Origin of the sequence: Clostridium sp. AF34-13, assembly GCF_003477845.1 — a bacterium.
In the GTDB taxonomy this organism is placed as follows: Bacteria; Bacillota; Clostridia; order Lachnospirales; family Lachnospiraceae; genus Butyribacter; species Butyribacter intestini.
In genome coordinates this window covers 574-58,244 of sequence record NZ_QUEB01000007.1, presented here as the reverse complement: position 1 = coordinate 58,244, position 57,671 = coordinate 574, and the positions used below count along the sequence as shown (strand labels likewise).

Below are 57,671 nucleotides of genomic sequence, written 5' to 3'. Positions count from 1 at the left end.
TTAATCCTCAAAAACCTCATTGAGTGCCTCAGTTCCCGCAAGCACAAATCTTCCGTTTTTGATTATAGTGATTTTTTCATCATTTTCAGTATGCACCACAATATCCCCCAGTTCAGAATAAGGAATTGTTATATCAGTGTGGCAGTTAAAGTAAGCTTTTTCAGGTTCGCTGTTTCTAAGTTTAGAAAAATCATTTTCCTTAGCGACCATTTGCTTACCGTCAGGATTGTAAGTCACAAGGTCTTCTTCATGTGAAAAACAGGTGTCACCGACTGCAAAGTGAGGACCGGTCTTTTCTGCGATAAGGATAGGGAGCAGACCTGAGATATTATATTTTAATCCCATCATATATGCAGTTGTGTTTGTACCGATTGCAAATTCGCCGATAGGAAGTGTATCATGTCTGTAGAGAACATTCTCATGTATATATTTTTTGTTTTCTTCCTCATTTTCAAAGTTTTTGCAGGTATAATCAGTAACACAGCCGTCTTTAAATTTAAGTTCAAGGTCCTTATATTTCAGATTGTCAAGGTAAACCTCAGTTACATGAAGAACACCCTCAGTACCCTTTAATTCCGGGGAAGTAAAGACTTCACCGAGAGGGATATTTACATCATCAAGACAGTTCTCAAAAACAGTCTGTTTTTCTGGGACGGTTTTCTTTACGAGATTTATCTTCATGTCAGTGTGGTTATTGCCACGGCCGGTAACGGTAACATAATCCCCTTTATCAAGTGCATTGATTATATTTGTTTGTATTTTTTCGTATTTATCTGAGTCGAGAGTATTTACTTTTACAGTTTCTTCAAAGATTTTTTCAAACTTTCTGCCGATGTCAGGAACAGGGAAAGCAATGATAGTAAAGCTTATCTTATCCTGTGGTATATAATTGTTTGTGAGCATACCTTTTTCAGAACGGAAAGCGATAAGCTGCTTTTGGTGTTTATCACTGTATTTTGGCAGGCAGTCTTTTTCAACAGGTGCAAAAGGTTTCTCACCAAAACTTTCGATAAGTGCAGGACCGGCAAATTCTGCGGCTGCATCTTTCATTGACTCATAGGCAAGTTTATATTCAGAGAGCTGTCTGTCGGCATAACCTTTATCAAATATAAGTGCGAGGTCGTTGCGGTGGTCGTACTCAAACTGTTTGTTTGCCGATGCACCGTGAAAACCGACTTTGTACATTGAGGTGCGTGAACCTATCGCAAATGAAGCCCTGTAGATAACCGGTTCAAGACCATTTTCCCTAAACTGTAAAACAGCAGACTTTATGATACGCTCAAAGCCGAGCGGGTATCTGATATTGACTGTTTTCTTGCCTGACATATCCATGTTGTAGACTTTGTAGCCTTTGATGATACCCTGTGTAAAAGTATGAGCTATAGAGTCGATTTTTTCCTGAGGCAGGCTGTTTAAATATTTTGCGGTCTTTACCTCATTGTCAGTGACATATTCACCTGAAAAATAGAGGTATCTCAGGTCCTCAAGATTTTCATTCATTATTATATCTTTGATAAAAGACATTTCAGGGTTGAGCATATCGTTAAGACCTGCCTTGATGGTAACATCACTGTAATCAAAGAAATAATAATAAAGTGCAGACCTTATTTGTTCCGGTTTGCAGTCAGAGTCCTCAAAAAGATTGTATATCTCAATAAAAAGCTCAAATATAGTTGTAAGATTAAAAAGCCGTTCTTCGATAGCATTAGGAATATTGCTGTGAAGCTCTGCATAGAGAGCACTGAGATACAGACCGGTCTCGGCACCAAAGCGTTTAACCGCATATGCGGGGTTGGTGTAACTTGTCTCATACTTTGCAGGGTCAATATCTTCATAGAGCCCCTGATTGAGATGAAATAATTCAGACTCAGTAAGTGTTTTTAATATATTGTTTTTTGAAAGGTTGTATATTTCGCTTAATTGTAATGCAAAATAAGATGTTTTTATAAAATAACTGTTTAGATGTTTATCGGCAAGAGTGACACTTTGGTCCCAAAGTTCAGTGTGTATCATGCGGATTCGTTCAACAGCAAGGCTGAAACGCTCATAATAATTCTTGTTTTCTTCTAAAATAATTTTATTTTCTGTCATACTATATCCCTCATTTCCTGCACAGTTTTTTGTGCATAGCAAGTTTGTGCAAAGCATAAATCATGTGTGAAAAAAACTGTATATATAGTTTTTTTGCACTTTATTCCAGTATATTCTATAAAAAATAACTGTTAGAGATATGATAGCCCATTTTGTAAAGATATACAAGTTTTCATTTACGAGAATGAGATTTTACCGTGTGTGTTTAACTGTTTTTATGATTTCGCTTATCCTGATTTCGGTCGTGTGCAGGACAGATACTTTTTTATATGCATTGTCAGTGACTTTGTTTCTCAATTCATCGTGTTTCAGGTAAAACGAAGTTTTGTCGATAAGTTCGTCGCTGTCCTCGTATATCACTATATCTTCGTCCGGTTTGAAGAAATTTAAAAGTTCGGGTCTGAAGTCGGTCATTAAAAGTCCGTGACAGCCGATTATATCCCATACACGCAATGACAGTCCTGAGGAGATATTAGGGATTGTCATATTTATATTTATTTTGCTTTTGTTAAATATAAATGGCATTTCAGTCAGGTAATCTACTCTCGGATGTGCGGTTATAAGCGGGAGCGTGGAAGTGTCGCTGTCGGTGAAAAGGTGCACTTTATGTATAAAATTTTTGGAAAGTTTGTTAAGGTTGTTTGTTCTGGTGACAGATGCCGCCTTAAAGCCAAGAACCGTTGTTGAAAACAGTTTTTTTGTTGTCACGAATGAGTCATCACTTTTTTTGTAATCTGTGATTTCTTCTATCATGGAACAAATTTCAGGTGTCAGGAGATTTTCTAAGATATTTCCACCTGAAACCTGAGTCTGTGCAAAAATAGCTCCGTCAAGATAGCCCGTAAGATAATCGGGGAGGTCTGACTGAATTTTATCATACGAATTTTTTTCATACAGACTGCCTACAAAAGATATGTCATATCCAGTTAAAGGTTGTGCCGGTTTAGAAAAATTCTGCACAGGGTAAGTGGCAGAGTCAGTCTCTGTATATTCATGCAGAGTATCAGTGGATTTTGGTAATGGTGGTTCGGTAAATGGATTATTTTTAGTCAGTAGTTGGTCATATCTCTTTACATTTGCCGCAAGTGGAAGATAATATATATTTTTAACACCCATATTTTGAAACTCAATGAAATTGCTATAATCAAATTCAAAAATGATATTTGTATCAAAAAATACATTTCGGTGATACATTGCAAGTAAAGGTGCATCACAGTTCCAACTTACATAGAGGGTGTCAGTATCATGACATGCTCCTGATATAAGCGGGAAAAAATTAATGGAAAAGCAGAAATCATATTTTCCATTTTTAAGTATGGTATAAAGTTTTTCACAGAATGACGGGTCGTTTTCATAGTTTGAGATTTTTTCATTAAAAATATCACAAACGCAGCCGGCATCTTTAAATGCACTTTCAATATCATTCTGATTGTATGAGTTCCAGCGGTATATAAGTATTTTCATGGTGTGCCTCTTAAAAGTTTATTTGTATGAAACTATTTTTATGTTGTCTGATTCAATAATATGATGTTTGGGTCAAAAGGTATTTTACTCTAACTAATGTCACGGATTGCTTCATTGCTATATGCTTTTGTTCCTTGCATCATATAATGATAGTTTCATACACATTTAATATATAGTAGCAAAAGGTGAAATTAAATGCTATATATCAGAAGAAAAAATGTACGGCTGATTTGTTTTGTGTTATCATACTTATATGTATGTTTTTGATGCACAATGGAGTTTTATTGACTGTTGTTAGTTTATTAGTGTATTGCAAGGGGAATATGATGTTGCAGTCACCTGTTATATGAACGGTAACAAAAGAATTGGAGGAATACTAAATTATGAAGAAAAAGAGCAAGATGACGGTTGGAGCACAGCTTATCATGACACTTGGACTTATGATGTTAAGTATGTTTATTGTCGGAGCGTGTGGCTATCTTATGAGAAACAATTCAGTTGAGACGGAGACAGAACTCTATGAGAATTATGGAAAGACGCAGGGTGAAGCGGCAATGGGATTTGCACAGTTTCAGGAAGTCAAAGTCCAGCTTAGAAATGTAATGTATATGTATGTTGGTGATAATGAAAATATAGAAGCATCAAAAAGTAATATCAGTGAAGCCAAAAATACCGTAAATGACTATATGGATGAGGTAAAAGGCGACCTTAAGGATTCTGCTACAAAGACTTTGTATGAAAAAGTAAAAACTAATATAGATGATTATTTTTCAGATGTAGATAAGTGCCTTGAATATTTTGATGCCGGAAAAATACAGGATGCAAGGAATTACTTGAAAGACAATGGAGTCAAGAGTGCAGATAAGGCGGAGGAAAATATTAAAAAGCTTATAAATGAAATAGATAAATATGCACAGAAAAAGCAGGATTATGTCATAGCACAGAATAAAAAAGGTGATTATTTTGTTGCATTTATAATGATTATTGCACTTGCTAATGCGTTTGTTGCATTTTGGTTTATAATGACTACAATACGCAATCCGCTTGTTGAACTTGCCGGTGTTGCAAAGAAAGTATCGGCAGGTGAAGTAGATGTTGATATAACACCTTCTAAGATTGACAATGAAGTTGGAGCCCTTGTTGACGGATTTCAGGCTATGGTTGATAATCTGAAAAATCAGGCTGATACTTTAAAACTTATATCAGATGGAGATATGACGGTATCATATCAGCCAAAATCAGAAAATGATATAGTCGGAAATGCGATAGTAAAACTTATTGCCGACAACAATATGGCATTTTCAAAGATAAGAAATGCGGCAAATCAGATAACGACAGGTTCAGAACAGATAGCTGCGGCGAGTCAGACGCTTGCACAAGGCTCATCAGAACAGGCAAGTGCCATACAGGAAATTTCTGCCTCTATAACAGATATTGCAAATAAGACAAAGGACAATGCACAGAAAGCGGCAGAAGTAAATGATATTGTTGTCCATGCCAAGAGTGATGCGGATGAGAGTAACAGATGTATGCGTGAGATGATTCAGGCTATGAATGAGATAAATGAATCATCAGAAAACATACAGAAGATTATCAAAGTAATAGATGATATTGCATTTAACACAAATATTCTTGCCTTAAATGCGACTGTTGAAGCTGCACGAGCAGGTGAACAGGGAAAAGGTTTTGCAGTAGTGGCGGAGGAGGTTAGAAATCTTGCAGGTCGTTCCGCCGCGGCATCTAAACAGACGGCAGAAATGATAGAGGATTCAATAGCAAAAGTAAAACATGGTTCAGGACTTGTTGAGGATACCGCAAAAGCACTTGGTGTCATATCAGAAATGATAGACAAGATAAACGGACTTAGTGCTAATATTTCAGATGCATCAAATGAACAGGCATCAGCTACTTCACAGATAGACGATGCACTTACACAGGTATCCCAGGTGGTACAGACAAATTCAGCTACAAGTGAGGAATGTGCATCTGCAAGTGAAGAATTGTCGGGTCAGGCAAGAGGACTTGAAATTGCACTTTCAAGGTTCAAGTTAAAAGATGGAAACGGCGGTTCGGATTTCTCAATGGGAAATAATGCATATGGATACAGAAGCAGTAGTTCTATGATAAATTCTGTTATGCCGGATGCGGCTATTAAAAATATAAAGAATGACTACAATACAGATATAAGGCTGGAAGATTCTTATGATAATAAATATTAAAAATTTTAATCTGGAGCAGATAGCAGACTCAGGACAGTGTTTCAGATGGAGAAAACTCGATGAGGGAAAATATCTTATCCCTGCCTATGACCATCAGGTGACGGTGGCACAATCCGGGGAGAAATTTGAATTTTCATGCACCGGGGAAGAATATAAAAAAATATGGGAACATTATTTTGATATGAAAATTGACTATGGCAGGATAATCGATGCCATAGACGACAATGATACATTTTTAAAAGAAGCGGCGGCTTATGGAAGTGGTATCAGGATATTAAATCAGGAATTGTGGGAGATGATAATTTCTTACATAATTTCACAAAATAATAATATCCCACGCATCAAAAAGGGCATAGAAGCAGTCTGCGACAGATACAAGGCAGTAGTGTGCAAAGAAACAGAGTGTCAGCCGATGAGGGAAAATGCAGATAAAAGTATTAAAAATAATGTGAGTAAAAATATCAAGGAAGAGGCAGGACAAAGTAAAAAAGAATTATGTGCCGATAAAACGACAAATGATATAAAGCAGAATGAAAATGTGATATACGGATTTCCGCATCTTGCTGACATTGAGAAAAACGGTGGCAGGGAGAGTCTTAGTGAGCTTGGTCTTGGCTATCGTGATGAATATATATGGCTTATGTGTCAGTATGAGCATGAAAATACGGACTTTTTTGAACGATTGCGAAAGTGTGATTATGAGCATAGTATGAAAATGCTTATGGAACATAAAGGAATAGGAAAGAAAGTTGCAAACTGCATAAGTCTTTTCGGACTTCATCACCTTGATGCGTGTCCTATAGATGTGTGGATGAAAAAGATAATAGACGAGGAGTACGACGGAGTGAAGCCTGCGTGGATGAGTGACAGATATGCAGGAGTTTACCAGCAATATGCGTTTTTCTACAAGAGAGACAGGAAATAGGCTGTTAAATCAAGTTTAGTAAAAAAGAAGTAATAGTTATTTTTGATAAAACCGTTATAGAATAATAGGCAGGATAGGGAATAAAGAAAAGTGAGTAATGATGAAAAATATATGAAAGAGGCTCTGAAGCAGGCAAAAAAAGCTGCGTTGATAGATGAAGTTCCGATTGGCTGCGTTATCGTACATGATGATAAGATAATTGCCAGAGGTTATAATAAACGAAATAAACTTCACAGCACTCTGGGTCATGCGGAGATTTCCGCAATCAAAAAAGCAAGTAAGGCTTTGGGAGACTGGAGGCTTGAGGAGTGCACGATGTATGTGACATTAGAGCCGTGTCCAATGTGTGCAGGAGCTATCGTGCAGGCGAGGATTCCAAAAGTAGTGATAGGAGCCATGAATCCAAAAGCAGGATGTGCAGGCAGTATCTTAAATATGTTTCAGATAAAAGAATTTAATCATCAGGTAGACTCTGTTGATGGTGTTTTACAGGAGGAGTGCCAGATTATGATGAAAAATTTTTTTAAGGAACTGCGTGAGAGAAAAAAGAAAAACAGATGAAAGTTTTTGAATGAGGGGCTGAACTGTTACGGGAAAATTTCAAAGTGTGTGCATTGGTTTGACATTAAAAAAATGCTCTGCTATAATATATTCGCTTAATTTTATGAAGTGAAAGCAAATAAATACTTAATTTTAATATATTTTTTGTTCAAATTAAACAAAAAATCAATATATGATGTAAGTGTTAAAAGTCCAAAATGTGATGGTGCCTGCACAAATGAACGCTTTAACCAGGCATCAGGAGTATAGAATCGAGGCAGAGAGATGAACAGTGAGAGTGAAGTATCAGACGATTTTCGTAAAAAATTACATTGTACAATGGCTTTTATAGGAGGTTATATCGGAGCATATGCACTTTTAAACAGGGCAGATGTATTTGGCAACGCACAGACATCAAATCTTATCCATGTAGCTATGAGTATAGTAGGGACAGATTTTTTAGACCTCTTTATAAGGCTTGGCGGTGTGTTTCTATATATGGCAGGTGTGACACTTGTTGTTATATGGCAAAAGATTACAAAGATAAACGTTCACTACCTTGCTGTCGTAGTCGATGCACTTGCATTTATAATGCTTGGATTTTTTCCTAAAGATATGGACATAATTGTATCACTGTATCCGATATTTTTTGCGGCGGCAGTCCAGTGGACTTCATTTTCGGGAGTTTACGGATATAACTGTTCGACGATATTTTCAACAAACAACCTCAAGCAGTTTACTATGGCAGGAGTTGAATATATTTGCAGCCATGACAAAAAATTTAGTCATAAAGCCAAATTTTACGGAAGCGTACTTATAACATACCATTTTGGAGTTGCCTGTGAGTTTTTTGTAAATCAGGTATTCGGGATAAAGTCTTCATGGTTTGGACTTGTGGCAGTTGCGATAGCGTTTGTTATGGTAGCTGTCGAGCAAGGAGCATTATCAGGAATATTTGGAATGATATTTGGAGTAAAGAGGACAGCTTGAAAAATAACTGGTGTCTATGCATACTGGGGAAATTTGATAGATAAAAGTAAAATAACTGAGTAGCGATATGCGTAAATCCGAGTTAAATTTAAGGATTTACGCATATTTTTCCGTTGATATAAGGTATGTCATTTCTGATATGTTTGTAAAAGCTGTTAATAATTTTATAAGCAAGTAGCAGAGTAAATTGCAAATATCCGCTTGACTAGCAAAAAATACAAAATTGGTGTCTTTGTACACTTGATATGAAAAATAAACATAAAGAGAGAAATGAGGGATAAAATGAGTGAGATAAAAAAAGAAAATCCGTTGGAGATGCTTCCGATAAATAAACTGCTGGTAAAATTTTCAGTACCGAGCATAATTGCCATGCTGGTGACGGCACTGTATAATATTGTAGACCAGTTTTTTATCGGACAGGCTGTAGGTTCACTTGGCAATGCGGCAACCAGCATTTCATTTCCGTTGTCGATAACCTGTATCGCCATAGCATTGTTGTTTGGAATAGGCGGTGCGTCAGCATTCAATCTTTCAATGGGAGCTGGAGACAAAAAAACGGCGGCTTACTATATCGGAAATGCTGCGGCAATGTTATTTTTATGCGGACTTGTTTTATGTATAGTGAGCGAGATGTTTTTAAAACCAATGCTGTTATTTTTTGGTTCATCAGATAATGTACATCCTTATGCAATGACATATACAAGGATAACAGCGATAGGATTTCCGCTTGTCATTCTTACGGCTGGCGGCGGTCATCTCATAAGAGCCGATGGAAATCCTAATATGGCAATGATATGTAATCTTATAGGTGCGGTAATAAACACGGTGCTGGATGCTATATTTGTTTTTGGACTGAACCTGGGAATGGCAGGGGCAGCTTTTGCAACGATAATAGGTCAGTTTGTATCGGCAGTTGTTGTAGTGGTTTATATGCTCCATTATAAAACAGTGAAATTGCAGAAAAAGCATCTTGTCATTCGGACAAAATATGTAAGCAGAGTGGCAGCACTCGGCGGTTCACCGTGCAGTAATCAGGTTGCAATGATGATAGTACAGATAATATTAAACAAATCATTGAAACATTACGGCTCAATGTCAGTATATGGCGAGGATATTCCGGTGGCTTGTGTCGGCATCATAACAAAAGTAAACCAGATGTTTTTCTCATTTGTAATAGGTCTGTCACAGGGACTTCAGCCTATTGCAAGTTTTAATTATGGAGCAAAGAAATTTGACAGAGTAAAAAGTGCCTACAAAAAATCAATGGTATGCGGATTTACAATGTGTATCATAGCGTTTATAATGTTTCAGGTTTTTCCAAGACAGATAATATCGGTGTTTGGAAAAGGGGATGAAACTTACTATACATTTGCGGTAAATTATTTCAGGATATTTTTATTCTGCACCTGCGTAAACTGCTTGCAGCCGATAACATCAACATTCCTTACGGCAATCGGAAAACCAAAGGGCGGTATGTTTTTATCTCTTACAAGACAGATAATCTTTTTACTTCCATTAGTTATTGTGCTGCCGCTTATCATGGGAATAGACGGAATAATGTATGCAGGACCGATAGCGGACGGACTTGCAGCAGTCGTAGCTATTGTTATGATAAGAATAGAATTTTCGAGAGAGGAATATAGGGTGAATGAATAAAAATGTTGAAATAAAAGCGGCAATATGCAATTATTGTTAATATAACATTAAAAAATCATATGTTAGAAATGAGGAATTAAAAACGATGGATGATATAAATGTAAAATACAGTGAAATAAAAACATGGGACAAAGAGTCATATGTGCTTGTCGATATGCGTGACGATTCATCAATCGGATATGGAATGATACCGGGAGCGATTCATATACCGGAGGAAAAAATAGACGAAAAGATAGATGATGTATCAGCAGGAAAAAAAGTTGTTATATATTGCACAAGAGGAGTGTTTAGTGCCGAATGTGCGGGGAAACTCAGAGAACAGAAAAATATTGAAGCCTACAGTCTTGAGGGCGGATATACAGGATGGATACTTGAAAATATCAGGCTTGAAGAAGAAAAAGAGGAGGATGGCAGCAGGAAAGATGATATAGAAAAAAGCATACGAAAGAAATTTCATAAGCAGCTTTTTTCAAAATTTGCAAAAGCAATAAATACTTATGAACTTGTAAAAGAGCATGATAAGATAGCGGTCTGCATATCAGGTGGAAAAGATTCAATGCTTATGGCAAAACTTTTTCAGGAACTCAAAAGGCATAATAAATTTGAGTTTGAACTTGTATTTCTTGTAATGGATCCGGGTTACAGTGAGGCAAACAGAAAAGTAATAGAAAACAATGCAAAACTTATGGATATTCCGATAACTGTATTTGAGTCAACAATATTTGATGCGGTGTATGAAGTTGAAAAATCTCCATGCTATCTCTGTGCAAGAATGAGGAGAGGTTATCTTTACAATAAGGCAAAAGAACTCGGCTGCAATAAGATAGCACTCGGTCATCACTATGATGATGTTATTGAAACAATCCTTATGGGAATGTTATACGGCGGTCAGGTACAGACAATGATGCCGAAACTTCACAGCCAGAACTTTGAGGGCATGGAACTTATAAGACCAATGTATCTTATAAGGGAGGAAGATATAAAGCATTGGAGAGACTACAATAATCTTCATTTTATACAGTGTGCGTGCAGATTTACGGATACTTGTACTACCTGTAGGACAGATGGCAGCACGGTTTCAAAGAGAATGGAGATAAAAAATCTCATAGCAGAATTAAAAAAGACAAATCCGTTTATTGAGAGCAACATTTTTAAAAGTGTCGAGAATGTAAATCTTAAAACAATAGTTGCTTACAAAAAGGACGGTGTAAAACACAGCTTTTTGGAGAGTTACGATAAAAAGTAGTTGTCAGGGAGATTGTGGAATAGCGTTTTATAGGAAAAATTGTGAGGTATCTTACGGCGGGCAAGGTTGAAATACATATCACTATTATGCTAAACTGTAACAAAAGGTGATTAAATAAGGAGGGGAAGAAAATGGCTAGAAAAATCAGTGCCATGCGTGCAGAAGAAAAATTAGGTGGATTTGCAACGGCAAAGAAGTACATAACAGTACAGTATAATGAGCGTGAACGCTCAGTAGACAACCTGCTCAGCCTTATAAGGCGTGATGCAATAGAGAACCGCGGGATAACAGATGATGATATAACAGAAGTAAATGTGTATATCAAACCTGAAGAAAATGCAGTATATTATGTTATAAACAATAAAGTTCAGGGACAGATTGAATTTTAAGGGGGGATTAAAATGGCAATCACATTTGTTGTGGCAAATCAAAAAGGTGGAATAGGAAAGACAACAACAGCGACTACGATCGCAGGAATACTCGGAAAGAAATATAAGACACTTCTTATAGATGCTGACCCGCAGGGCAACAGCAGTGCTACATATCAGGCAAAGATAAAAGACCAGGCAACACTTTATGATGTAATGGTCGATTCAGACCGCATACCTTTAGAGGAGGCAGTACAGCATCTTGACAACGGAGATATAGTGGCATCGGACCCATTGCTCATAAAAGCGGAGAAACTGCTTGACGGTGATGTTGAAGGACTTTACAGATTAAAAGATGCTATCGAGGAAGTTGAACGCTATGATTATATCATAATTGATACGGCTCCGGCTCTCGGCGTTGTATTATACAACAGTCTTATAGCGGCAGACAGAGTTATCATTCCGATTACGGCGGATGCGTATTCATTACAGGGAATAAACCAGCTTTACAGTACGATAAAAGCCGTACAGAAAAGACAAAATCCGTCATTAAAGATAGAGGGACTTTTGCTTGTAAAATATTCAGGACGCTCAAATCTTGAGAAAAATATGCTTGAGGAGCTTAAGAAAACGGCAGAGAGCATGGGGACAAAACTATTTGAGACAAAGATAAGAGAGTGCGTGAAAACAAAAGAAGCACAGACAGCAAACAAGCTTCTTATAGATTACGCTCCAAACTGCACGACCATGCAGGATTATAATGAATTGGTTAAGGAGATAGTCTGAAAATTTTCAATTTTCAGACGCAAGATTTGTGCAAAAGAAAACGCAAGAATGGAGATAGTGTAAAATTATGTCAAAACTATACTTTACAAGACACGGACAGACAATATGGAATGTTGAGGGCAAAGTCTGTGGAGCAACGGATATTGAGCTTACTGAGCTTGGGCACGAGCAGGCAAAAGAACTTGGTGAGCATATAAAAGCAGATAAGGACATAAAAATAGATGAGATAGTGGCATCACCGCTCGTAAGGGCAAAAAATACAGCTGAACATATCTCTGGGATAACAGGAATTCCTATGCATACGGATATGCGTGTCATTGAGCAGAATTTTGGAAAATATGAGGGCGGCGGCAGACGCAGCGAAGAATTTACGGCAGCGAAAAATCATTTCGTTGACAACTTTGACGGTGGAGAGTCCATGTTAAAAGTTGCGGCAAGAGTTTATAATATATTGGATGAGATGAAAAAGGACAAGGATAAGACTTATCTTATCGTAGCTCACAACGGCATAGCAAGAATTGTAAATTCTTATTTTTACGATATGACAAATGAGGAGTTTGCATCGTATGGGATAAAGAACTGTGAATTGCTTTGTTATGAATTTAAGGATTGATAATAAGTTTTAAAATATCAGATAAGAATAATGTATGCTCGGAATTCTTCGTTTTGAGAAGATACTGAGAGCACATAATACTCACAAGGAGGAAATCCATGTATTATATAGGAAATCATTTATCAGCATCAAAAGGCTTTGCAGCAATGGGCAGGGCAGCCGTGAAACTTGGTGGCAACACTTTTGCATTTTTCACGAGAAATCCCCGTGGCGGAAAAGCAAAAGCAATAGACGAAAAAGATATTGAAAAATTTCTTGCCTTTGCAAAAGAGCATGAATTTGGAAAGATAGTTGCACATGCTCCATATACGATGAATCTCTGCTCGGCAAAAGAGGATATACGAAAATTCTCAAAAGAAATGATAGCGGATGACATGAAGCGGATGGAATATATTCCGGGCAATTATTATAATTTTCATCCGGGTTCACATACGGGACAGGGCGTGGAGATGGGAATAGAATATATCGCACAGACATTAAATGAGATAATTACACCTGAGCAGTCAACAACGATACTTCTTGAGACAATGGCGGGCAAAGGAAGTGAGATAGGAAGAAATTTTGAGGAAATAAGAACGATAATAGACAAAGTGGAACTTGATGATAAACTCGGTGTATGCTTTGATACCTGCCATGTATGGGATGCAGGCTACGACATAGTAGATAACCTTGACGGAGTATTAGAGGAGTTTGACAAAGTCATAGGTCTTGATAGATTAAAGGCGGTTCATTTCAATGACAGTATGAATGTCTGCGGTTCACACAAAGACAGACATCAGAAGATAGGGCAGGGAAATATAGGGGCAGAAGCCATGAAGCGTGTAGCACTTCACCCTGTATTAAAGGGCAAGCCGTTTATACTTGAGACACCAAATGACGATGAGGGTTATGCGGCAGAGATAGCAATGTTTAAGGAATGGATGGGTGAGTGATGGAAAGAAATGTAGACATGGCTCAAATTTCTGACGGAAAAAAATATACATCAAATGACCTTGCAAAACTTGGATGCGGAGATTGTGCAGGATGCAGCAAATGCTGTCACGGTATGGGTGAGTCGATAATACTTGATCCCTATGACATATACAGCCTTACCACAAATTTAGAAACGACATTTAGTGAACTTATCAAAGATAAACTTAGTCTGTCAGTCGCCGACATGATTGTATTACCACATCTTAACTTAAAAGCAGCCGATGAAGGCTGCCTTTTCCTTGATGAGAATGGCAGATGCAGCATACATTCATTCAGACCGGGGATATGCAGGCTTTTTCCGCTTGGCAGGATTTATGAGGATGAAAGTTTTAGCTATTTTTTGCAGGTAAACGAATGTGCAAAGCAAAATAGGACAAAAGTAAAGATAAAAAAGTGGCTCTCAATACCCAATCTCAGCCAGTATGAAAGTTATATAAATACATGGCATTATTTCCTTAAGAATATGAAAGCCTTTCTTGAAGAACAGAATAATGAGGAGATGGCGAAAAAAATCAATCTTTATATATTGAAGATATTTTTTGAAGAACCATATAATAATGAAGATTTTTACACACAATTTGAAAATCGTATGCAGAGGATGCAGCAGATTTTTTAACAGGGGGATAGAGAATGAAGATACCTGAGAGTTTAAAATTGGGCGGTACGATTGGTTTTGCCGCTCCTTCGTTTGGATGCAATATTGAGCCATACAAAACGGCTTTTAATAATGCACTTAAGACATTTGAAAAAATGGGTTATAAAACAAAGTTGGGGCAGAATTGTTATGCCGGGGATGGTATTGGTATAAGCAATACACCTTTAAAGTGTGCAAAGGAGATAAATTCTTTTTTGTGCGGAGAGTACAATGAGGAGATTTCTGCTCTTTTTTCATGCGGCGGAGGGGAACTTATGTGTGAGATATTGGATGATGTGGATTTTGATAAGATAAAAAAATCAAAACCTGTGTGGTTCTTAGGTTATTCGGATAACACTAATCTTACATTTCTTTTGCCGACTATATGCGATATAACAGCTATTTATTCGCCATGTGCACCTGCATATGGAATGGAGCCGTGGCATCCGTCGCTTAAAGATACTTTTGAACTGCTTACCGGAAAGTCAAATATGGCACATGGTTACGATAAGTGGGAGAAAGAGTCGTTGAAAAATGAAGAAAATCCACTTGTGCCATACAATGTAACAAAAAAAACTGAGATTAAAAAGTTTGGTGCCGGTAAAGATGATGCAAAAACAGAAATTTCAGGCAGACTTATCGGTGGCTGTCTTGACTGTCTGTCAAACCTTGCAGGTACAAAGTTTGATAAGGTATCGGATTTTAACGAAAAGTATAAAGAGGATGGTATCATATGGTTTATGGAGTCATGCGACTTAAATCCGATGGCAATAAGACGGGCAATATGGCAGCTTGACCATGCAGGCTGGTTTAAATATGTCAAAGGTTTTCTTATAGGAAGACCGTTGTGTCTTGATGAGGAGATATTGGGTGTGGACAGATACAATGCGGTATATCCACTTCTTGAAAAATACAATGTACCGATAATAATGGATCTCGACATAGGACATACAGCACCGATGATGCCGATCGTTTCGGGAGCAAAAGCAGAGATAGTTGTAGAAAAAAACAGCATAAAGATACATTACAAAGAGCTTGAAGTGTAAAAACACCTGTTAGACTGTAACAGTTCAGCCCTTCATTTATTACATTCGTAAACCTGCCAGCAAGCTGTCAGTCGCTGCTATGCAGCTTGAGTTTACTTCATTTCATAAATGAAAGGCTATTCTGCCCCAAAAAACAAGTCAACAATACATTGAGCAAGCTCATGTATTATTGACTTATGTTTTTTGGGCTGAACTGTTACAATAGACTTAAAATTATGCTTTGAAAGGATTGAAACAAATGATACAGGATATAAAGCCACACATATTTCACAACGAGTTTAAAAATCTGAAACCGGATGCAAACGATAAGGCAATAGTGTTTGATGGAAAGAATTTTCTTGTAAAAAGGGATGAGGATAACACTTTGCATATGCCTGGATGTAGTGATATTGAGGGGGATTATCAGTATGTATTTTCTGTTGATGATACGAGATATTTTCTTTTTAAAGGCTGGGAATATGCTGAAAGAGAGGGAGAGGTTGAACATTATATAAGAAGATATGAAAAACATCTTGAGGGATTTAAGTTTGAAAATATACAAAATTTAAGACAGCTTACATCAAAAGAGTTATGTTTTGCGGTAATGACTGCATGGCATCTTAATGTCTGGTACAGGGACAACAGATATTGCGGGCGCTGTGGAGCAAAAACACTTCACGACATAAAAGAAAGAATGGTTCGCTGTCCGAAGTGCGGAAATATGATATTTCCCAAAATTGCTCCGGCAGTTATCGTGGCTCTGACGCATGGCAACAAGATACTTCTTACAAAGTATGCGGCAACAAGAGATTATAAAAAATATGCACTTATTGCCGGATTTGTGGAGATAGGAGAAACTGTGGAGGAGACGGTTGAAAGAGAAGTGATGGAGGAAGTAGGTCTTAAAGTGAAAAATCTGCGTTATTATAAGAGTCAGCCGTGGGGATATGACAGTAATGTGCTGATGGGATATTTTGCGGAACTTGATGGAGACGAAAGCATCACAATGGATACGGAAGAACTCTCAAAAGCACAGTGGTTTGCAAGGGAAGAAATGCCTGCACATAATGACGGCATAAGCCTTACAAGAGAGATGATGGGCGTATTTGAAAATAAAGTAAAGTACGAGGAATTTATGAGGAGTGCAACTCCGCTAATTTTTTGACAATATGCAGAGTAAAAAATTGTATTGACAATATTTGTATTTGCGGCAAGTTTTAAAGTAAGCATTTTAGACTTTGCAATAAAAATTAAAAAATGAAGATTAATATAAAAAACAATCTGAGAATATTTTTTATAAATAAAAGCATACAAAAACGAATATAAAATATAAAAATGGTACATCATATTTTTAAGATGAATAAAAACAGCACAACGAATAATTCATAATAATTATGAAAGTTTCGCAAATATTTATTCTCGCAAAGGCAAAGTTCGGTTGGAACAAATAAAAATGTCTACCGGAACACGCCTGTGGGGAATTTGATTTGTTTTAAAATATGGAGGTGCCATTTTGGAAAAACAGATTGGAAAACAGAGCGTAAGGTTTGAAAATCCGCCATATATTGTCTCATCGGCAGCGATAGTAGGTCAGAAAGAAGGGGAAGGACCTTATGCGAAATTTTTTGATGAGATATTGGGTGATGACAAAGCAGGATGTGAGAGCTGGGAAGAAGCTGAGGGAAAAATTCAGGAGATGGCTGCAAACAAGGCATTGTCAAAGGCAGGTATGGAAAATAAGGATATAAGATACATTATAGCCGGAGATCTTCTCGGTCAGCTTATGGCTTCGTCATTTGGACTTATAAAACTGGAGATACCAATGTTTGGTGTGTACGGTGCGTGTTCTACAATGGGCGAGTCGATTTCCATCGCTTCAATGCTTGTTGACGGCGGATTTGCAGACAACATACTTGCAATAACATCAAGTCATTTTGCAAGTGCGGAAAAGCAGTTCAGATTTCCACTCGGATATGGAAACCAGAGAAAGAGGGCGGCGACATGGACGGTTACCGGAAGCGGTGCGGTAGTTATTGCTTCAAAGAAAATGGCTGAAAAGGTCAATATGTCCGACAAAAATAAAGTTCATATAACAGGCATCACTACTGGAAAGATAGTAGACCTCGGTGTCAAGGATAGTATGAACATGGGAGCGTGCATGGCACCGGCGGCGGGAAATGTCATTATCCGCAACCTTATTGATAACGGAAGAAAACCGGAATGGTATGACAAAATAATAACCGGTGATCTCGGACTTGTCGGCAAGGATATTCTCTTAGATATAATGAGGAGTAAGGGGTATGATATAGCAGACAGATATATGGACTGTGGAATAGAGATATATTCAAGAGAGCAGAATATTCAGGCGGGAGGAAGCGGCTGCGGATGCAGTGCGACGATGCTTGCAGGTTATATTTTGAAAATGCTTGAAAGTGGAAAATGGCACAGGGTTTTGTTTGTACCGACAGGTGCATTGTTGTCACCGGTAAGTTTTAATGAGGGTGATAGTGTGCCGGGAATAGCCCATGCAGTAGTGCTTGAATGCGGTGAAACGGAGGTATAAAAATGAACTATATACTTGCATTTGTTGTTGGAGGACTTATCTGTGTGGCAGTTCAGATTCTTATGGACAATACAAAACTTCTGCCGGGCAGGATAATGGTAATACTTGTATGTCTGGGAGCCGTACTTGGGGCAGTCGGCATTTATGAGCCTTTTTCAAAATGGGCGGGGGCAGGAGCAACAGTACCGCTTCTTGGATTTGGCAATACACTTTGGAAAGGCATGAAAGAAGCAATAGACAAAGAGGGCTTTATCGGGCTGTTTAAAGGCGGTTTTACCGCCTGTTCCGTCGGGGTATCAGCGGCACTTATATTTGGATATGCCGCATCACTTATATTTAAGCCGAAAATGAAGTGATATGAATTGTTTTAAATAAAAAAAATAAGAGAACAGGACAGCTTTTAGAAAAAAACTCACAATAATTTCTATAATATTTAGAAAATTATTGTGAGTTTTATGGATTTTAGGGTTAAAAAATAGTATAATATACTTAAAATAATAAAGGCTGGCTATTTGTTTATGAGTAAAAACAAATAGCTTTTATGGAGCAGCAGATTGCTCAGAAATGAGGACTAAAATGTATTCAAAAGGACACGGCGGAAATATTTACGATGAAGCGATAAATTATGATTTCTCTGTAAATACTAATCCATTAGGAATGCCGGAAGATGTAAAAGAAAAATTAAAAGAAAATCTTGGAGATATATGTGAGGTATATCCGGAAGAAACCTGCTATGAACTCAGAAAATCCATTTCACTTAAAGAAAACATAAGTGAACATCAGATTATATGTGGAAATGGTGCTTCTGAGCTTATTTATGGACTTGTAAGAGCGATAAGACCCCAAAAAGCACTTGTTGTTGTGCCAAGCTTTTCGGAATATATAAGGGCACTCAGGGCAGAAGATACACAGATGGTATATTATCATCTTGCACCTGAGAGGGATTTTATAGTAGCGGAGGATATAATGTCATATCTGACTCCGGACATTGATATGGTATTTTTGTGTAATCCAAACAATCCTACAGGAAAGCTAATAGATCCTGATCTGATGCTTGATATTATTACATATTGCAGAATGAACCAGATATATGTAGTGATAGATGAGTGTTTTATGGATTTTGTAAAAGACTGTCAAAAGCATACCAGAAAAGGTCTTATACCGTACAATCCATATGTTGTCATACTTAATGCACTCACAAAATTATTTGCATTTCCAGGTATAAGGATAGGATATGCGATGACAAGTGATGCTGATCTGATACACGCAGTCAATGCACAGCTACCTTCATGGAATGTCTCAGCGGTGGCACAGCTTGCGGGTAAGGAGGTTGTTCATCATGAGGAGTATGTCGAGGAGTCGAGAAAATATGTTTTTAGGGAAAGAGAGTATATGTATGAGGAGATGAAAAAACTCGGACTTAAGGTCTACGAGCCGTCTGCAAACTTTATCTTTTTTAAGTCAGACATTCCTATGTATAAAAAACTTCTTGAAAGACATATCCTTATAAGGAACTGTGATAATTTTGACGGTATCATGCACGGGTACTGCCGTGTTGCAATAAAGAAACATAATGAGAATGAAATTCTGTTAAAAGAGATGGAAAACATTATAAACAAAAACATGGCTGTCACCTAGGAGGATTCCTACTAAGTGACAGCCAGTCTTATTAAAGTGGAATTTTACTAATATTTTACTTCATTATATCTTAAAACATCTGATTAAGGTGAAGTAAAAAGTATATTAGTGATTCCGGCACAGGTTTTTGTTTTTTATGAAACATGACAGTGCCTCCGGCAGGTATTAGTGTATTGTATTATTGATACACTACATTAGTTGTTCTCTGTTGAGTTTCCTGACATTGCCTGCTCCTGCTTTTTGATCATCTGGCGAACCATCTCACCACCTACTGAACCTGCCTGGGCAGAAGTTAAGTTACCGTTATAACCATTTTTTAATGGAACACCAAGTTCGCTTGCAACTTCCATTTTGAATTTGTCCATGCTTTCCTTTGCCTGTGGTACTTCCATTCTTGAACTCTGATTACTGTTTGCCATATCTTTTTCCTCCTTTTTTAGGTGATGTACTCTCGAAATTCTCAGTTCAGAAGATTGCGGGAGTACATAGTGTCCGAAAGATTTGATTTTCTATCCTCTATTTCACAAACAGAAATTGATACCTTTCGGGTGTCAGATAAGATTTATTTCTTATCTTGATAGTAGTATGTCCGTAGAAAATAAAAATATGTTGGTAGATTTTGGTCAAAAGGTTGTTTTTTTCTTAAAATGTGTTAATATATAAGTATCTAACTATTTTTTGCAGATTTTAAATGCAAATAAAAAGTTGCCGCCCATACGAAACGGTGACAATAAGAAAATGGAGGAACGATCATAATGAAACATATTCAGACAATCAATAAGGCAAACTTAAGTGCAACAGCAAAAAAAGGCGGATGTGGTAAATGTCAGGCATCTTGTCAGTCAGCTTGCAAGACTTCATGCACAGTAGGAAATCAGAAATGTGCAAATGAGGATAACAGATAATTGACCGAGCTTAAGGCGAGGAAAGTTTCTTGATTTTTTAGTTAAGAAAAGATTTATCTGAATTGGATATTTCCTGACTGAAAGTCGGGAAGATGGATATTTAGAGAGTGATAAAAGATAATGATGGCTGTTACGGGATTTCGTAGCAGCCATTCACTTTGAGAAACGGAGTAAATAATGATTCATAAGTTTAAAGCAAAAGATGTAAATATTTTATTAGATGTAAACAGTGGCGGAGTTCATGTTATAGATGACATAACATATGATATGCTTGATTATGTTGAGCCGCCTTTTGATGCGGAATGTCCAAAAGATGTGAAAGCAAAGCTTTCAGACAGATACTCGGCAGAAGAGATAGAAGAAACTTACAAAGAGATAGTAGAGCTTTACAATGAAAAACTTCTCTTTTCGGATGATGTTTATGGTGATTTTGCAGAGACAAAAGTTGAATCACCTATCAAGGCAATGTGTCTGCATATAGCACATGACTGTAATCTCCGCTGCAAATACTGCTTTGCATCGACAGGTGATTTTGGAACGGGAAGAAAACTTATGCCTTTCAGTGTAGGAAAACAGGCGATAGATTTTCTTCTTGAAAAGTCAGTCGGCAGAGAAAATCTTGAACTTGATTTCTTTGGCGGAGAACCTTTGATGAACTGGGATGTTGTAAAGCAGATCGTAGAGTATGCAAGAAGCAAAGAGGAAGAATATGGCAAGAAATTCCGTTTTACGATTACGACAAACGGTATGCTTCTTGATGATGAAAAGATTGATTATATCAATAAAGAAATGTCAAATGTAGTTCTTTCTATCGACGGAAGAAAAGAAGTAAATGACAGAATGAGAGTAAAGGTTGACGGAACAGGCTGCTATGACCGTATTGTAAAGAATTATAAAAAGCTTGTAGAGAAGCGTGGTGATAAGGAATATTATGTCCGTGGAACATACACAAACTACAATCTCGATTTTTCAGAGGATGTAATGCATCTTTATAAACAGGGTTTTGACCAGGTTTCGGTTGAGCCTGTTATGGAAGATGAGAGTGTTGAGTATGCGATTACCGAAAAAGACCTTGACAAGATTTATGCAGAATATGACAAACTTGTTGATAAGATTGCAAATATAAAGAAAAACGGTGGATTTATTAATTTCTTCCACTTTATGATAGACCTTGACCAGGGACCTTGTGTAATAAAAAGACTTCGTGGATGCGGCAGTGGAAATGAGTATGTTGCGATTACACCTGATGGAGATATTTACCCTTGCCATCAGTTCGTTGGACATGAAGAATACAAGATGGGAAATCTTGAAGAGGGTACATTTAATACTGATATTAAGAAAGAGTTTGCAGGATGTCATGTATATTCAAAGCCATCGTGCCGTGACTGCTGGGCAAAATTCTATTGCAGCGGCGGATGTAATGCAAACAATTATATTTATAACGGCGATATTCACAAGGCATATGAGCTTTCATGCAAGATAATGAGAAAGCGACTCGAATGTGCCATACTTACTAAGGTTTGTGAACAGTTAGACAGGTAACAGTTCAGCCCCTCATTTATTACATTCGTAAACCTGCCAGCAGGCTGTCAGTCGCTGCTATGCAGCTTGTGTTTACTTCATTTCATAAATGAAAGGCTATTCCGCCCCAAAAAACAAGTCAATAATACATTGAGCAAGCTCATGTATTATTGACTTATCTTTTTGGGGCTGAACTGTTACTTAGAAAGTGCAAAATAAAATTTTTAGCTTTACAAGAAAATAAAACTGTGTTATAGTATTAGCTGAAATGCAGTGATGGGGAATAGTAACTGTCAAACGGAATACAGAAAGCTGCTGGTTGATGCGAAGCAGTAGAAGTGACACAGTGAACTCACCTTTGAGCATCCGGTTGAACCGATAGATGCGATTGATATATGATTTATCGTATATTTGTATTTGTCAAAGTAGATTAGGACGGAAACCCACCGTTATAAGGGCAGGGTATTGATTTTTGATGTACCTGGTGAGAGCATGATTTTTCATGAATAAGAGTGGTACCGCGTGGATAATTTTTGATATATTCTCGTCTCTATGTATAAGATATATAGAGGCGAGTTTTTTTATTGTATAGGAAATGCTCGTAAAGTAGTGTGACACCATAAGCAAAACGCTGGTTTTGCTCTTTTTAACTACGGTGGAGATTTGTAAATGATATATCCGGCACACAAAAAACAATTAAGATTTCAAATAGAGAAAGTGAGGAAACAAAATGAAAGGTTTTGAAAAGTATCAGAAAAGTTATTTTATGCCACCTGTTGACTGTTATGACTGGGTGAAGAAAGATTCAATCGAGGAGGCACCTATCTGGTGCAGCGTCGATCTCCGTGATGGAAATCAGGCACTTATCGAGCCTATGAGCCTTGAGCAGAAAGTCGAATTTTTTAAGATGCTTGTAAAAATCGGATTTAAGGAGATTGAGGTAGGATTTCCGGCAGCATCGGAGACAGAGTATAAATTCCTTAGAACGCTTATCGAGAGAAAACTCATCCCTGATGATGTTACTGTTCAGGTACTTACACAGGCGAGAGAGCATATCATAAAAAAGACATTTGAAGCTATTGACGGAGCACCAAATGCAATTGTTCATGTATATAATTCTACATCTGTCGCACAGAGAGAGCAGGTATTTAAAAAGTCAAAAGAGCAGATAAAGCAGATAGCCGTTGCTGGTGCAAAACTTCTCAAAGAACTTGCAAAGGATGTAAAAGGAAATATCCGTTTTGAGTACAGTCCTGAGAGTTTCCACGGAACAGAAGTTGAGTATGCGGTTGAGGTTTGCAATGCCGTTCTTGATGTATGGCAGCCAAAGGCAGATGCAAAAGCGATAATAAATATACCTACTACGGTAGAAAATGCAATGCCTCATGTATTTGCAAGTCAGGCAGAGTATGTCAGCAAAAACCTCAAATACAGAGAAAATGTTGTTTTATCACTTCACCCTCACAATGACCGTGGAACAGGTGTTGCTACTGCCGAACTCGGTGTGCTTGCAGGTGCAGACCGTATCGAAGGTACGCTTTTTGGAAACGGTGAGAGAACAGGAAATATGGATATAGTTACAATGGCTATGAACCTTCATTCACATGGTGTTGATTCAAAACTTGATTTCAGCAATATGCAGAAAATAAAAGATACATACGAGAGACTTACACAGATGGAAGTATCAATGCGCCAGCCATATGCAGGAGAACTTGTATTTACTGCATTTTCAGGTTCACATCAGGATGCTATCTCAAAGGGAATGTCATACCGTGAGGAGAAAAATGAGAAGTATTGGACAGTTCCATATCTTCCAATCGACCCTAAAGATGTTGGAAGAACTTACGATTCAGATGTTATCCGTATAAACAGCCAGTCAGGAAAGGGTGGAGTTGCATATGTTCTCAAGCAGAACTTTGGACTTATGATTCCTGATAAGATGCGTGAGGAAGTCGGCTATCTTATGAAAGGTGTGTCAGACCATGCACACGCAGAGCTTAGTCCTGATGATATGCTCGAGATATTCCGCAAGAATTATAAAAATATCGACAAGAAATTTGATATACCGGAGTGTCACTTTACACAGGTTGAGGGTGGAATCAAGGCAGAAGTTACGATAGAAGAAAACGGTCAGAAACAGATTGTCGAGGCACTTGGAAACGGTCGTTTAAATGCCGTAAGTAAAGCAATCCGTAAACATTATGACATAGTTTACCATCTCGCTGAATATGAGGAGCACTCACTTTCAAGAAATTCAAACGCACAGGCAATGTGTTATGTCGGAATAACAGATGAGAACGACAATCTCACATGGGGTGTTGGAACAGATGAAGATATAATCAAGGCATCAATTCATGCACTTGTAAATGCCGTAAACAAGAAATTCTTTCAGTAAGATTTTGCTTTAAAGCTATCAAAGAAAGCCCCCGCTTCTATTGCGTAGAGCAATAGAAGCGGGGGCTTTCTTTTTAAAAGTTATACATTAAGATATTTAAGAATAAATTCAGGGATATTTTTTTCGTCTGTATTAAGTACATAAGAAAACTCCTGATATACTCTTTTTTCAGCCTCTTTTAAGATTTTGGAATCGGTAGCAGAAAATTTCTTTCCGGCGGTCTCGACCTCTTTCTTTCTCATATGAAGCTTTGCTATAAGTGCGACTATATCTTTAGTGTCGCCATTATAAATAATATGCATAAAAGCATCTTTCCTAAGTGTTGAGTTGTCTATCCATTCTACGCTGTCGACTGACACTGATTTTATAAGCTCTATAATCTCATCCTTAGTCGGCATTTTCTGAAGAACTATCTTGTCACTGTCAACTGGGACAAAAAGAGTAGATTTAATCTTTGCATACAGTGGATGCATAACATAATATGTACGCTTTTTAGAGCCGTCAAACCGTTCGCTGCGAACATCATCAATCTCACATACTCCCTCAGAAGGATGGAGAACAACATTTCCGGTTTCAAACATAATTTACCTCTATTTCTGTACTGTGAGTGTTAAACCCGCAGGTGTGTTCGGATGGAACAAATTTATTTGTCCTATCCTCACTTTACCTTCGTGGGAATAAATAGAATTGAAATCACAGTGCAAATTCCAATCCTAAAACAACGAAAATATTAAGTTGTTTGTTTAAGTGCTTATACATATATTTTAACAGAAAATGAAATTTTTTGTAAGTGTTAAAAAAAATTAATACCCGCTTATGTACCGCTATGCAGTTCTTTGAGTGGGAGTGTACCAAAGAACTGTATAATATCTTCATTTATGGTGTTTGTGCAACACTTGTAAACATCAAAATAGTGTTATAAAATGCAATAATATATGTTGACACCCGTTTGAGGACTAACATATAATAGAAAAGAAATAGTTGCAAGTCGCATCATAGATGTGAAAGGCAATGGAAAAGTTGATTATAAAATTGATACGGAAAATTTATGTTTATTTTAAGGAGGAATTATTAAATGAATTTTGGTTACTTCGATGAAGAAAACAGAGAATATGTCATTACAAAGCCAAATACACCGGCTCCGTGGTGTAACTATCTTGGTTCGCCGGAATATGGTGCTATCATTTCAAACAATGCAGGAGGATACAGCTTCGTAAAGAGTGGAGCAAACGGACGTATTCTTCGTTATCACTTTAACAGTGACGATACACCGGGTCGTTATATCTATCTCAGGGATGATGAAAACGGTGATTACTGGTCAGCTTCATGGCAGCCGGTTGGAAAAGACCTCAATGAGTACAAGAGTGAGGTTCACCACGGAACGGCTTACACAAAGATGTTCGCTGAGTATGCAGGTATCAAGTCAGAAGCTATGTATTATGTACCTCTTAATAAAGTATATGAAGTATGGTGCGTAAAGGTTACAAACAATTCAGACAAGCCTAGAAAGATTTCAGTATTCGGATATGCTGAGCTTTCAAATGATGATAACTACAATCAGGATCAGGTAAATCTCCAGTACACATTATGCACGACAAACACAAGTTTCAGAAAAAATAAGATTTATCAGCAGATAAACCTTAACTGGTATAAAGGTCCTGACGGAAGCAACGGAAAAGAGAGATTTTTCGGTCTTGCAGGACAGCCTGTTACATCTTACAACGGAGATAAAGAAGCGTTTATCGGTCTTTATCATGACTATGGCAATCCAATAGCCGTTGAAAGAGGAAAATGTGACGGAGTATGCAATTACAACGAAAACAGTTGTGGTGCATTACATACTGCACTTGAGATAGCACCGGGCGAGACAAAGACACTTGCCTTTATTTTAGGAAGACATAAAGAGTCGGTTGCAGATGAGATAATAGCTTCATATGAAGATGTATCAGTATGCGACAAAGAAATCGAAGAATTAAAGAAATACTGGCATTCAAAACTTGAAAACTTCAAGGTAAACACACCAAGTAAGGCATTCAACAGCATGGTAAATACATGGAATGCTTATCAGTGTTTCCTTACATTTACATGGTCAAGAGCAGCATCATTTGTTTATTGTGGAGAGCGTAACGGATATGGTTATCGTGATACGGTTCAGGATATTCAGGGTGTTATCCATACAGATCCTGATGCGGCTCTTGAAAAGATTAGATTTATGCTTTCAGCTCAGGTAAACAATGGTGGCGGACTTCCACTTGTCCGTTTCGATCATGATGAGCGTGCAGGACATGAGGGAACTCCTGATGATCCGGATTATGTAAGAGAGACAGGACATCCCGCTTATCGTGCAGACGATGCACTCTGGCTTTTCCCTACAGTTTACAAATATGTATCAGAGACGGGAAATCTTGCATTTATGGATGAGGAGATAACATGGTCAAATGTTGAGGAGAAAGCAAGTGTTTATGAGCACTTAAAGAGAGCTATAGACTTCTCAATGAATCATCTCGGACCTCACGGACTTCCGGCAGGACTCCATGCAGACTGGAACGACTGCTTAAGACTCGGAAAGAACGGAGAGTCATCATTTGTTGCAATGCAGCTTTACTATGCATTCACCATCATGCGTAAATTTGCTGAGAAAAAGAATGATACTGAGTATATCGCTTATCTTGACAAGACGCAGAAAGACATTGGAGAAAAAATTAACAAACTCTGGTGGGAGGATGACCGTTTTAACCGTGGATTTAAAGAGACAGGAGAGCTTATCGGTTCAAAGAAAGACCCAGAGGCAAGTATGTGGTTAAATCCTCAGACATGGTCAGTAATCTCAGGACTTGCAACAAGAGAGCAGGCTGACAAGGCTATGGCATCAGTTGACAGAGAACTCAACACAGCTTACGGTGCAAAGATAATGGCTCCTTCATATGTAGACCATTACTTTGATGGTGCACTTGCAGGACTTTTCCCACCATCAACAAAAGAAAACGGTGGTATCTTCTCTCAGACACAGGGATGGCTTATACTTGCAGAAGCACTTTTAGGAAATGGTAATGAAGCGTTCAAGTATTTTGAGGAAAGCTCACCATCATCACAGAATGATAAGGCAGAAGTCCGTAAACTTGAGCCATATGTGCACGGACAGTACACAGAAGGTGACGAAAGCCCATTCCACGGTCGTTCACATGTTCACTGGCTTACAGGAACAGCATCAACCTGTATGGTAGGATGCGTAGAGGGTATCTGCGGAATGCGTCCTGACCTTGACGGACTCCGCGTAGCACCTACAGTACCGTCAGACTGGAAAGAATTCTCATTTGAGAAAAACTTCCGCGGAAAGAAAGTTATCATTAAGGTAGAAAATAAGGACGGAGCACAGAGCGGATTTAAAGAGTTCTACATCAACGGCGAGAAACAGGATGACAACTACATCCCTGCTGATAAGCTCACAGATGTAACAGAAGTTAAGATGGTAATGTAATCAAAATAATTGACTTAATTTTTCAGATGTGATATAGTAAGTTCTCGTATAACAGACAGTTCATTAGTACCATCCTGTCTATAAATAAAACTAGGGCTGTATTTAATTAGATATTATTGGACTATTGCTCGCACAAATTTTATATGAGCGGGTAGCGAAGTGGATTGCGAATATCCTTGACTTAGAGTGCAAAAGACCGATTTGTAAAAGCGGTCAGAAAATATAGTATCATTAAAGACAGACAGTTTTATGTCTGTCTTTTTTCATAATAAAAAATATTATTTTGCGAGAGGAGAAAAAATGTATTATCTTACAGTAGAAAACAGTTTTGACTCAGCACATTTTTTACACGGCTACGATGGCAAATGTTCAAATCTGCACGGACACCGCTGGAGAGTAGTCGTAGATGTTGCCTGTGAGGAACTTATTGCCGAGGGGCAGCAGAGAGGAATGTGCGTTGATTTTGGTGATTTAAAGAAAGATGTAAAAGAAATTACAGATTTTTATGACCACGCATTTATTGTTGAGGAGGGAACTCTTAAGGAAAAAACAGTTGAAGCACTTAACGAAGAAAATTTCAGAATGATTTTTGTAAAATTTCGTCCGACAGCCGAAAACTTTTCAAAGTTCTTTTTTGAGGAAGTAAAAAAGAAAGGTTACAATGTAAGTAAAGTGTGCGTGTATGAGACACCAAATAATTGTGCCGCATATTCGGAATAAATTCAAAGGTTTACCGTTCATATCGCAGATGTGAACAGTAAAAACAGATAAGCATGGAAACAGGAGGACAAGCGATGAGTTTTAAAGTCGTTGAGATTTTTGAGAGTATAAACGGTGAGGGCATGAGAGCTGGTGAACTCGCAGTATTTGTGCGTATGAAAGGCTGCAATCTCTCATGCAATTATTGTGATACGATGTGGGCAAATAAGCCTGATTGTGAATTTGCGGAGATGACAGCAGAGCAGATTGTTGACAGAGTAAAAAAATCAGGCATAAAAAATGTGACATTGACAGGCGGCGAGCCGCTTTTACAGAAAGATGCGGACAAACTGCTTGAAGCATTTTCAAGTGAAAAGGATATAAGAGTTGAGATTGAGACAAATGGAAGTATTGATTTAAAGCCGTTTCTTAAATTTGAAAATGTAAGTTTTACAATGGATTATAAACTTCCTGAGAGTGACATGGAAAAATATATGAATACAGATAATTTCAAAATTCTCAGAAAGAAGGATACTTTAAAATTTGTTGCATCTTCTGTAAATGATTTAAAGAAAGCAAAAGAAATTATTGAGAAATATGAACTGATAGGAAAAGTAAATATAATATTCAGTCCGGTTTTCGGAAAGATAGAATTGACGGACATAGTTGATTTTCTGAAAGACAATAAACTTAATGATGTGCGTATGCAGCTTCAGATGCATAAGTTTATATGGGACCCGGAAGAGAGGGGAGTATGAAAGGAGGAAACATGATAGACACGGATGCGATTAAGGAGCATATCAGGGGGATTCTTGTGGCTCTCGGTGATGACCCTGACAGAGAGGGGTTAAAGGAAACGCCTGACAGAGTGGCAAGAATGTATGAGGAAGTCTTTGAGGGCATGAATTATACAAATCATGAGATTGCCAAGATGTTTAATAAAACATTTAATGAAGATGCGGGTACGGCAAAGGGCAGTGATGATATGGTTATAGTGAGAGATATAGATATATTCAGTTATTGCGAACATCATCTTGCACTTATGTATGATATGAAAGTGACGGTTGCATATCTTCCTAAAGGAAAAGTTATCGGTCTTAGCAAGATTGCAAGGATTGCTGATATGGTCGGAAAGAGATTGCAGCTTCAGGAGAGAATAGGTTCAGATATAGCTGAGATTTTAAAAGAAATCTTAGATACTGAGGATGTAGCAGTTATAATAGAGGGAACACATAGCTGTATGACTGCAAGAGGAATAAAGAAAAATCAGGCAACAACAAAGACTTATAATCTTAGCGGCAGATTTAAAGATGATGTGTGTCTTAATATGAGATTATAGTCTGAAAAAACCATATGCGCAAGTTTTTTCAAATTTGAAAATTGCAAAGGATATACACGCCAGTTTTTCAATTACTTAGTGTATATATAGTGTTATTTTGTAACAAAATGCTCAGAAAAGAGAATGTCAGAAAAATTATATATGTAAAAATTATATATGTAAGTTTTTAGATGCAAAATTTATTACAACAGGAGGATTTCAATGAAAGCATTAGTTTTATTTAGCGGTGGTGTTGATTCAACAACCTGTCTCGGAATGGCAATCGACAAATATGGCAAGGATAATGTTATTGCATTGTCTATATTGTATGGACAGAAACATACAAAGGAGATTGAGGCATCAAACAAGATTGTGGAATATTACGGAGTTGAGCATATATCACTCGACCTTGAAAAGATATTTGAGTATAGTGACTGCTCACTTTTATCACATTCAGATGTGGACATACCAAAAGAGTCGTATGCAAAACAGCTTGAAAAGACGGACGGAAAGCCGGTGTCAACATATGTGCCTTTTAGAAACGGACTATTTTTGTCAACGGCGGCAAGCATCGCATTATCAAAGGATTGCGGAGTTATTTATTATGGTGCTCATGCTGATGATGCAGCAGGCAACGCATATCCTGACTGCTCAGAAAGTTTTAATAATGCCATAAATGATGCTATTTATATAGGAAGCGGAAACCAGCTTAGAGTTGAAGCTCCCTTTGTAAAGCTGACAAAAGCGGAAGTTGTAAAGATAGGACTCGAACTTAAAGTGCCATACAAATATACATGGAGCTGCTATGAGGGCGGAGACAAGCCTTGCGGAGTATGCGGAACCTGTATAGACAGGGCAGAAGCTTTCAGGCTTAACGGAGTGAAAGACCCGGCATTGGAAAATTAAAAAATGGAGGATTGGAAATGAGTACAAGAGAACAGGAAGAAAGTATAACACTTTTGGGAAATCAGGGAACTAAATATCCGGATGATTATGCTCCGGAGGTTCTAGAGTCGTTTGAAAACAAGCATCCGGGAAATGATTATTATGTTAAATTTAACTGCTCGGAGTTTACCAGTCTTTGTCCGATTACGGGACAGCCTGATTTCGCAAAGATTAAGATTGCATATATACCTGACAAGAGAATGGTTGAGAGCAAATCGCTTAAGCTTTATCTTTTCAGTTTTAGAAATCACGGGGATTTCCATGAGGATTGTATGAATATCATTATGAAAGATTTAATAAAACTTATGCAGCCAAAATATATCGAAGTGATGGGTGAATTTACACCGCGTGGAGGAATTGCGATAGACCCATATTGTAACTATGGAATGCCTGGTACAAAATGGGAGAAGCTTGCAGAGGACAGATTGTTTAATCATGATATGAACGCAGGCAGCAGAATTTAATAAATAAAAGGCTGAACTGTTACATCAAGGGAATGTCCGCTTGAAAAAAAGTACTTCACAAACAGCAAAAAGAGTGGTATAATATCTATTGTTGTTTGTGAGGTAAGATTGATAAACAGTTATGACGGTGTGTGGCTCAGCTTGGTAGAGCGTTGCGTTCGGGACGCAAAGGTCGCAGGTTCAAATCCTGTCACACCGACTATTGACCGGGTGAAAGTAAGTTAAAAGCCGTGGTGAGAAATATTTTCTAAATAAAAGTTAAAATATACTTGTTTTTGGAAAGAGCAGATAAAAATAGATATAGTTTATAATATGTCCCTTATATTTCAAAGTTGAGATATGAGGGTATTTTTATTATTGTTAATTTACAGACTTGTAAATAAAAAGATTAGATAATTGCGAAACTAACTATATGTTGTGTCAATTGCACAGATATAACAAATAATATCGTCGGCACGCTTTCGCTATGTTGTCGTTCGTAGCAGTACATAAATCAGCAAAAAACGCTGATTAAGTGCTGACGACGACAAAAATGCCGACTAACACTATTTGTTATATCTGCGCAATTTAATCAAGATTTATGATAGTTTCGCAATTACCTAATAAAAAGATAAAAGACAGGAGAGAAAAATTGACTGAAAATGTAAAATTATATCAGGCAGCAGAAAGTGATATAGAAGAAATAACAGGTCTTTATGAGCAGGCAAAAGGCTCAAAGTTCTGCACATGGGATGAGCATTATCCAAATACGGAGATAGCACGGGGAGACTTAGAAAGAGATGCATTGTTCTGCATGAAAACAGAAACGGGAGAAATAGTCGGAGCTATATCAATAGACGATGACAAAGAAGTAGAAAATCTAAAATGCTGGAGTAAAACATTAAAACCGTCAGTAGAAATAGCCAGACTTGTAGTAAAAACAGAGTGGCAGAATAAAAAGATAGCACCGAAGATGTTAAAAGAACTCCTGAAAATAATAGCGGACAGAGGGATAAAAGGTGCTCATTACCTCGTAGACAAAAATCACAAAAAAGCACTTGCCGCCTACAAAAGTCTAAACTTTATAAAAGTCGGAGAAAGCACGCTCTATGATGGAAACTGGTGGTGTTATGAGAGAGAAATATAAATAACATATTATAAAATACAATATTATTAATAAAAATTGATATATTTACAATAGTCAGCCAAGAATATGTTTATAATTCTGATTGAAGGGCGTTAGAAATGCATCGGTATTTAGCGGTCGTATTGTGACCGCTTATGTACCGTTATGCAGTTCTCCGAGCGAAAGCGTCCCTGAACATAAAATTATAAACATATTCTTGGCGTCAGTTGTCAGTATAAAAACCTATTGATAAATTTTTATCATGGTGTTATACTGTTCAAGGCTCTGAAACGAAAGGTTAGTCCTGACGCAAAGGCATGAAAAATAAATTATAGATTGTAAAGTAAAAGTGGCATATACATCACTGTTTGGACTTATTGTGGTATTACCGGTATATTTAAGATTGAAAATATTTATCGAAAATAATTGTCGAATGGTTATATCATGCTGAATTTACTGTGTTTATAAATAAAAAGTCATGTCTTACCGGGATATGGCTTTTTTAAATTTAGAAAGAGTGGTATTATTTATGGAAACCAGGATAGCGATACTTGGAATAATCGTTGAAAATATGGACAGTGTTTCTGAGGTAAACGAACTTTTACATGAGTACAATAAGTATATTATCGGGAGGATGGGAATGCCTTACCGTGAAAAAAATGTGTCGGTGATAAGTATTGTCATGGATGCACCAAACAATGTGATAAGTGCGGTTTCAGGAAAACTCGGAATGTTAGACGGTGTCAGTGCCAAAGCGGTTTATTCCAAAAAATAAAAGGAGAAAAAAACATGAGTTACAATCCAAAATCAATGCACGCAGAGGAATTTATAGACGATGCGGAAATATTAGAATGTATAGACTATGCAAAGAAAAACAAGAGCAATAGGGAAGTTGTAGATGCGATTCTTGAAAAGGCAAAACTCGCAAAGGGAATTTCCCACAAAGAGGCTGCAGTCCTTATGGAGTGTGATATACCTGAGTGCAATGAGCAGATGAAACAGATAGCCATTGATATTAAAGAAAAGTTTTATGGCAGAAGAATAGTTATGTTTGCACCGCTTTATCTCTCAAACTATTGTGTAAACGGATGTGTATATTGTCCTTATCATGCTAAAAATAAGCATATTGCGAGAAAGAAACTTACACAGGAAGAAATAAGAAAAGAAGTTATAGCATTGCAGGATATGGGACATAAGCGTCTTGCACTTGAAGCAGGAGAAGATCCGGTCAACAATCCTCTGGAATATATCCTTGAAAGTATCAAGACAATTTACAGTATCAAGCATAAGAATGGTGCAATCCGCCGTGTAAATGTAAATATTGCGGCCACAACGGTTGAGGATTACGCAAAACTTAAAGAAGCAGGAATAGGAACATATATATTATTCCAGGAAACTTACAATAAAAAGGCTTATGAAGAACTTCATCCTACAGGTCCAAAACACAATTACGCATATCATACGGAAGCAATGGATAGAGCAATGGAGGGTGGAATTGATGATGTAGGTCTTGGAGTATTGTTTGGTCTTGAGACATATCTCTATGAACTTGTCGGAATAATCATGCACGCAGAGCATCTCGAAGCTGTTCATGGTGTAGGACCGCATACAATAAGCGTCCCAAGAATATGTCCTGCAGATGATATTGATACGGCAGATTTTTCAAATGCTGTTCCTGATGATATATTTGAAAAGATAGTTTCCGTTATAAGAATTGCAGTTCCTTATACGGGAATGATAGTATCTACAAGAGAGTCACAGAAAACAAGAGAAAAAGTTTTACACCTCGGTATTTCACAGATAAGCGGTGGTTCACGCACAAGCGTAGGCGGATATGTTGAACCTGTCAGAGATGAGACAACATCGCAGTTTGATGTAAGCGATACCCGTTCACTTGACGAGGTAGTAAACTGGCTTATCGGACTTGGTTATATTCCAAGTTTCTGTACGGCTTGTTATAGGGCAGGAAGAACAGGAGACAGATTTATGTCTCTGTTAAAGAGCGGTCAGATAGTAAACTGTTGTCAGCCAAATGCACTTATGACACTCAAGGAATATCTTGAAGATTATGCTTCAGAAGATACAAAGAAAAAGGGTGAGGCACTTATTGCCGAGGAGATACTCAAAGTTCCAAACGAAAATGTAAGAAATAAAGCTATGGAATATCTCAAAGAATTACATGATGGTAAGAGAGATTTCAGATTTTAAAACTATCAGGCATTTTTCTATAATATGATTTGAAAGCAATTAGTGTTATTGGCGGGTTGTGAAGCAAATTGACAATATTCGTCTGGCTTATATCAGAATTTGAGAGCATATTATTTTGATAAATCAGAAATGCAGATATTCGGGGAAAAACGGATAAATGAAAATAAGAGGTGTGGCAGATGCCATACCTCTTATTTTACAAGGAAACACATGAAAAATAAAAAACAAAAAAACAAATTATGTCAAACTCCAAAGGAGTTAAAAGCAATATAATTATTCTTCTTCAAATAATGAAGCAAGTTTTTCTATAGTTGAAGTAATTTCAACAACAGATTTTTCAATGTCACTATATATAGTTGCGGATTGAGAAGAAAGATCTCCCATACTCTTTGCAACTACTGCAAAACCAACACCGGCTTCACCGCTTCTCGCAGCTTCAATAGATGCGTTGAGCGAGAGCATCTTTTGCTTATTGGCAATAGAGTTAAGCGAACGTGTATTAGTATTAATCTTCTGAATAACATCAGTTGCGTGTTTAATCTCTTCGCTGAGTGTACTCAGTTTACCACCGTTTGTATTCTTGAAATATTCAAGATTTACAACATGGTTTACAATCTGTTTTAAAAGTTCACAAGAAGAGTGAATCTGTTCTTCAGTTCTGATAGGAACCTTGCGAAGAGCCGTGATATATGAATCAGGATTTATGCCAAGTTCTACAGCTTTTTTTCTGAATTCTTCTTCATCAGGAGGAGAAGGAAGAACCTGTCCTCCTATAACAGAACCTACTTTCTCATCACCGACCATAATATCTATAGAGAAATCCATAAGACCTGAATGGCAGAAATATGTACCATGATTTTCATTGTCGCATTTAATGCAGCGTTTATTGCCAAGTTCAGAGCCTCTTGTGTATTTCATACAAAAATCGGTGAAATTGCTCCCCTCCGTAATATATTCACCATCATTATCAACCGCAATAGCTGCAAGACCGGTAGCATTTGAAAAGCTGTCTTGAATGTCCTGCAATTTTTGTAAGTCCATAAAATCTCTTATGTTCATAAAGCCTCCAATCTTTATTTAGCATATTAGTTAAATAAACATATCTATAAATTTTTTCATAATAGTATTTATAAACTGTATTTTAAAATCATCCAAAAGAAAATGAACAAAAATAACATTAAAAAACAAAAATATAAATAAATTTATACATATTATATAACAAAATGAATAAAAAATCAATTATAAATATGTCATTTATGAGCAAATAGTAACAGTCCGGCATTTCATTTCTGATATGAGGGCAAAGCCCTCGCGAGCACGCTCAGATGGAACAAATTTATTTGTTCCATCCTCATTTTGCTTTCGCGTAAATAAACAAAAGCTGCATTGCGGCGACTGACAGCTTGCCGGCAGGTTTATAAATGTAAAAAATGAGAGACTGAACTGTTATCAAAAAATAGCAGTTTTTATGCTGTAAACTTGCTTAAAACAGGCTTGTATGCTATACTCGATACAATGTAAAGAAAATTTTCATTTATATAAGGAAAGGATGGCAGCGTATGCTGTTATAGACATTATAAAAAGATGTCAGGTGATAAAATGGTAAAAGAGACAGATGTTGTCGTAGTAGGAACGGGAGCAGCAGGATTGTTTTGTGCACTTCATTTTCCGGAGGATACAAATGTGCTGGTTATTACAAAGGATGAGGCAGATAAGAGCGACTCATTTCTTGCACAGGGCGGTATGTGTATGCTCAGGGATGATGGTGATTTTGACGGATTTTTTGAAGATACTATGAAAGCAGGTCATTATGAGAATAACAAGGCTTCTGTTGAGGTCATGATACGTTCATCGCAAAAGATTGCAAAGGAACTTATCGGTTATGGTGTTGAATTTGAACATGACGGTGATAAGCTTGCATTTACAAGAGAGGGTGGACATAGAAGACCGAGGATACTTTACCATAAAGATGTGACGGGAAAAGAGATAACAAGCACTCTTTTAGACAATGCATTAAAAAGAAAAAATATTACGATAAAAGAACATATAAAGATGATGGATATTATATGTGATGAAAAGACAAATGAATGTTATGGTCTTATAGTGAAAAATGCGGATGGTGATATTGATGTTATCAAAGCAAAATATACGGTATTTGCCTGTGGTGGTCTTGGCGGTCTTTACAAACATTCGACGAATTTTAGGCATATAACAGGTGACGCACTCGCAATAGCACTTAAACATGGTATTGAGATGGAGCATATAGATTATATACAGATTCATCCGACTACATTATATTCTGAAAAACCGGGAAGAAGATTTCTTATATCAGAGTCGGTCAGAGGAGAGGGTGCAATACTTCTTGACAAAAATAAAAAGCGTTTCTGCGATGAGTTAAGACCGAGAGATATTGTTACGGCTGATATACACAGACAGATGGAAAAGGACGGTACACCATTTGTATGGCTTTCTATGGAGAGGATTCCTGAGGAGACTATTAGAAGTCATTTTCCAAATATCATGAAGCAGTGCCTTGAGGAGGGATATGACCCTACAAAAGAATGTATTCCGGTAGTGCCGGCACAGCATTACTTTATGGGTGGTATAAAAGTTAATCTTTCAAGCATGACAAGTATGGAAAGGCTTTATGCCGTCGGTGAGACATCGTGCAATGGTGTTCACGGAAAAAACAGACTTGCAAGTAACTCACTTCTAGAGTCAATGGTATTTGCAGAGAGAGCAGCAGATGAGATTCAGGAAAAGATGAAAGCAGCAGATGAAAGCAGGTTTGCAAAAAAAGCAGACAGCAATATTTCAGATATAGATATGAGCCTATATGATGACGACGAAAAGATAACCGCTGAATATAAAGAACTTGTTTTAAACGAGATAGATAAGGAGAAAAGCAGACATGAATGATCCTATTACATTAAAGTTAAATGCAGATAAATATATTATGATGGCACTTGAGGAAGACATTACGAGTGAAGATATTTCTACAAATTCGGTAATGCCTGAGTACCAGAAAGGTGAAGTGCAGCTTATATGCAAACAGGACGGTATAATTGCCGGACTTGGAGTATTTAAGAGAGTATTTGAACTTCTTGACGATACGGTAGAGTTTGAGATGAATGTAAAAGATGGCGATGAAGTTAAAAAAGGTCAGCTTATGGCTGTTGTAACCGGTGACATAAGAGCACTTCTTTCAGGAGAGAGAACGGCACTCAATTATCTTCAGAGAATGAGTGGTATCGCAACATACACAAACAGCATTGTAAAACTTCTTGCAGGAAGTAAGACAACGCTTCTCGACACGAGAAAGACAACACCTAATATGAGAATTTTTGAGAAATATGCCGTAAAAGTCGGAGGTGCTACAAACCACAGATACAATCTTTCAGATGCGGTTATGTTAAAAGATAATCATATCGGGGCAGCAGGCGGCATCACAGAAGCAGTTAAGAGAGCAAGAGCATATGTTTCGTTTGTAAACAAGATTGAAGTTGAGGTTGAAAATATTGATATGGCAAGAGAAGCTGCCGAGGCGGGAGCAGACATTATCATGCTTGACAATATGACACCTGAGCAGATGAAAGAAGCGATAAAAGTAATAGACGGCAGAGCACTTACAGAGTGTTCAGGAAATGTCACAAAGGAAAACATAAAGAATATAATCGATGTTGGAGTTGATTATGTATCAAGTGGAGCACTCACACATTCAGCTCCTATCATGGATATATCACTTAAAAATCTTCATGCGATATAATATGCAACAAGCTGGTACACTAATAGTATTATGAGCAAGCAGCAGAGCAGATTGTAAATATCATCACTCCATGCTTGATGATTTTATTGTTCACAAATTTGATGTATGAGAACAAGTTCTTTTGCCTTGTAAATTTGATGAAATTTTTCAACTAAATATATGAAAAAAGCAGGGCAGAATAAAGTTTTCTGCCCTGTTATTATAAGAAAACCATCAAAGATAACACCTGATGATAAAAGCATGACCATAAAGAAAGGTAAAAAGAGAAAGATAAGTTATGGACTTCCGCAGGGAAGTACAAGTTCAAAAATAACTTTCAGTTCAAGCAACAAAAAGATAGCAACTGTGTCATCAGCAGGAGTAGTAAAAGCAAAGAAGAAAGGAAAATGCAAATACCCCTCTAATTTAAAAAAGAAAAAATATCATAACGACATATTTTGTCGAAGTTCTGTGATACAATATAGTCAAATAAAAAAATAATTACAAGGGTGATAAAAGTTGTATAAGACAGATAAAAATACTCGAATTTTTAAAATTATATTATAATCTTATTACGGGAAGAACGGTAAGCAAAAATTCATTTTGTGTTGAGAACGGGATTACCGTAAAAAAGTTGCGGGCAAAATTGGAAGTGGAGTAAAGTCGATTGCAAGCAGAATTGGAAGATTATTTAGATAGGTATAGTGTGTATAGACAGCGCAAATCAATAAATTGGTTATGCGTTGTCTTTTTTGTGATTTACAACAGCATAAAAATGTGCCAATACACACAAAATAGTAATAGCTATTGATTAAATAAACACTGAATGATATAATATTATTACTAAAAAATGTGTCAATACACAAAAATAAGGAGCAAAGCTTATGGAGATTAAAAGAGATGCTTACCTTGAACAGTTAAAGATAAGAAAAGATAATGGGATGATAAAGATTGTCACAGGAATCAGGAGATGCGGAAAATCATTCCTGTTATTTGTATTGTTTAAGAAATATTTATTGGAGAGTGGTGTGGATAATGACCATATTATTGAGATTGCTTTAGATGGCATTGAAAATGAGGAGTTGAGAGATCCAAAGAAGTGTTACCGGCATATTAAAGATGCAATGAAAGATGAACGGAAGTATTATCTGCTTTTGGACGAAGTACAGTTTATGTCACGATTTGAGGAGGTGCTGAACAGCCTACTTCGTATCAGTAACATTGATGTGTATGTAACCGGAAGTAATTCTAAGTTTTTATCAAGTGATATTGTAACTGAATTTAGAGGCAGAGGAGATGAGATAAGAATATATCCGTTGTCCTTCGCAGAGTTCTATGCGGCTTTTGATGGGGATTATGATGATGCTTGGGAGGAATATATGATATATGGTGGTTTACCACAGGTGGTACAGTTCTCTGTAGAACGCCAAAAGGCTGAGTATCTAAAAAACATTTTCACAAATGTTTATATTAAGGATGTTGTAGAACGAAACAAGATTCAAAATATTGATGAGATTGATACATTAGTAGATATTCTTGCTTCTGCGATAGGAGCTCCTACTAATCCAACTAAAATATCAAATACTTTTAAAAGTGAATGTGGTATCAATTACAGCAATAAGACAATATCTAACCATATAGATTATTTTGTGGAGGCATTTTTGATTTCTAAAGCTGACAGATATGATATTAAAGGCAGAAAATATGTGGGAGCACATCTGAAATACTATTTTACAGATGTTGGACTTAGAAATGCCAGATTGAATTTTAGACAACAGGAACCTACTCATATCATGGAAAATATTGTTTATAATGAGCTGCTTATCAGAGGCTATAATGTGGATGTTGGTATTGTAGAGGTATATGCAAAAAATTATGAAGGAAAAACAATCCGAAAGCAGTTTGAAGTTGATTTTGTAGTCAATCAGGGTAGTCAGAGGTATTATATTCAGGTGGCTTATGACATGACTTCTGAGGAAAAGCAGACGCAGGAATTTAATTCATTTAGAAATATTCCGGATTCGTTTAAAAAGATTGTGATAGTGAATGGAACGAAAAAACCTTGGAGAAATGAGGAAGGCTTTGTAATAATGGGAATGAAGTATTTTCTGCTTAATGCGGATAGTTTGGAGTTTTAATTTGAAAGAGGGGATAGTCTAAAAAATATAATTTTTCAGACATAAAAAATGTTTACAGAAATGAGGATTAATATAAGAGTAAATAGTTATAGAATGATATAAATATTATATGTATGCAAATGTAATTATAAAATCGTAAATTACTTCAAAACCAGCAAGAAATGATATGGAATTTTTAGCGATGGGCGTTGAACATCTGTCAGTACTTAATGAGCGTATTATGCTCATTTAGGTACTGCTACTGATGTTCTCCGAGGCGAGAGCCGTCCCAGAGTCTAAAATCTCATATCATTTCTTGCGTCAAATCAGCCAAGTCAAGCAATCCTACAGCTTCGCTATCTCCTTATACTGCTCCTTAAGGCATCCGTAAAGATTTTTATAAATCTCATGGAACTTATCATACTTAGCCTTATTCTCAAGATTTGTCTTACATTCCTTAGCAGGGTCTTTATGTATCATCTTACGGCAGGCATTTTCAACGCTGTCATAGATGCCTGCACCGACACCGGCGAGAATGGCAACACCGAGAGCAGGTCCCTCTGTAGCAGTAACAGTATTAACATCGCATCCGAACATATCAGCCATCATCTGACGCTGGACACCGTTTTTAGCTCCGCCACCGCAAGCCATCATATCATTAACTTCGACACCCATCTCAGAGAGAATATCCTTGCAGTCAGTAAGAGAGTAGCTGATTCCCTCCATTACCGCACGGACAATATCTGCTTTTGTGTGCATACTTGAAAGTCCGAAAAGAACTCCACGGCAGTCCGGGTCAAGATGTGGTGTACGCTCACCGTTTAAGTAAGGTAGATAGATAAGGCGGTTTGCACCGATAGGTGTCTTTTCAACATCAGCGTTGATAAGGTCATAGACACCACAGCCTTTTTCTTTAGCTTCATCTTTATATCCGACACCCATATTATCAAGATACCATGCAAGTGAATATCCGGCAGCCTGCGTAACTCCCATAACATGCCATGCACCAGGAACGGCACAACAGAATGTATGAACTCTGCCCTTAGGGTCGATTGAAATCTTGCTGCTGTGAGCAAAAACGACACCGCTTGTTCCGATAGTAGTAAATGCCTTGCCATCTTCTACAACACCTGTACCAACTGCTGCCGCAGCATTATCCCCGGCACCGCCGACTACAACTGTTGATGTTGAAAGTCCTGTCTTTTCAGCAATTTCAGGTAAAATAGTACCTGTAACCTCAGGTGACTCATAAACCTTTGCGAGAAGACTCTTGTCGATATCAAGTTTTTCGAGGACTTCGTCAGACCACTGTCTCTTTGGAACATCGAGAAGCTGCATACCTGAAGCATCAGATACCTCAGTAGCAAATTCGCCTGTAAGAATATATCTTACATAATCTTTAGGAAGTAAGATATGCTTACACTTTGCATAATTTTCAGGCTCGTTATTTCTTACCCAGAGGATTTTTGAAGCAGTAAATCCTGTAAGTGCAGGGTTTGCAGTAATCTCGATAAGTCTTTCTGCACCGATTTTTTCTGTAATCTCCTCACACTCTTTTTCTGTACGCTGGTCACACCAGATGATTGAAGGGCGGATAACCTCTCCGTTTTCATCAAGCATTACAAGTCCGTGCATCTGACCTGAGATACCAAGTCCCTTTATATCGTCAGCATTTACACCTGACTCTTTAACTACTTTTGCGATAGTTTCAAGGGCAGCGTCGCGCCAGTCCTCAGGTTTCTGCTCTGCCCATCCGTTGTTTGGAGTATAGAGTGGATAATCTTTTCCGGCAGAAGCGATAACATTTCCATCCTCATCAAAAAGAACAGTCTTAGTTGATGAAGTTCCTAAATCGATACCAATTAAATAATTCATTATAACCTCATTTCTGAGCAAAAAGTCACGAAAACAGATTTCGCTATAAGCTCATTTCATAACATAAATTAAATCATTAACCTGCTGCTCATATCAGGTACAATAAAAATCAAATTATTTCATCGTACCAAAGTGGAAACAGCAACATTAAGTCAACAGTGACTTGCAGTCAGAAATTAAAACAAAAGGCGATGGCAATATGCCATCGCCCTCAATTAATTAAAGTCAATTGACTGCAATAAAGTTTAAAGCTTTCAAAAGATTAAGCAAATGGATTCTCTGTCTTGTAGAGCATTCCCTTTGGCTGGTTGAAGCCGATTTCGTCAACATCTACACCGATGTATTTGAATACTTCGTATAATGTCTTTCCGTAATGACCGAATGCAACAGCTCCATGATGAGGATAGTTGCCCTCGATAAGTACATGACGGTAGAAACGTCCCATCTCAGGAATAGCAAAGATACCGATTGCACCGAATGAACGTGTTGCAACAGGAAGAACTTCACCCTGAGCGATATATCCGCGGAGTTTAGCATCTGCTGTGCTCTGAAGACGGAAGAATGTAATATCTCCAGGAATGATGTCTCCTTCGAGAGTTCCGTTTGTTACTTCGATAGGAAGTGAACGAGCCATAATCTTCTGATACTTCATCTCACAGAATGAAAGCTTGTCTGAAGCTGTGTTTCCACAATGGAATCCCATAAATGTATCTTTCTGTGTGTAATCAAATTTGCCCTTGATATCAGCGTCATAAATATCAGCAGGTACAGTATTGTTGATGTCAAGAAGAGTAGTTGCATCTTCACTTGCAACAGTTCCGATGAACTCGCTGAGTGCTCCGTAAATATCAACCTCACATGAAACAGGGATGCCTCTCTTAGTGAGACGGCTGTTTACATAACAAGGTACGAATCCAAACTGTGTCTGGAATGCAGGCCAGCATTTTCCGGCGATAGTAACATATTTTCTGTAACCCTTGTGGTCTTCGATCCAGTCAAGGAGAGTAAGCTCATACTGAGCAAGTTTCTCAAGGATTTCAGGTTTCTTGTTTCCGGCACCAAGTTCTGCTTCCATATCCTTAACAACATCAGGAATACGCTTATCACCTGCATGGTTGTTGAATGCTTCAAAAAGGTCAAGCTCTGAGTTTTCCTCGATTTCGATGTCAAGGTTGTAAAGCTGTTTGATAGGAGCATTACAAGCAAGGAAGTTCTGTGGACGAGGACCAAAGCTGATAATCTTTAAGTTGCTTAATGCATAAATAGTACGTGCGATAGGTACAAATTCATGAATCATATCTGCACATTCCTCAGCAGTTCCGACAGGATACTCTGGGATATAAGCCTTAACATTACGAAGTTTAAGGTTGTAGCTTGCATTGAGCATACCACAGTAAGCATCACCACGGTTGTCGATAAGACCTCCGTTAAGTCCGTCTTCCTCAGAAGCAGCAACGAACATCTTAGGTCCGTCAAAGTGCTTAGCAAGAAGTGTCTCAGAAATTTCAGGACCGAAGTTTCCAAGGTAAACAACAAGTGCGTTACATCCGGCTTTCTTGATGTCCTCAAGAGCCTGTACCATATGTATTTCGCTTTCTACGATACATACCGGACATTCGTAAATATCCTCAGCATCATATTTGTCTGTGTAAGCCTTTACAAGGTTCTGTCTTCTTGTTACTGAGAGTGACTCTGGGAAACAGTCTCTGCTGACAGCAACGATACCTATTTTCATTTTTGGTAAATTAGTCATTTTAAAATACATCCTTTCCTTATATAAAAAATTTACAGTAAAATTGACGTGCATTTTGCTGTATTTGTTTTCAAAATATATTCTATTACATTTTAGGATATTTTGCAATGAAAAAGAGTAGTAAAATATCAATAAATTGTTTAAAGTGACAATAAAAATCTATTTTTATAAAAGATTTATTGTGATAATTACAATAAAAATCAGAGAATTAGTACCATAAATATTAGATTTTATGTCTGCTCACTTGCTAACAGGACAAAAATAAGGTATAACAAATACAATATAAATATTAGAAAATAGTGAAAAAAGAAATACAAATAAAATGCAAATTATGGTTGATTGCGAAATTTTACTATATGTTGTGTTAATTACAGATGATGCTAGTGTACTGACCTGTTGATATTTTGCCAAATAACTTGTATAAATTTCCATCTGCTTCGTTGTCATCAATCGCCGTAGCCCGCTACAGCTCATTCTTCCGTCTTGCAGATTGAAAATTTATCCTGAGTTATTTAGCTAAAAGTCAGCAGGTCAGTACACTAGTTTCGCAAATATCTATTTTAATAAAAATGAAAATGAAAGGCGTGTTATGGCTCAGAAAATAGTTGAGATTGCGGATTTAAAAACAGGTGGAAAAAATGATGAGCTGGTTACTTATGCACTTGGTTCATGTGTCGGGATATGTATGTACGATGAAGGGCTGCATATAGGTGGACTGCTGCACGCAATGCTCCCCGATGCTTATGCCGGGTCTATGGAACATATGGATGGTCGTCGGGATATGTGCCCTGAAAGATATGTAAATACAGGAATTGAAAGATTATACAAAACATTATGTGTCCGTGGAGCAGACAGTGGAAATTTAAAAGTAAAAATTATTGGTGGTGCCAATATGTTTAGTTTTGATTTTTCGGATAAAAATATGGACATAGGAACCCAGAATGTTATACAATCAAAGAGGATACTTTCAGAAATGGGGATACCGGTTGTTGCACAGATGACCGGGGGAACGGTTGGCAGAACCATTAAGTTTTATCCGGGAGATGCAAGAGTGGAGATAAGTGCAACAGATGGAACTAAACATATTATTTAGCAGGTGTTTGCGAAACTAATTATATGTTGTGTTAATCGCAGGTTATGATAGTTTCGCAAACGCCTAAAAATTATTTGGATAAGAAAGGAGCATACAATGGTAAAACATATTATTTTGTGGCAGTTAAAAGAGGATATTGAGGATAAAGAGAGTGTAAAAAAGGGAATTAAAGAAAATCTTGAGTCGCTTGTGGGAAAAGTACCGGGACTTTTAAAGGTTAATGTTGTAATTGACGGACTTGGCTCGTCAAATGCTGATGTTATGCTCGATTGTGAGCTTGACAGTGAGGAGTCGCTTAAAGGTTATCAGAAGCATCCGGCTCATGTTGCCGTGGCAGACACTTATGTAAGACCGTACACGGCGGTAAGGATGTGTATGGATTATGAAATTTAACAGTAGCAGACAGCAGAGCGTACCACGAATATCTGCCTTGTTGCAAATCTTACAGGCAGTCCGATGATGGGGCTGCCTGTAATCATTAATCATATCATATGTTTTAGACAAGTGGAACGGATATTCACAATTTGCACTGCTACTCCGTAACAGTTCAGCCTTTCATTTCTTACATTCATAAACCTGCCAGCGAGCTGTCAGTCGCTGCTTTGCAGCTTATGTTTACTCATTTCAGAAATGAAAGGCTATTCTACCATAAAAAGGTACTTAACAATATAATGAACAAGCTCATTGTATTGCCAATTATCTTTTTATGGCTGAACTGTTACGCTGTTCCTTGGTAATATTAAAATTACGCAAGGATTAAAGCAGGCAGCAATATAGAAATCTTTATCATTAGATGGAGTATAAATCCTTTAAGACCAACAAAAAAATGAATTAGTAAATTATCTGCGAACAAAAATGTAAATGTACAACTAAAAACAGCAAATCATAAATACATAACAAAAAGAAAGAGAAATAGTAAGGATAACAATGGAATGAACAGTAACAACATAAATGACAATGATAACGGCAAGGATGACCAAAATGTGCTGTGTGACAGCATATATCAGAGAAGAAGCATAAGAAAGTATAAGAAAGATGAGATTTCAGGCGAGATACTTGAAAAAATCCTTGATGCGGCGAGAGTTGCACCGTCAGGTAAAAACAGACAGCCGTGGAAATTTCTTGTATATGGCGGTGAAGAAAAGAAAGAAATTTTAAAAAAGATGCGTGCAGGCATAAAGCGTGAGTTAAAAGAACCTTTGTTTAAAGACTCAAAAAGACTGCTGCCGGATGCGGACAACACGCTTCGCATTATGATGAGTGCACCTATAGTGGTATTTGTATTAAATACAAACGGTGTAAGTCCTATGGAAACGATAGATATGGACGGCAGATTTACGGAGATATGTGATAGTCTCTCAATCGGTGCGGCAATAGAAAATATGTTGCTTCGTGCACAGCAGCTTGGTATCGGTTCGCTTTGGATAGGCAATACCTGTTTCGCCTATAAAGAACTTACGGATTACATAGGCAGGAGTGGACAGCTTATCGGAGCGGTTGCACTTGGATATCCCGATGAAAGTCCTGATGCAAGACCACGCAAAAAACTTAAGGATATTGTAGAGTATCATATCGGGTAGAAAGGCATATGATTTTGGGATTATCAATATATAATTTGTTGTATCATTGATAGAAGTCACTGATACAGTACGCTATATTTAAGATCGGATTAAAAATAAATCGTTGCTGACCGTACCGTAGTTGTAAACAATAACAATAAGTCGATTTTAATCACTTCCGGGGAAGTCTTGTTTCTTGTAGTAAAAAATGTAAAGTGGTATTATAAAGATGTAATTGTCAAAAACAGACAGTCATGTAGCAACCCGTGGTATCAGTTTTGTTAAATGACATTTTGACAAAAGTTATTGATACATTACACTAGTGTACTGACCTGTTCACATTTAGCTAAATAACTTGCCTGAATTTTCATCTGCTGCGTTGTCATCAATTGCCGTAGCCCGCTACGGCTCATTCTTCCGCCTTGTAGAATGAAAAATTCATTCTGCGTCATTTGGCTAAATAGCAACATGCCATTACACTGGATAATAAGTGAAAAAGTATGGACAGTATCAGATAATATATGTCCGGCACAATAGTGTGCTCTCGAAATGTTTCGTTTTGAGAAGATACCGAGAGTACATCAATAAAGAAAGGTAGGAGAGTATGTACGAAAACGAAATTGAAAATATCGCATCACGCGGTACAAATGAAGAAATTTATTACGGTTTATTAGAGCTTACTAAAAATGCAACGCAGCAGAGGGGAAAGATTGAGGGAAAGAAGAAACTCTATTATATTTCAGCAGAGTTTCTTATAGGAAAGCTTTTATCAAACAATCTTATAAATCTTGGACTTTATGACCAGGTAGAAGATGCTCTTAAAAAGCATGGAAAGAGCATGGCGGAGATTGAGGAGATTGAGCCTGAACCATCACTTGGAAACGGTGGACTCGGAAGACTTGCCGCCTGCTTCCTTGACTCTATAGCAACGCTTGGTTTAAACGGTGACGGTGTCGGAATAAATTACCATCTCGGACTTTTCAAACAGGAGTTTGATAAAAATCTTCAGAAAGAAGTTCCAAACCCGTGGATAAAGGACAAAAGCTGGCTTAGAAGAACAGATACAAGCTATGAGGTCATTTTTGGGGGACTCAGAGTAAATTCCGTTATGTATGAGATAGATGTGACCGGTTATGATAATAAGTGCAATACATTAAAACTTTTTGATATTGACAGCGTTGATGAAAATATCGTGCAGGGAGAAAGCATTTATTTCAACAAAGAGGATATAAGAAAAAATCTTACATTGTTCCTCTATCCTGATGACAGTGACTATCAGGGACAGCTACTTAGAATATACCAGCAGTATTTTATGGTAAGCAATGCCGCACAGCTTATTATTGATGAAGCAGCTGCAAAGGGAAGTAATCTCTATGACCTTGCTGATTATGCGGTTGTCCAGATAAACGATACACATCCTACGATGGTAATTCCTGAACTTATCAGACTTCTTGTCAAGAAAGGCATTGATATGGACAGGGCAATCGATATAGTAAGCAGTATGTGTGCATACACAAACCACACGATACTTGCGGAGGCACTTGAAAAATGGCCTATATGGTTCCTTGAAAAAGTTGTTCCACAGCTTATGCCTATCATTAAGATGCTTGATGTAAAAGTAAAAGAAAAATATAATAACAATCCTGAACTTGCAATTATAGATGAAAATCAGCAGGTGCACATGGCAAGGATAGATATGCATTATGGATTTAGTGTAAACGGTGTTGCCGCACTTCATACTGAAATCCTTAAAAACAGCGAGTTAAAACCGTTTTATGATATTTATCCAAACAAATTTAACAATAAGACAAACGGTATAACATTTAGAAGATGGCTTCTTCACAGCAACCATGAACTTACCGGGCTTATCTCATCAAAGATAGGTGACGGCTTTAAGAAAGATGCAAATGAACTTGAAAAACTTATGCAGTTTAAGGATGATGAAGCCGTACTTAAAGCAATTACCGATATAAAAATGACTAAGAAGAAAGAATTTAAAGATTATCTTCTTAAGAAAGAAAATATTGAGATAGATGAAAATTCTATTATAGATGTTCAGGTAAAGAGACTTCATGAGTACAAGAGACAGCAGATGAATGCACTATATATTATTTATAAATATATGGATATAAAGGCAGGTAACAAACCGGCAAGACCGATTACATTTGTATTTGGAGCAAAGGCGGCACCGGCATACACTATCGCTAAAGACATTATTCATCTTATACTCTGTCTGTCAAAAGTTATAGAGAATGATCCTGAGGTAAGCCCATACCTTAAAGTGGTAATGCTTGAAAATTACAATGTAACATATGCAGAGAAGATAATACCGGCAGCAGATATTTCAGAGCAGATTTCGCTTGCATCAAAAGAAGCCAGCGGAACGAGCAACATGAAATTTATGTTAAACGGTGCCGTGACTCTTGGAACAGAGGATGGTGCAAATGTCGAGATACATGAACTTGTAGGCGATGATAATATCTATATCTTTGGTGAAAAGAGTGATACGGTTATTGAGCATTATGCAAAAGCCGATTATTCAGCAGAAAAGATTTATGATGAAGATCCGGAGATAGCAAAACTTGTTGACTTTATCATTGATAAAAAGATGTTTGCGGTCGGAAATAAGAAGAGTCTTATCAGACTTTACATGGAGATAGTGACAAAAGACTGGTTTATGACACTATTAGACATAAAAGATTATATCCGTGTCAAAGAGCAGGTGTTTAAGGATTATGAGGACAGAGCTGCATGGAGCAGAAAAATGATAAAGAATATAGCTATGGCAGGTTTCTTCTCATCTGACAGAACGATAGCACAGTACAATGATGACATATGGCATCTTGACTAGAACGGTATGTAAAATGAATGTAAAATCTATTGTATCGCCCGAAGTATTGTTTATAATGTTACTTGTAGCAGCGGCGGGATATTTTATAATGAGTAAAATAGTAAATAAGAAATACGGTTATACTAAGAAAAGAGAAAAAGAACTGGAAAATATTGATGAAAAGAAAGGCGGCAGTTTATGAAGAAAATTGGATTTTTAACAAGTGGTGGAGATTGCCAGAGCTTAAATGCGACTATGCGTGGTGTTGCAAAAACATTGTACCAGACATATCCTGATGTGGAGATTTACGGTATCATTGAGGGTTATAAAGGACTTATCTATGGAAATTACAGAAAAATGAAACCGAGTGATTTTTCAGGGATTCTTACCGAGGGAGGAACCATAATCGGAACATCAAGACAGCCGTTTAAGAAGATGCGTGAGCCTGATGAGAACGGACTTGATAAAGTTGAGGCAATGAAGTCAAACTACAGAAAGTGGGGACTTGACTGTCTTGTAATACTTGGCGGAAACGGTACTCATAAGACAGCAAACCTTTTGAGTGAGGAGGGCTTAAATGTAGTCACACTTCCAAAAACTATCGACAATGACATCTGGGGAACAGATATAACATTTGGTTTCCAGAGTGCCGTAAACATAGCTACAAATGCGATAGACTGTATTCACACGACAGCCGCATCGCACAGCAGGGTATTTATTGTCGAGGTTATGGGTCATAAAGTAGGCTGGCTTACACTTCATGCCGGAATTGCAGGAGGGGCAGATATAATTCTTCTTCCTGAGATACCATATGACATAAATTCGGTTGTTGCAGCACTTGACAAGAGAACAAAAGAGGGAAAGCGTTTTTCAATCCTTGCAGTAGCAGAAGGGGCAATATCAAAAGAAGATGCAGCACTTTCAAAGAAAGAACTTAAGGCAAAGAGAAAGGCAAATCCATATCCGTCAATATCTTATCAGATAGGAAAAGAGATTGAGGAGAGAACGGGACAGGAAGTAAGGATTACAGTTCCCGGACATATGCAGCGTGGTGGCGAGCCTTGCCCGTATGACAGAGTTATATCGAGCAGACTAGGTGCGGCAGCAGCAAGACTTATCATCAAAGAAAAATATGGTTATATGGTAGGTTTTAAAGATGGCGAGATAGTTCCGGTTCCGCTTGGTGAGGTAGCAGGAAAACTTAAGATGGTCGACCCTGACTCGTCAATAATAAAAGAAGCAAAAGGTTTAGGAATCTGTTTCGGGGATTAAATGGATTTCAGTTTTGAAAACTAAGAAATAAGGGGGCAATCCAAGGTTGCCCCTAAATTTACCTAAAAAGGAGTATTATGTCTTATACGGCTTTATACAGAAAATTCCGTCCCGGTGAATTTGACGAGGTCAAGGGACAGGATCATATAGTTACAACTTTAAAAAATGAGATAAGGACTGACCGTATCGGGCATGCTTATCTTTTTTGCGGTACAAGGGGAACCGGTAAGACAACGGTTGCTAAGATACTTGCAAAAGCAGTGAATTGTGAACATCCGGTAGACGGAAGTCCATGCGGTGAGTGTGAGATGTGCAAAAAGATAAGCAGCCAGATTTCGATGAATGTTATTGAGATGGATGCGGCATCAAACAACAGCGTAGATGATATAAGAGAGATAATAGATGAGGTACAGTATTCTCCGGCAGAGGGAAAATATAAGGTATATATTATCGATGAGGTTCATATGTTATCAGCGGCGGCATTTAACGCACTGCTTAAAACTCTCGAGGAGCCGCCGGCATATGTTATATTCATATTGGCTACCACTGAGGCACACAAGATACCTATAACGATATTGTCAAGATGCCAGCGTTACGACTTCAAGAGAATATCAATAGACACGATAGCCGACAGATTAAAAGACCTTATGCAGCGTGAGCAGATAGAAGTGGAGGAGAAAGCACTTAGATATATTGCAAAAGTCGCAGACGGCTCAATGCGTGATGCACTCAGCCTTTTAGACCAGTGTATAGCTTTTTACCTCGGTGAAAAACTTACATACGATAAAGCTATAGAAGTGCTTGGTGCAGTCGATACGGCGGTATATAGCCGTATGTTTAACTGCATGGCAGAACTTGATGTTATGGGTTGTGTAAAACTTCTTGACGAGATAATGATATCGGGCAGGGATTTAAACCAGTTTATAACAGGTCTTATATGGTATTTGAGAAACCTTATGATAATATCAGTGTCATCAGCCGGGCGTGAGATGGTTGATGCGTCAACCGAACAGCTTGAACAGATGGAACAGGAAACAAAAAAAGTTGACGAGACAGGTCTTATAAGGTATATTCGTATATTATCAGAGTTATCGAATCAGATAAAATATGCAACTCAGAAGCGTGTACTTACCGAGGTTACTTTTGTAAAGCTCTGTGTACCTCAGATGGAAAAAAACACGCAGGATGACAGTGTTATTGCAAGGCTTGATGCTTTAGAAAAGAAGCTTGAAAATGGCATTGTGGTAAATTCTTCAAGTGCAGAAAATATGGATACAGTTTATGCTGCAAAAGCCACTAAAGAGACGCCTGAGGAAAATAAGCCTAATGTGGAACTTCCCAAGATGGTATCGGATGACATGAAAAAGATAAATGAAAAGTGGGGACAGATAGTCTCAGGATTGTCAGTTACTGCTAAGTCATTTTTGTCACCGGACATATGCAAAAAGACAGTATCACAGGATGGGCAGACCCTTATATTGCAATTTACGGATGCGACGGCAGAAGCGTATTTCAATATGGACGAGAAGAAAAATCTTGATGAATTAAAAATCCTCATATCAAATATCGTAGGAGTTGATGCCGGGATAATGGCAGAACTTGTAAGTCCTGAGCAGAGCAGAAATTCTCTGGATTTATCTGATTTAATCGATAAAATAAACTTTGATGTGCAGTTTAAAAAATAAAGGACTGGATGAAATTTAATAATGCTTCCTGAATGAAAGTCAGGAAGATAAAAACAGTCAACAAAAAATAATTTATGGAGGAAGATAGAATGGCAAAGAGAGGTGGATTTCCAGGTGGCGGAATGCCGGGAAATATGAACAATCTTATGAAACAGGCTCAGCGTATGCAGAGACAGATGGAAGAAAAGACAAAGGAAATGGAAGAAAAAGAGTGGGAAGCAACAGCAGGCGGTGGAGCTGTAACGGTTAAAATTTCCGGAAAGAAAGAAGTTTTATCAGTAAAACTCGACCCTGAAGTTGTTGATCCTGACGATATAGAGATGCTTGAAGATCTTATAGTAGCTGCAACAAATGAAGCACTCCGCAAAGTAGAAGAAGAAAGTTCGGAAATGATGTCAGCACTTACAGGTGGACTTGGCGGAGGTCTCGGAGGTCTGTTCTAAGATGGATTTTTACAGTTCGCAGATATTAAATCTTGTTGAGCAGCTCTCACATTTGCCGGGTATAGGAAATAAATCGGCACAAAGACTTGCGTTTCATATACTAAATATGCCGCAGGAGCAGGTCAAGGGGCTTGCCGATGCAATGACAAACGCAAAGAAAAATGTAAAATATTGCAAGGAATGCTGCACATATACGGATGATGAACTTTGTCCTATATGTGCTAATCCTAAGCGCAATCATAAGCAGATAATGGTCGTTGAAAACACGAGAGATTTGGCTGCTTATGAAAAAACAGGAAAATATGAGGGAGTGTACCATGTGCTTCACGGAGCAATCTCACCAATGGCGGGCATAGGACCGCAGGATATAAGACTCAGTGAACTTATGGTGCGGCTTCAGAAAGATGTGGACGAAGTCATAGTCGCCACCAATAAAACGCTTGAGGGTGACACGACAGCAACATATATAAGCAAACTTATAAAGCCGCTGGGGGTGAAAGTGAGCCGTATTGCAAGTGGAGTTCCTATAGGGGGAGATTTAGAGTATATTGACGAGATTACGCTTTATCGAGCTTTAGAGGGGCGTACAGACATGTAAAGACCGCTGGAGATAAAATCAGCAAGCCTCATGACAGTGTTAAGGTGTGTTGTCTGCAAAGTTGCAATATTATTGATACCGCTTTCATTAACGATTCCGGTAATATAAATATCACCCACCTGCGGAAGACTCTTTCCCGTGCCTATGCCGGGAGAAAGCGAGCCTTTACCGAGAGTGACACAACCCACATGAGAGTTTGTACCAAGAGAAGAATCAAGAGCAATGATGTACGGATTTCGTATAGTTGCTCTTATTTTTTTTATAGTCGTATTGAGATTTTTGGCATGAACGGGATTATTCAAAGTGCCATATATGGTAATATCTGAACTTTTTAAAAGAGATGAAAGTTTGTGACCGACAAGCGGACCAAGACAATCTCCGATGACTCTGTCAGAACCAATACAAAGTATGACAAGATGTTTATTTAAAGAAAAACATTCTTTATAACAGCTTTTTAAAGTGTGTATAAAATGAAAAGAAGCAAGAGAAGTTTCAGGGTTAAAATAAGAGACTTTAGTTTCTTTTAACATATTCATTAAAATTATCCAACCTTTCAAAAAAGATATTATATAAATAATATTCCACATAAAAATAAAAATATTCATTAACCAGGTGAGGGATTTTGACAAAATTTTTCTGTCGGAAATGTTATCGTAATCCTAAAAGAGTACATGGTAAAGGATAGGGGGATGAAATTGTGGAAGATATGATACATAAGTATGTGAAAAAACCGGAAAATATCCGTCAGATAGGGGAAAGCCCGTATTCCGGACCGATTTATATAGAAGATTATGTTATGACTTATATAAGACAGATATTTAAGGAACAGAGTGAGGAAAAGATAATACTGATGCTCGGAAAAGAGGGAGAGGAGCTTGCAAAAGGCAGTACATTTATATATGGTGCAATAGGGGTGGATTTTAATGTTACGGATGCAGTTACTGACATATCAGAAAAAGACTGGAGTGAAGCATATGAGAAAATATATAAATACTTTCCCGGAGTGACAGTGATGGGCTGGGTGTGTGGTGTTTATATGTGGAACAGCAAAGTTGATGCGACGATAAATATAATTCAAAGAAAATATTTTTCTAAGGAAAGTAATATATTGTTCCTGTTTGACCTGTCAGAATGTGAAGAAAAAATATTTAAGTGGAAAGATGGAAATCTAAAGGAACAGACGGGATATTATGTTTACTATGAAAAAAATCCGCAGATGCAGGATTTTGTGCTCGGAGAAAATCAAAATGAAAGTGTAGACAGAGAGTATGATGATGTTGTCACCGAAGTGATACGCGATAGGGTAAATAAAAACGAAAAGAAAGATTCTGTTTCTAAGACGGCAATAGCTGCACTTACGATGGCGATTGCATTTATGTTTGTCATCGGTGGAAACTATATGATTGAGAGTGTTTCAAAAATAAACAGTCTTGAGGACAGTGTGGATGTATTGCAGGGATATGTAAAAACGACATATGGAGATGATGACAATAGTAAAAATGTTTCGGGAGCAGGAATAGGGGCAGAATGGGACAAAGAAGAAAATGCAGATAAAGCGGAAAATGCAAAGAAAATAAGTATGACAAAGGAAAAAACAGTAAATAGCCTACAGTCATCAGATACCGAAAAAAAGAGAAAAAGTAATGATAAAAATACAGGTACCGGAAAAAATAATAGTTTAAGTACAGCACGAAGAGACAGGTTAAAAAGAAAGAAAACGGCAGGAAAAGTGAATAAAATTAAAAGAACAGGAAAGATGTCTAAGGCTGCAAGACAGACGATAAATAACAGAAAAAATATAAAGCGAATAACAGGTTCGCACAGAAACTATGCAGAATACAAAGTAAAAGAGGGCGATACATTAAGTACGATAGTATGGAGACAGTACCATACATTGAAGAAAATGAATATGGTAAAAAGGGTAAACAGAATACAAAATAGTGATAATATAAGAGAAGGACAAGTTATAAAACTTCCGGCAAGATAATTAATAAGCTGCCGTATAAATCTGCAGTGCTAATTAGAGAAAAAGCTGATTTTTTAGTTTTATTGAACTGTTACCTGATAAAGATGGAATATTATATAGAATATTGCAATGCCTAAAAAGATAAGTTATACTCTCTATTAGAATGATTAGCTACTGTTTATGTTAGTAGGTGATTACGAAACTAATTATATGTTATATTTGTATGCTTCAATTACAGATTATTATAGTTTTGTAAATACATATTATTTAAAACAGTAACGGAAGTGGGAAGAAGGCTGAAAATCAAAAAATTCCCACTATGCACAAAAAGTGCAATAATGGAGAATAGTGTGAAAAATCATATATAATATATATTTTACACACATCATTTGTGTCTGCGTGCACTTGACACAAATCTTAAATGTGAGATATATCATATTTCACACTATGCACAAAAAACATGTGCAGAAATGAGGATTAATATGGAAAGTTTAGTAGGGCGTTCTCAAAATGTGGCAGCAATAATAGAGAGAAAAAAGAAGAATAAAAAAGCATTTTTCATATCGGCTGGAATAATCATACTTGCAGCAGTTTTACTCGGTGCGATATACAATTATTATATTAATATAAAATATAATGGGTACAAAATAGAGGAAAGAAGCGGCATAAAAAATAAAAATTCAGCTTCTTATGCCAGCTACAATGATTATATACTGAAATACAGCAAAGACGGAATAGTAGCACAGGACGCTTCGGGAAAAGAGCTGTGGAACGGCAGCTATGACATGGCATCATCGGCAATAGATATATGTGGAGAATATGTGGTCGTGGCTGATGTGGGAGAGAAAAATTTCATAGTTTATAATGGGGATGATTCAGGAAAGGAAATAACGACAGATTATCCCATAGTTCAGGCAGAAGTATCAAAACAAGGGGTTGTTGCCGTATTACTCGAAGAATCATCTTCAAATGTCATAAGAATTTATAATCCTTATGATGTGCAGAATAAGCTTCTGGCAGAGATACCGACAAATATTGATGACGGTTACCCGGTATCAATAGATATATCTGACGACGGAGTAAATGTGGCAGCAGTATTTGTAAGCGTAAATGACAGTAAGATACAGAGCAGAGTCGCATTTTATGATTTTTCGGATGTAGGGAAGAACAGCAATTTCCTTGTGGGTGCCCAGGTTTACAATGACAAGCTCATATCAGAAGTAAAGTATCTGAATGATAATGATGTATGTGTATTTGGAGAAGACGGGTATTGTGTATGGACTAATCTGCGTCAGCCGAAAGTTAAATTTCAAAAAAAATATGGAACATCCATAAAAAGTGCATTTTATAATTCAAAATATATCGGTGTAATACTTGATGCTGATGATGGAAACAAAAATGAACTGGAAGTATTTGAACTGTCAGGAAAAAGAAAGTTAAAGATTGAATTAAGTGAACAGTATAAGCAGGTACAGTTAAATGATAACAATGAAATAATGTTAAATTCTGATTCAAAATGTGTCATTTATAAAATGAATGGGATAAAAAAATTTTCAAGTAATATTAAAGGTAAAGTAGAACATTTTTACGCTTCAGGAGACAATAAATGTTATTATCTTGTACTTGAAAATGAAATTCAAAAAATAAAATTGAAAAAAATTAAAAAAAAGGGGTTGACGAATCCAAAATAAAGAGTTATACTAGCAAAGCACTGTTGAGAGAGCAACAAACTTAAACAGTTTGGAGAGGTATCGAAGTGGTCATAACGAGGCGGTCTTGAAAACCGTTTGTCCGCAAGGGCGCGTGGGTTCGAATCCCACCCTCTCCGCTCAAATCTCTATATAGAGTAGTAATGGTATAGAGATTTATTTTTTGCTTATTTTTAAACTAAATATTGTATTTATGTATGCGATTAGAGTTGTGTACATAAGTTGAAAGACGAGTTAAGACTCGTATCTTATCTATTA

The 57,671-nt window shown here is 37.3% G+C and carries 51 protein-coding genes, 2 tRNA genes and 1 other annotated feature; of the genes, 45 read left to right on the top strand and 8 right to left on the bottom strand.

The window, feature by feature from the left end:
* Complete coding sequence (locus DWZ63_RS07455; protein ID WP_055941056.1) at positions 1-2,091, bottom strand: aminopeptidase; 2,091 nt, start codon at positions 2,089-2,091, stop codon at positions 1-3.
* Between the two features lie 192 nt (positions 2,092-2,283).
* Positions 2,284-3,555: a DUF3880 domain-containing protein gene (locus DWZ63_RS07450; protein ID WP_118499302.1), complete on the bottom strand. Its 1,272-nt coding sequence runs from the start codon at positions 3,553-3,555 to the stop codon at positions 2,284-2,286.
* A 383-nt stretch (positions 3,556-3,938) separates the two neighbouring features.
* On the opposite strand from DWZ63_RS07450, the gene DWZ63_RS07445 reads away from it, so the two are divergent.
* The 16 genes from DWZ63_RS07445 to DWZ63_RS07370 all read left to right on the top strand — a co-directional run bounded on the left by DWZ63_RS07445 (position 3,939) and on the right by DWZ63_RS07370 (position 19,730).
* Positions 3,939-5,774, top strand: a complete 1,836-nt coding sequence (locus DWZ63_RS07445; protein WP_055941061.1) for a methyl-accepting chemotaxis protein — start codon at positions 3,939-3,941, stop codon at positions 5,772-5,774.
* A complete protein-coding gene (locus tag DWZ63_RS07440) occupies positions 5,758-6,699 on the top strand; it encodes a DNA glycosylase (protein WP_055941064.1) in 942 nt (313 codons plus the stop codon). The genes DWZ63_RS07445 and DWZ63_RS07440 overlap by 17 nt, the downstream gene beginning before the upstream one ends.
* Before the next feature lie 90 nt (positions 6,700-6,789).
* On the top strand, positions 6,790-7,260 hold the full coding sequence (tadA, locus tag DWZ63_RS07435; RefSeq protein WP_055941067.1) for a tRNA adenosine(34) deaminase TadA: 471 nt from the start codon (positions 6,790-6,792) through the stop codon (positions 7,258-7,260).
* 264 nt (positions 7,261-7,524) lie between these two features.
* A complete protein-coding gene (locus DWZ63_RS07430) occupies positions 7,525-8,229 on the top strand; it encodes a YoaK family protein (protein ID WP_118499300.1) in 705 nt (234 codons plus the stop codon).
* Between the two features lie 282 nt (positions 8,230-8,511).
* Positions 8,512-9,885 (top strand): MATE family efflux transporter, encoded by a 1,374-nt coding sequence (locus DWZ63_RS07425; protein ID WP_118499298.1) that lies wholly within the window; start codon positions 8,512-8,514, stop codon positions 9,883-9,885.
* A gap of 85 nt (positions 9,886-9,970) precedes the next feature.
* Positions 9,971-11,131 carry an ATP-binding protein gene (locus DWZ63_RS07420; protein ID WP_118499296.1) on the top strand — a complete coding sequence of 387 codons (1,161 nt, stop codon included), beginning with the start codon at positions 9,971-9,973 and terminating at the stop codon, positions 11,129-11,131.
* 131 nt (positions 11,132-11,262) lie between these two features.
* Complete coding sequence (locus DWZ63_RS07415; RefSeq protein WP_118499294.1) at positions 11,263-11,520, top strand: DUF6465 family protein; 258 nt, start codon at positions 11,263-11,265, stop codon at positions 11,518-11,520.
* Positions 11,521-11,532: 12 nt separating this feature from the next.
* Positions 11,533-12,285, top strand: coding sequence for a ParA family protein (locus tag DWZ63_RS07410; RefSeq protein ID WP_118499292.1), 753 nt, complete (start codon positions 11,533-11,535; stop codon positions 12,283-12,285).
* Positions 12,286-12,352: 67 nt separating this feature from the next.
* On the top strand, positions 12,353-12,898 hold the full coding sequence (locus DWZ63_RS07405) for a histidine phosphatase family protein (protein WP_022013406.1): 546 nt from the start codon (positions 12,353-12,355) through the stop codon (positions 12,896-12,898).
* Positions 12,899-12,996: 98 nt separating this feature from the next.
* Positions 12,997-13,830, top strand: a complete 834-nt coding sequence (locus DWZ63_RS07400) for a deoxyribonuclease IV (protein ID WP_118499290.1) — start codon at positions 12,997-12,999, stop codon at positions 13,828-13,830.
* Entirely contained in the window at positions 13,830-14,486 is a 657-nt protein-coding gene (locus DWZ63_RS07395; protein WP_118499288.1) for a YkgJ family cysteine cluster protein, read from the top strand. Before DWZ63_RS07400 ends, DWZ63_RS07395 begins: the two co-directional genes overlap by 1 nt.
* Before the next feature lie 14 nt (positions 14,487-14,500).
* On the top strand, positions 14,501-15,550 hold the full coding sequence (locus tag DWZ63_RS07390) for a S66 peptidase family protein (protein ID WP_118499286.1): 1,050 nt from the start codon (positions 14,501-14,503) through the stop codon (positions 15,548-15,550).
* A gap of 238 nt (positions 15,551-15,788) precedes the next feature.
* The gene (gene nudC / locus DWZ63_RS07385; protein ID WP_055941083.1) at positions 15,789-16,694 is read left to right on the top strand and encodes an NAD(+) diphosphatase; all 906 of its coding nucleotides are present in this window, start codon (positions 15,789-15,791) and stop codon (positions 16,692-16,694) included.
* A 348-nt stretch (positions 16,695-17,042) separates the two neighbouring features.
* A complete protein-coding gene (gene spoVAD / locus DWZ63_RS07380) occupies positions 17,043-18,092 on the top strand; it encodes a stage V sporulation protein AD (protein ID WP_055941085.1) in 1,050 nt (349 codons plus the stop codon).
* A gap of 2 nt (positions 18,093-18,094) precedes the next feature.
* Positions 18,095-18,448 carry a stage V sporulation protein AE gene (spoVAE, locus tag DWZ63_RS07375; protein WP_055941087.1) on the top strand — a complete coding sequence of 118 codons (354 nt, stop codon included), beginning with the start codon at positions 18,095-18,097 and terminating at the stop codon, positions 18,446-18,448.
* Between the two features lie 220 nt (positions 18,449-18,668).
* A complete protein-coding gene (locus tag DWZ63_RS07370) occupies positions 18,669-19,730 on the top strand; it encodes a histidinol-phosphate transaminase (RefSeq protein WP_055941089.1) in 1,062 nt (353 codons plus the stop codon).
* Between the two features lie 194 nt (positions 19,731-19,924).
* Here the strand turns inward: DWZ63_RS07370 and DWZ63_RS07365 are convergent, their stop codons facing one another.
* Positions 19,925-20,149 (bottom strand): alpha/beta-type small acid-soluble spore protein, encoded by a 225-nt coding sequence (locus DWZ63_RS07365; protein WP_022014702.1) that lies wholly within the window; start codon positions 20,147-20,149, stop codon positions 19,925-19,927.
* A gap of 336 nt (positions 20,150-20,485) precedes the next feature.
* Between DWZ63_RS07365 and scfA the strand changes: the two genes are divergently transcribed.
* From scfA to DWZ63_RS07350, 3 genes are all read left to right on the top strand, one after another.
* Positions 20,486-20,635: a six-cysteine ranthipeptide SCIFF gene (scfA, locus tag DWZ63_RS07360; RefSeq protein WP_022014701.1), complete on the top strand. Its 150-nt coding sequence runs from the start codon at positions 20,486-20,488 to the stop codon at positions 20,633-20,635.
* A gap of 177 nt (positions 20,636-20,812) precedes the next feature.
* On the top strand, positions 20,813-22,177 hold the full coding sequence (gene scfB / locus DWZ63_RS07355) for a thioether cross-link-forming SCIFF peptide maturase (RefSeq protein ID WP_055941091.1): 1,365 nt from the start codon (positions 20,813-20,815) through the stop codon (positions 22,175-22,177).
* A gap of 243 nt (positions 22,178-22,420) precedes the next feature.
* Positions 22,421-22,711: a binding site (T-box leader), on the top strand.
* A 175-nt stretch (positions 22,712-22,886) separates the two neighbouring features.
* Positions 22,887-24,551 carry a 2-isopropylmalate synthase gene (locus DWZ63_RS07350; protein ID WP_082440583.1) on the top strand — a complete coding sequence of 555 codons (1,665 nt, stop codon included), beginning with the start codon at positions 22,887-22,889 and terminating at the stop codon, positions 24,549-24,551.
* Positions 24,552-24,631: 80 nt separating this feature from the next.
* On the opposite strand, the gene DWZ63_RS07345 is transcribed toward DWZ63_RS07350, so the two are convergent.
* Positions 24,632-25,132: a CarD family transcriptional regulator gene (locus DWZ63_RS07345; RefSeq protein WP_118499284.1), complete on the bottom strand. Its 501-nt coding sequence runs from the start codon at positions 25,130-25,132 to the stop codon at positions 24,632-24,634.
* 494 nt (positions 25,133-25,626) lie between these two features.
* Here DWZ63_RS07345 and DWZ63_RS07340 point away from each other — a divergent pair, with 494 nt between their 5' ends.
* The 10 genes from DWZ63_RS07340 to hydG all read left to right on the top strand — a co-directional run bounded on the left by DWZ63_RS07340 (position 25,627) and on the right by hydG (position 34,768).
* Positions 25,627-28,029, top strand: a complete 2,403-nt coding sequence (locus DWZ63_RS07340) for a glycosyl hydrolase family 65 protein (RefSeq protein ID WP_055941095.1) — start codon at positions 25,627-25,629, stop codon at positions 28,027-28,029.
* Between the two features lie 300 nt (positions 28,030-28,329).
* Positions 28,330-28,749 (top strand): 6-carboxytetrahydropterin synthase QueD, encoded by a 420-nt coding sequence (gene queD, locus DWZ63_RS07335; RefSeq protein ID WP_055941097.1) that lies wholly within the window; start codon positions 28,330-28,332, stop codon positions 28,747-28,749.
* A gap of 74 nt (positions 28,750-28,823) precedes the next feature.
* Positions 28,824-29,486 (top strand): putative 7-carboxy-7-deazaguanine synthase QueE, encoded by a 663-nt coding sequence (queE, locus tag DWZ63_RS07330; protein ID WP_055941099.1) that lies wholly within the window; start codon positions 28,824-28,826, stop codon positions 29,484-29,486.
* Positions 29,487-29,497: 11 nt separating this feature from the next.
* Positions 29,498-30,067, top strand: coding sequence for a GTP cyclohydrolase I FolE (folE, locus tag DWZ63_RS07325; RefSeq protein ID WP_022013073.1), 570 nt, complete (start codon positions 29,498-29,500; stop codon positions 30,065-30,067).
* 201 nt (positions 30,068-30,268) lie between these two features.
* Positions 30,269-30,952 carry a 7-cyano-7-deazaguanine synthase QueC gene (queC, locus tag DWZ63_RS07320; protein ID WP_055941101.1) on the top strand — a complete coding sequence of 228 codons (684 nt, stop codon included), beginning with the start codon at positions 30,269-30,271 and terminating at the stop codon, positions 30,950-30,952.
* A 17-nt stretch (positions 30,953-30,969) separates the two neighbouring features.
* A complete protein-coding gene (gene queF, locus DWZ63_RS07315) occupies positions 30,970-31,455 on the top strand; it encodes a preQ(1) synthase (protein WP_022013075.1) in 486 nt (161 codons plus the stop codon).
* 125 nt (positions 31,456-31,580) lie between these two features.
* Positions 31,581-31,654 (top strand) — tRNA-Pro (locus DWZ63_RS07310).
* Between the two features lie 432 nt (positions 31,655-32,086).
* Positions 32,087-32,581 carry a GNAT family N-acetyltransferase gene (locus tag DWZ63_RS07305; RefSeq protein WP_055941102.1) on the top strand — a complete coding sequence of 165 codons (495 nt, stop codon included), beginning with the start codon at positions 32,087-32,089 and terminating at the stop codon, positions 32,579-32,581.
* A gap of 508 nt (positions 32,582-33,089) precedes the next feature.
* Positions 33,090-33,335, top strand: coding sequence for a TM1266 family iron-only hydrogenase system putative regulator (locus DWZ63_RS07300; protein ID WP_022013503.1), 246 nt, complete (start codon positions 33,090-33,092; stop codon positions 33,333-33,335).
* Between the two features lie 14 nt (positions 33,336-33,349).
* Positions 33,350-34,768, top strand: coding sequence for a [FeFe] hydrogenase H-cluster radical SAM maturase HydG (gene hydG, locus DWZ63_RS07295; RefSeq protein WP_055941104.1), 1,419 nt, complete (start codon positions 33,350-33,352; stop codon positions 34,766-34,768).
* A gap of 273 nt (positions 34,769-35,041) precedes the next feature.
* Here the strand turns inward: hydG and DWZ63_RS07290 are convergent, their stop codons facing one another.
* Positions 35,042-35,827: a PocR ligand-binding domain-containing protein gene (locus tag DWZ63_RS07290; protein WP_055941107.1), complete on the bottom strand. Its 786-nt coding sequence runs from the start codon at positions 35,825-35,827 to the stop codon at positions 35,042-35,044.
* A 540-nt stretch (positions 35,828-36,367) separates the two neighbouring features.
* Between DWZ63_RS07290 and DWZ63_RS07285 the strand changes: the two genes are divergently transcribed.
* The 4 genes from DWZ63_RS07285 (at position 36,368) to DWZ63_RS07270 (ending at position 40,651) form a co-directional block, all read left to right on the top strand.
* A complete protein-coding gene (locus DWZ63_RS07285; RefSeq protein ID WP_055942943.1) occupies positions 36,368-37,687 on the top strand; it encodes an L-aspartate oxidase in 1,320 nt (439 codons plus the stop codon).
* Positions 37,680-38,534, top strand: a complete 855-nt coding sequence (gene nadC, locus DWZ63_RS07280; protein WP_055941108.1) for a carboxylating nicotinate-nucleotide diphosphorylase — start codon at positions 37,680-37,682, stop codon at positions 38,532-38,534. Before DWZ63_RS07285 ends, nadC begins: the two co-directional genes overlap by 8 nt.
* A 159-nt stretch (positions 38,535-38,693) precedes the next feature.
* Entirely contained in the window at positions 38,694-39,014 is a 321-nt protein-coding gene (locus tag DWZ63_RS07275) for an Ig-like domain-containing protein (protein WP_055941110.1), read from the top strand.
* A gap of 383 nt (positions 39,015-39,397) precedes the next feature.
* The gene (locus DWZ63_RS07270) at positions 39,398-40,651 is read left to right on the top strand and encodes an ATP-binding protein (RefSeq protein ID WP_118499282.1); all 1,254 of its coding nucleotides are present in this window, start codon (positions 39,398-39,400) and stop codon (positions 40,649-40,651) included.
* Positions 40,652-40,975: 324 nt separating this feature from the next.
* On the opposite strand, the gene xylB is transcribed toward DWZ63_RS07270, so the two are convergent.
* Positions 40,976-42,505, bottom strand: coding sequence for a xylulokinase (gene xylB, locus DWZ63_RS07265; protein WP_172794132.1), 1,530 nt, complete (start codon positions 42,503-42,505; stop codon positions 40,976-40,978).
* A 262-nt stretch (positions 42,506-42,767) separates the two neighbouring features.
* Positions 42,768-44,258, bottom strand: coding sequence for an L-fucose/L-arabinose isomerase family protein (locus DWZ63_RS07260; RefSeq protein WP_055941115.1), 1,491 nt, complete (start codon positions 44,256-44,258; stop codon positions 42,768-42,770).
* A 589-nt stretch (positions 44,259-44,847) separates the two neighbouring features.
* Between DWZ63_RS07260 and DWZ63_RS07255 the strand changes: the two genes are divergently transcribed.
* The 9 genes from DWZ63_RS07255 to recR all read left to right on the top strand — a co-directional run bounded on the left by DWZ63_RS07255 (position 44,848) and on the right by recR (position 53,738).
* Positions 44,848-45,351 carry a chemotaxis protein CheD gene (locus DWZ63_RS07255; RefSeq protein WP_055941117.1) on the top strand — a complete coding sequence of 168 codons (504 nt, stop codon included), beginning with the start codon at positions 44,848-44,850 and terminating at the stop codon, positions 45,349-45,351.
* 96 nt (positions 45,352-45,447) lie between these two features.
* Positions 45,448-45,744, top strand: coding sequence for a Dabb family protein (locus tag DWZ63_RS07250; protein WP_055941119.1), 297 nt, complete (start codon positions 45,448-45,450; stop codon positions 45,742-45,744).
* 539 nt (positions 45,745-46,283) lie between these two features.
* On the top strand, positions 46,284-46,931 hold the full coding sequence (locus tag DWZ63_RS07245; RefSeq protein WP_082440585.1) for a nitroreductase family protein: 648 nt from the start codon (positions 46,284-46,286) through the stop codon (positions 46,929-46,931).
* Between the two features lie 583 nt (positions 46,932-47,514).
* Positions 47,515-49,761 carry a glycogen/starch/alpha-glucan phosphorylase gene (locus DWZ63_RS07240; protein WP_118499280.1) on the top strand — a complete coding sequence of 749 codons (2,247 nt, stop codon included), beginning with the start codon at positions 47,515-47,517 and terminating at the stop codon, positions 49,759-49,761.
* Between the two features lie 13 nt (positions 49,762-49,774).
* Positions 49,775-49,942 carry a hypothetical protein gene (locus DWZ63_RS15665; RefSeq protein WP_182431454.1) on the top strand — a complete coding sequence of 56 codons (168 nt, stop codon included), beginning with the start codon at positions 49,775-49,777 and terminating at the stop codon, positions 49,940-49,942.
* Entirely contained in the window at positions 49,939-51,012 is a 1,074-nt protein-coding gene (locus DWZ63_RS07235) for an ATP-dependent 6-phosphofructokinase (RefSeq protein ID WP_118499279.1), read from the top strand. Before DWZ63_RS15665 ends, DWZ63_RS07235 begins: the two co-directional genes overlap by 4 nt.
* A 77-nt stretch (positions 51,013-51,089) precedes the next feature.
* On the top strand, positions 51,090-52,697 hold the full coding sequence (dnaX, locus tag DWZ63_RS07230) for a DNA polymerase III subunit gamma/tau (protein WP_118499277.1): 1,608 nt from the start codon (positions 51,090-51,092) through the stop codon (positions 52,695-52,697).
* A gap of 89 nt (positions 52,698-52,786) precedes the next feature.
* Positions 52,787-53,140, top strand: coding sequence for a YbaB/EbfC family nucleoid-associated protein (locus DWZ63_RS07225; protein ID WP_022013337.1), 354 nt, complete (start codon positions 52,787-52,789; stop codon positions 53,138-53,140).
* A 1-nt stretch (position 53,141) separates the two neighbouring features.
* A complete protein-coding gene (gene recR, locus DWZ63_RS07220; protein ID WP_055941127.1) occupies positions 53,142-53,738 on the top strand; it encodes a recombination mediator RecR in 597 nt (198 codons plus the stop codon).
* On the opposite strand, the gene yyaC is transcribed toward recR, so the two are convergent.
* Positions 53,705-54,274 carry a spore protease YyaC gene (gene yyaC, locus DWZ63_RS07215; protein WP_243020517.1) on the bottom strand — a complete coding sequence of 190 codons (570 nt, stop codon included), beginning with the start codon at positions 54,272-54,274 and terminating at the stop codon, positions 53,705-53,707. The genes recR and yyaC overlap by 34 nt on opposite strands.
* A 170-nt stretch (positions 54,275-54,444) precedes the next feature.
* Between yyaC and DWZ63_RS07210 the strand changes: the two genes are divergently transcribed.
* The 3 genes from DWZ63_RS07210 to DWZ63_RS07200 all read left to right on the top strand — a co-directional run bounded on the left by DWZ63_RS07210 (position 54,445) and on the right by DWZ63_RS07200 (position 57,532).
* Complete coding sequence (locus DWZ63_RS07210) at positions 54,445-55,725, top strand: LysM domain-containing protein (protein ID WP_243020525.1); 1,281 nt, start codon at positions 54,445-54,447, stop codon at positions 55,723-55,725.
* A 461-nt stretch (positions 55,726-56,186) separates the two neighbouring features.
* Entirely contained in the window at positions 56,187-57,395 is a 1,209-nt protein-coding gene (locus DWZ63_RS07205) for a DUF5711 family protein (RefSeq protein WP_118499273.1), read from the top strand.
* Between the two features lie 51 nt (positions 57,396-57,446).
* Positions 57,447-57,532, top strand: a tRNA-Ser gene (locus tag DWZ63_RS07200).
* The last annotated feature ends 139 nt before the right edge of the window (positions 57,533-57,671 follow it).

Bases quoted from the DNA above. Each gene is read 5' to 3' on its own strand.
- DWZ63_RS07455 (WP_055941056.1), bottom strand. From the start codon at position 2,091: ATGACAGAAAATAAAATTATTTTAGAAGAAAACAAGAATTATTATGAG.
- DWZ63_RS07450 (WP_118499302.1), bottom strand. From the start codon at position 3,555: ATGAAAATACTTATATACCGCTGGAACTCATACAATCAGAATGATATT.
- DWZ63_RS07445 (WP_055941061.1), top strand. From the start codon at position 3,939: ATGAAGAAAAAGAGCAAGATGACGGTTGGAGCACAGCTTATCATGACA.
- DWZ63_RS07440 (WP_055941064.1), top strand. From the start codon at position 5,758: ATGATAATAAATATTAAAAATTTTAATCTGGAGCAGATAGCAGACTCA.
- DWZ63_RS07430 (WP_118499300.1), top strand. From the start codon at position 7,525: ATGAACAGTGAGAGTGAAGTATCAGACGATTTTCGTAAAAAATTACAT.
- DWZ63_RS07425 (WP_118499298.1), top strand. From the start codon at position 8,512: ATGAGTGAGATAAAAAAAGAAAATCCGTTGGAGATGCTTCCGATAAAT.
- DWZ63_RS07420 (WP_118499296.1), top strand. From the start codon at position 9,971: ATGGATGATATAAATGTAAAATACAGTGAAATAAAAACATGGGACAAA.
- DWZ63_RS07415 (WP_118499294.1), top strand. From the start codon at position 11,263: ATGGCTAGAAAAATCAGTGCCATGCGTGCAGAAGAAAAATTAGGTGGA.
- DWZ63_RS07410 (WP_118499292.1), top strand. From the start codon at position 11,533: ATGGCAATCACATTTGTTGTGGCAAATCAAAAAGGTGGAATAGGAAAG.
- DWZ63_RS07405 (WP_022013406.1), top strand. From the start codon at position 12,353: ATGTCAAAACTATACTTTACAAGACACGGACAGACAATATGGAATGTT.
- DWZ63_RS07400 (WP_118499290.1), top strand. From the start codon at position 12,997: ATGTATTATATAGGAAATCATTTATCAGCATCAAAAGGCTTTGCAGCA.
- DWZ63_RS07395 (WP_118499288.1), top strand. From the start codon at position 13,830: ATGGAAAGAAATGTAGACATGGCTCAAATTTCTGACGGAAAAAAATAT.
- DWZ63_RS07390 (WP_118499286.1), top strand. From the start codon at position 14,501: ATGAAGATACCTGAGAGTTTAAAATTGGGCGGTACGATTGGTTTTGCC.
- nudC (WP_055941083.1), top strand. From the start codon at position 15,789: ATGATACAGGATATAAAGCCACACATATTTCACAACGAGTTTAAAAAT.
- spoVAE (WP_055941087.1), top strand. From the start codon at position 18,095: ATGAACTATATACTTGCATTTGTTGTTGGAGGACTTATCTGTGTGGCA.
- DWZ63_RS07370 (WP_055941089.1), top strand. From the start codon at position 18,669: ATGTATTCAAAAGGACACGGCGGAAATATTTACGATGAAGCGATAAAT.
- DWZ63_RS07365 (WP_022014702.1), bottom strand. From the start codon at position 20,149: ATGGCAAACAGTAATCAGAGTTCAAGAATGGAAGTACCACAGGCAAAG.
- scfA (WP_022014701.1), top strand. From the start codon at position 20,486: ATGAAACATATTCAGACAATCAATAAGGCAAACTTAAGTGCAACAGCA.
- scfB (WP_055941091.1), top strand. From the start codon at position 20,813: ATGATTCATAAGTTTAAAGCAAAAGATGTAAATATTTTATTAGATGTA.
- DWZ63_RS07350 (WP_082440583.1), top strand. From the start codon at position 22,887: ATGAAAGGTTTTGAAAAGTATCAGAAAAGTTATTTTATGCCACCTGTT.
- DWZ63_RS07345 (WP_118499284.1), bottom strand. From the start codon at position 25,132: ATGTTTGAAACCGGAAATGTTGTTCTCCATCCTTCTGAGGGAGTATGT.
- DWZ63_RS07340 (WP_055941095.1), top strand. From the start codon at position 25,627: ATGAATTTTGGTTACTTCGATGAAGAAAACAGAGAATATGTCATTACA.
- queD (WP_055941097.1), top strand. From the start codon at position 28,330: ATGTATTATCTTACAGTAGAAAACAGTTTTGACTCAGCACATTTTTTA.
- queE (WP_055941099.1), top strand. From the start codon at position 28,824: ATGAGTTTTAAAGTCGTTGAGATTTTTGAGAGTATAAACGGTGAGGGC.
- folE (WP_022013073.1), top strand. From the start codon at position 29,498: ATGATAGACACGGATGCGATTAAGGAGCATATCAGGGGGATTCTTGTG.
- queC (WP_055941101.1), top strand. From the start codon at position 30,269: ATGAAAGCATTAGTTTTATTTAGCGGTGGTGTTGATTCAACAACCTGT.
- queF (WP_022013075.1), top strand. From the start codon at position 30,970: ATGAGTACAAGAGAACAGGAAGAAAGTATAACACTTTTGGGAAATCAG.
- DWZ63_RS07300 (WP_022013503.1), top strand. From the start codon at position 33,090: ATGGAAACCAGGATAGCGATACTTGGAATAATCGTTGAAAATATGGAC.
- hydG (WP_055941104.1), top strand. From the start codon at position 33,350: ATGAGTTACAATCCAAAATCAATGCACGCAGAGGAATTTATAGACGAT.
- DWZ63_RS07290 (WP_055941107.1), bottom strand. From the start codon at position 35,827: ATGAACATAAGAGATTTTATGGACTTACAAAAATTGCAGGACATTCAA.
- DWZ63_RS07285 (WP_055942943.1), top strand. From the start codon at position 36,368: ATGGTAAAAGAGACAGATGTTGTCGTAGTAGGAACGGGAGCAGCAGGA.
- nadC (WP_055941108.1), top strand. From the start codon at position 37,680: ATGAATGATCCTATTACATTAAAGTTAAATGCAGATAAATATATTATG.
- DWZ63_RS07275 (WP_055941110.1), top strand. From the start codon at position 38,694: ATGAAAAAAGCAGGGCAGAATAAAGTTTTCTGCCCTGTTATTATAAGA.
- DWZ63_RS07270 (WP_118499282.1), top strand. From the start codon at position 39,398: ATGGAGATTAAAAGAGATGCTTACCTTGAACAGTTAAAGATAAGAAAA.
- xylB (WP_172794132.1), bottom strand. From the start codon at position 42,505: ATGAATTATTTAATTGGTATCGATTTAGGAACTTCATCAACTAAGACT.
- DWZ63_RS07260 (WP_055941115.1), bottom strand. From the start codon at position 44,258: ATGACTAATTTACCAAAAATGAAAATAGGTATCGTTGCTGTCAGCAGA.
- DWZ63_RS07255 (WP_055941117.1), top strand. From the start codon at position 44,848: ATGGCTCAGAAAATAGTTGAGATTGCGGATTTAAAAACAGGTGGAAAA.
- DWZ63_RS07250 (WP_055941119.1), top strand. From the start codon at position 45,448: ATGGTAAAACATATTATTTTGTGGCAGTTAAAAGAGGATATTGAGGAT.
- DWZ63_RS07245 (WP_082440585.1), top strand. From the start codon at position 46,284: ATGAACAGTAACAACATAAATGACAATGATAACGGCAAGGATGACCAA.
- DWZ63_RS07240 (WP_118499280.1), top strand. From the start codon at position 47,515: ATGTACGAAAACGAAATTGAAAATATCGCATCACGCGGTACAAATGAA.
- DWZ63_RS15665 (WP_182431454.1), top strand. From the start codon at position 49,775: ATGAATGTAAAATCTATTGTATCGCCCGAAGTATTGTTTATAATGTTA.
- DWZ63_RS07235 (WP_118499279.1), top strand. From the start codon at position 49,939: ATGAAGAAAATTGGATTTTTAACAAGTGGTGGAGATTGCCAGAGCTTA.
- dnaX (WP_118499277.1), top strand. From the start codon at position 51,090: ATGTCTTATACGGCTTTATACAGAAAATTCCGTCCCGGTGAATTTGAC.
- DWZ63_RS07225 (WP_022013337.1), top strand. From the start codon at position 52,787: ATGGCAAAGAGAGGTGGATTTCCAGGTGGCGGAATGCCGGGAAATATG.
- recR (WP_055941127.1), top strand. From the start codon at position 53,142: ATGGATTTTTACAGTTCGCAGATATTAAATCTTGTTGAGCAGCTCTCA.
- yyaC (WP_243020517.1), bottom strand. From the start codon at position 54,274: ATGAATATGTTAAAAGAAACTAAAGTCTCTTATTTTAACCCTGAAACT.
- DWZ63_RS07210 (WP_243020525.1), top strand. From the start codon at position 54,445: ATGATACATAAGTATGTGAAAAAACCGGAAAATATCCGTCAGATAGGG.
- DWZ63_RS07205 (WP_118499273.1), top strand. From the start codon at position 56,187: ATGGAAAGTTTAGTAGGGCGTTCTCAAAATGTGGCAGCAATAATAGAG.